Source organism: Candidatus Neptunochlamydia vexilliferae, assembly GCF_015356785.1.
GTDB lineage: Bacteria > Chlamydiota > Chlamydiia > Chlamydiales > Simkaniaceae > Neptunichlamydia > Neptunichlamydia vexilliferae.
Map to the genome: position 1 here is coordinate 1 of NZ_JAAEJV010000001.1, position 57,671 is coordinate 57,671.

The following is a 57,671-nucleotide window of genomic DNA, read 5'->3' on the forward strand; positions in this document are numbered from 1 at the left end:
CCCCCGACCCCCCCGCAATCTTTGCCTGATAGGGTTGGTGCCCCTTTCCTAAAAGGTCACTTTCTGGGTGGAGATAGACCCGGATCCGGTGCTTTACATGGGGCATTTGAAGGGCTGCCGTTACCCCTAATCCCCCAATCACAAGGACAGGAAGAAGCCAGTAAAACCACTTGATCCGGCAAAGAAAAAAAAGGGCCATGAAGGTGACCATCATGATCGCCACCGTCCCATTATCAGGTTCGATGAGGATAAGGAAGAGGGCTGGAGCAATCCGCGCCACAATGAGGTAAAACCGCTTCCAGGTCATCCTCTCTTCTTTCAGAAATAGGTGAATAAAGTAAAGGGGGGCAATTACCTTCATAAACTCGGAGGGTTGAAAAGAGATCGAGCCAAAAAAGATCCACCGGTGGGCCCCATTTAATAGGCGGCCAATCCCCGGTACAAAAACGAGGATGAGAAGGGCTGTCAGTCCATAAAAAAGGTAGGGGGAAAGGGCTAAAATTTTCCGGTATCCGAAGTGAAAGGTGAGAAGAGCAAAAATAGCCCCGAGACAGCCATAGATCAGCTGCTTGATAAGAGCATGGTGGGTGCTTACCTCCAAACTTCGATCGATCACCTCTGCCGATGAGGTGCCAAAAACCATGAGCACCCCAAGGGCAAATAGAGCAATCACAAAAGAGAGGAGAAAGTAAACGCTTCTCATTTTTTATACCCATTCCGATTCAAATTTGGGTTTTCCCTGCGCCAGCATCTCCAGCTTTACCCCCCTCTGCATCGCCCCTATCTCCTGGATAGGGGACTGCTTCGATGGGGCTAAGGAGCTGGGCAAAAATAACTTATACATTTCTGCAACCATAACATCTTCATCTGCTTTGTTGCAACTCCTTGAAAGCTAATAAGCTTCCTGCGGATTTGCGCCGCGCAGCTAAAGCGCTATGGCACCAGAAATGCATGAGTTATTTTTGCCCAGCTCCTAAATCTGGAGCGCTGGCTTTGGCAAACCTCCAAATTTGAATCGGAATGGGTATAACCGTTCCTAAAAAAGCCTGAAACCCCAGTTTCTTTCATATGGTAATTTTCTCAAAGAACTTTTCTTTTTCCAGCTGGCTTCATGTTCGATCTCACAAACTTACAAAAGTTTAGATTTGATCTCCACACTTTGCCAGCCGAAAAAATCTCAACCAATCTATCCTCAATTTTAGGGTTGACAGAGCACTAGGTGGGCTTGGATAAAGGTGAGATTCATCTGTATTTCTTCCTACAGGGTTATCGTTTGCATCCAGATATTCATCACAATCAATATGAGCTTCTAGAAAACTTTAATTGGTTGGCCTATAAATGATTGGAACTACATTAGGGGATTTTTTTTCAGTTCTTCATACAATCGCCTTCCAAATTTCCTAATTTCACCCCAAGCAGGATCTTGACAAATCTCTTTATCACTTTTCATAATGGTCTGTTCTCCAACCTTTTTTGTATCATCGTAGTTGATCAGTAAATCATAAAACCTTTCGAGATCTTGACGTTGCTTAGCTGAGAGGGTGGACCATTTTTTGACAGACTCGCAAGGAGAGATAAACCCTTCAAAAATTTCTATAAATGTATTGAACCCTTCATAATTACCATGAACCCAAGCCTTTTCCTGTTTTTCTGCATTGGAAATGTCATCAAGGCTATCTAGAAAAATATTTTGATAGTAAGCTTGAGTTTTTTTATCTAACATACCTATTCTTTTTGGGTTTTGTCCGAAATTTTCTTAAAATCATATTCAGCATAATCAATGTGAGCTTCCGGGGAACCTTTATCAACAACATTCCCATCTTTATCATAGAATTTATCTTCAATACGGTGTTTTACATAGGGTTTTCTTTGGCATTCATTAGGGCTATTAGGATTAGCGGGCATAACCCTAACTTCTTCTTTATAATATAATTCACCATTCTTTTTAGTAGTTTCTAAGGTATATTTCACCCCTCCTCCTTTTCTAGAGGATTCTACATTCCAATTTTCAGGCACTCCTTCAGGCCTGGGAGGGACATTATAGCCTTTCCCTACTAAATCATTTCTTATTTGGTTTTCTCGTTGGAATTGAGGAGTATTGGGTAAGCCTCTTGTGAGAGCAGAACCAACAGCAGCTCCTCCTACGGCAACCCCTGTAGACCTAGCGACAGCAGCAGTACGGCCAGCCGCACTTATTAAGTTGGTACCAGAAGCAGGAAGTCCTGGAGGAGGCAGTGTTCCCATAACGATTTTAGGTTGACTATCCTCATGCTCCACCGCCGGGTAGTTATCTGCCTGATCTGTTCCAAAAACGCTATCAATCCACTCATGACCTTCCCTAGACCCAGACATAGCTTGGTGAAATCCATGAGCAGCAGCTGAACTCTGCTCCTGAAAGTTTTCCTTAAACGTCTCCCAAAGCGTTGGCTCTTCTTTAGGATCAACATTGAGAACTTCTGAAGGAACCTGCGCATACAACGTCTCTTTAATCACGCTAATCTGTTCTTGAGCAACTTCTTCCATAGCTTCAGAGTTAGAGTTTCCATCTCTATTAGCGACAAAAGGCTCACTGGTTTGAGGTGAGGGGGGTATCGGTCGTGAAGACTCTGGGATTGTTTGGGCTATATCAGCATTGCTTTCGTCTTCAAATTTCACATCTCCAGGCTTATTCACTCGAGGACGCCCTTCTGAAACATCAGAAGCTCCAGCTGCTCCAACCATGCCAGCTGCTACAGGAGTTCCAGCTCCTTTGGTAGCTACAACAATCACAACAGCAACGACAACAACAGTAGCAACAATCACTGCTTTCTTGTGCTTCTTGACAAATTTTTTGGTCTTTTTCCATTTTTTTGAAAGCCAACTCTTACATAAAATAACCTTGGGCTGCTGATATGATTGGTAGGAAACAGCAGGAATGATCGAGCACTTTTCCCCATCGAAACTAGAAAACCACCACCAACTCCCCTCATCATCCAGACCTTCATCCTCGTCCGAAAAGAGCCACTCAATGTCTCTTTCCAGCTCTTCTTTTCCCTGGGTGTCCCAATCAGGAACCCCATTGCGCGCTAAAAAGGCCATAAATCGCATCGCTTCATCTAGGCCCCAGCCACCGTCTTCCTCTAAAATCTCCCCAGATTCCACCATCTCGACAAAAGACATGATACTTGAAAAAGAGAGGTTGTCATAAGACAAAAGATCCCAAACAGAAGAAGGACTACTCTTCAACTCATTTTCAAAATCAAATGGCCCACAAGCATTTAACGATACATTAAGAAAGATTGCAGGGATACATAAGACAAGTAGAAAGCGAAAAAGCTTCACAGCAAACTCCCAGCTTAATAAAAACAAACGGTAACAGGTTTTCTTAAAAATAGCCAAGGAGTTTCTTAAAAAAATCCAAGCACTTGTCAGTAAAATGATTATTGGATTTTTAAGCGGTCACCTGGGCGCAGTTTCTTAGCCTTCTCTTCATCCAAATTGTTGAGACGGAGAAGCTCTTCGACCTTCAGCCCATTTTTCTGCGCGATCGTCCAGGGACTGTCTCCCCCTTTGACCACATAGTATTTTTTCCCATCGACCGCCTCTTTTTTAACGGCTGGCCGCTTTGGGGGAAGCTTGAGCTCTTGGCCGATCTGGAGACGGGAGTTGGTCAGGCGGTTGAGCTTCATAATCGCATCAACACTCACCCCATGGGTGCGGGCGATCTTCTCCAAGACATCCCCCTTTTGGACCGTCACGATTCGTAGAGGGCTTTTCGGCACGACTTTCTTTTCTTCTTTAGGGGCTGGAGCTAAAACAGGAGCAGGAAGGAGAGCTTTTTTCGCCTCTTCCACTTTGGCCTTGGCGGTATATTGACTGATCACCTGATCGATCGGATCTTTTGCCTTGGTAGGGGCGATGACAATCTCTTCTGGAGCTTTTTGCTCCCCCGCAAGCTCTAGCTCACCCCCTTTCTTCAGGGAGCTGACAAAGAGGGTCACTAAAAGCCCCGCATTGATCAGCACCGCAACAATAATAATATCTCTTCTGTTCATCTTCTTACCTCTCCAACGTAGCTTTTAAACCTTTCTCCCCTTTCTTCATAGTTTCGAAACTGATCGAAACTGGCGCAGCCGGGCGATAACAGGACCGTCTCTCCTTGGGTCGCTTTTTCCTTGGCTGCTGCAACCGCCTCTTCGAGGTTCAAGCACCGCTTGACAGGGACCAGACCGCCCACCTCTTTTTCAATTTGGGACGCGGTTTCCCCAATGGCAAATACCTCTTTTACCTTCCCTGGAAATTCCTTTTTCCAGTTTGCAAAGGTTCCTTGTTTGCTCTGCCCTCCCGCAATCAGAAGGACTTTTCCCGGGTTATTTTCAATCGCATAAAGGGTCGCTTCCGGGTTCGTTCCTTTGCTATCGTTCACAAAGCGAACGCCCTCTATCTCACCGACAAACTCCATCCGATGCGGGGGGCTTTTAAAACTTTTTAGCGCCCGACCAAAATCTTCTCGTGCGATCCCGAGACGTTCACAAACGAGCCAGGCCGTTTCCCCCCAGTATCTCTCCCTTCCTGTTAGTTGTAAATAAGAATCGGCTAAATCTTTGATCCGCTTTTTGGTATTGGCATATTCTTCGAAAGAGCTATAGCGATCCAGGTGGTCGGGAGTGATGTTGGTAATGACAGAAAGCTCGAGACACGGCGTGGTCATCGTTTCGAGTTGAAAAGAGCTGAGTTCAACAACTAAAAACTCATCGGGGTCGGGGTTGCATGCATATTCGGCGAGGCTATTTCCCACGTTGCCAAGCGCGCGCGCCTTGATCCCCACGCCGTTTAGAATATGGGTTAAGAGAAGGGTGAGTGTTGTTTTTCCATTGGTCCCAGTAATGCCGATCGCCCGATTTTTTAAGTTACGAAAGGCGAGTTCCGCCTCCCCAATGACATTTCCCTTGGCTAAGGGGTGACTACGGGGAATGCCAGGGGAAAGAACGACTAAATCAACGGGGCCGATCGTGGCTGTTTCGGGAAGGACGGTGATCCTTTCCACCGGCTCGGGCTTCCGGTCGACACCGACCACTTCCCATCCTTGTTTGAGGAGAAGCTTTGCCGCTCCCCTTCCACTTTTACCGAGTCCTATAACGAGCGCTTTCATTACTGAAACTTAATCGAGGCTAAGCCAAAAAGGGCTAAGATGAGTCCAATCATCCAAAAGCGGACAACCACCTTTGGTTCGGGCCACCCCTTAAACTCGAAGTGGTGGTGAAGGGGGGCACACCGGAAGATCCGCTTTTTATTCCGGAAGCGGTAACTGAAAACTTGCAAAATGACCGACAACGCCTCAAGGACAAAGACTCCCCCAACGAGCGCTAGTAAAAACTCCCGCCGCATGAGGACCGCCGCCGTTCCCAAGATACCGCCAAGGGCAAGAGAGCCGGTATCTCCCATAAAGACCTGCGCTGGATACCCATTGTACCAAAGGAAACCGAGACAAGCCCCCGCCATCGCCGAGAGGTAGATGGCAATTTCGGCGCTCCCCTCGATGTAAGGGATATTGAGGTAGTGGGCAATCGTCACATTGTTCGATAAGAAAGCAAAGACCCCAAAGACAAGGGCGACAAGGAGGGTACATCCCGAGGCAAGACCGTCGAGTCCATCGGTCAGATTCACCGCATTGGATGAGCCAGTCACCACCACAATGGTCAGGAGAAAAAAGACCGCCCCACCCGCAATGAAAAAGGGGGTTTTCTTAAAGGGTAAAAAGTAGGCCTCATAACCTCCCATCCAGATCAAGTAGACAGCGAGAAGGGCTGCAAAGAGGAGTTGCAACCCAAACTTTGCTTTCGCCCGGAGCCCTTTTGAGTTTTTGTGCTTCATCTTTAGGTAGTCGTCGATCCCCCCTAAAAAGCCGAGCCAGACCGTTGCAACTCCAAGGATCCAGGTGAAAGAGCTCCGCGGATCCATCCAGAGAAGAAGAGCGATGAGCATCGAGATGAGGATGAGAACTCCCCCCATCGTTGGCGTCTTCTTCTTTTTTTGGTGGAGCTCTGCAAGTGTGGGGCAATCTTCGACCCGGATCGACTGCCCTGTCTTTAACTTGTAAAGCTTATTGATACACCAAGGGCCGAGTAAGATGGTGAGGAGGAGGGTGGTGATCGCAGCAAGAACCATCCGCGTTGAGGAATAGAAAAAAACGGACGGGATCTTCACCGCCGTATGGTATGCTAAGTACTGTAAAAATAGATAAAGCAATTAATGAACCGATCCGTAAGTTATAATATTCTTAATTTTCAGTTGATTTCTAACAGATTTTTGGAAGCTGATTTGAGCACATTGTCCAAAAGACAAGGGTGAAAAATCAGCTTCCAAAAAGATGTAGAAAGCATGGAAAGAAAGGATGTTAGAATTTATGGATCGGTTCATACGCCCTCTAAAAGAGTCCAAAGCTTAAGAGAGTTTGACCCTTTGATTAAAACTACGTCTTCCTTTTGCACAAGCTCTTTTAAGCGGGATGCTACCTCGGCCTTTTCATGAAAGAGCTCGACCGGTTTCCCCCCCTTTTCAAAAACGTCGACCATTGGCAAACACTCTTTTCCTACGCAGAGGAGATGGTCGACCAGAGGGAGGGCATGCTCAGCCACCTCTCGATGGCTGTTTACCTCAAAGGGGCCCAGTTCTTTCATCGCCCCTAAAAGCGCAATCCGCCGCTTTCCTTTTGGTAAATTGGAAAGAGCGGTTTTGACTGCCTCTGGAGATGCATTATAGGAATCATCGATAAAGAGCGCACCCTTTTTTTCAATCTTTTCAAACCGGTGGTCAAAGGGTTTGAGCTTTTGCACTCCCCGCTCAATTTCCTTCTCGGTCATTCCCAAGTAGCGCGCGATGGCAACAGCAGCGCCGACGGCTTCTAATAGATGAGATTCCGTAAAAGGGCCGGGAGCTTTGTCAAACCACTCTTTAGGGATGGTGAGGTTTTGGACCGGCTCAAAACTTGCTGTCTGCTCATTTAAAAAGGCGCGCTCCATCCGCTTTGAGGTAAAAAGCTGACACTTTTCCTCTGCAATTTCCTCAAGAGGGTTTCCATGAACCAAGGTGAGCTTGGTCAAAATTCCAATGTGGGGATGGACGATGTCAACAAGACGCTTGAGCTCCCCTTTTTCACTCATCCCCATCTCCAAGACGATCACCTCAGCGCTCAGGTCCCCATTGAGAATAGTGAGGGGAAGGCCCACCTGGGAGTTTAGACTCGCCTCACTCTTCATCACCCGGAACCTTTCCCCTAAAACGGTCGCTAAAAACTCTTTGGTCGTTGTCTTCCCCACTGTCCCAGTCACTCCAATGACCGTCCCTTTTGTCTCCTTGAACATCTCCTTCGCAAGAAAATGTAAAGCCCGATTTACATCATCCACGCGGATCAGTTCCAGGCCGAAATCTTTTCCTTGGTACGCTTTAGAGACGACGGCGGCCACTCCCCCCTTTTTTGCAACCTCTTCGAGGAACTGGTGACCATCGACCCGCTCTCCCTTGAGGGCAAAGAAAAGGGAGTCTTTCTCGACTTCCCCACTGTCTATGGCAGTTTGAACAACCTCCTCCATAGATGTCGAATTACTTTCCAAGATAGCAGCAATTTCTTTAACCGATTTTCTCATCCTTATCCCTAGGAGCCAACTGGGAAGATATTGGTTGACTTTTATTTAAATTTCAAGCAGGATTTGCATAATCTTTTGGAATAGGAGTTTAATCTTGAACACAAATAGTATTAGTTTTGCCGCTGCTTTGAATCATTTTGGAAACTCAACCAAACAGCTTGTTGTTTCAACATGGAAATCCCCCTTTACAGGAGGGTGGAAACGGACCGTGCTAATAGGTCCCCCTGTTCTTTTCATAACCTCTGCCGTATTCGCTGCAATTTTCACTGTAATGTGGGCGGTTCTTAAGGTGAGTGCAGGGATGTTATTTAAAAACAGAAATGAGGACGGTCAAGATCGGACCATTACTGTTGAAGTTAACCGAAACATTGATGTGCCTATCCTCACTACTTCCCAAACTGACCCAAATAAAAACCAGAAACAAACCTTCTTTCAGAGTAACAACCATGCAAGCTCTTCTAACGCAAACATCGTTAAGCATATTCCTCTCGACCAAGGCAAAGAGCGGAATGAAGCGTTTATCGAGCTTTTAAAGCTTTTCGATGAGTATATTATCGACCCTGCTCTTAATAAAATTGAAACGTTGCGTCAAGAAAAAAACCAAACCGAGGACACGAACCTCCTCATTCACAAGAGCGTTTCCAATATCAATAACAACAAGCCTGCGGCTTTTGATAAAAGTCTAGGGTTTTGGTTTGATCTCATAGAGACCAACCCCTTCTTAAGGGTAATATATGAAGATAAAAAGGCTTTAAAGAAATGTCTTAAGGCGATGACACTCTCTTTGCTCAATAAAACCTGGAGCGCTTCGGAAAAACTCTTTGTTAAATGGCAAACCCCTCACGAAGTAACCCTTGAAGAGGTTTATGCTAGTGTTCAAAGTCTCGATATCGATGACAGCGAAAAGAGCGCACTCTTAAAGATCATTAAGCCCGAGAAAAGCAGCCTTAGTCCATCTAAAAGCGTTGACAATCTTAGCGCTAAAAGTTCAGGCTGTGTTACACAGTTTCAAACCCATATTACCAATAGCAACAAACTCTCAGATGGGAAAAAGCAAGAGCTTTTTCTCCTCTCATTGATGCTGAAAAAAGCCACGACAAGTAAAAAAACGACAAATACCGCTAATGAGGAGGAGTTGCGTAAAAGCTTTGCTCTCTTGATCCATCATGGTGTGGCTAATACCCTTAAGTATGCCCCTCCTGTCCTTGAGGGATGGTTTAAAGTCGCTAAAGGTAACCCTACCATTTCTAAAGCTTTAGATGACCTATCTAGCAACTCTATTACCGATAGTTTTGTTTTTAATCAGCAACTTATAACCAACAAAAATAAATCCTCTTCAGCCTCAAGCAGCAAAAAAAGCAAAGCCAGCAGCAAACATGGGGATAAAATTATCGATACCGTTCAAGCGCGGCTTCAAAAAGAGTATCTAAAACCTCTACTAGAAGCATATCTGAGCAGCAATGGATTTAGTGAAAGCGACAAAAAAATCAAAGATTCTTCGCAAGTGATTCAAAACTTTATCAGCGGAAAGAGCGATGAAAATGCATTTCTTAAGTCTGAGGATGCCAAAAAACTTACACCCGATCAATTTTCAAAGTTTGCTTGGAAGCGTGCAGTCACCTGTATGCTTGAAAAAGACAAAGAGCTCCATGCTTCGCTATTAAAAACCTTTAAAAGCTTATCAGATCGTCTGAAGCCGCTGGTCAATCATAGCTTAGATACTCTCCATGGCTCAGTTGCCGGGATTTCCCTTGAAGAGACGGTTCCTAAAGTGACCGATTATGTGATCAACCTTCTCCGCTGCTGTACGACGATGCAAAGGGTCCGGGCAAATCAGCCTTCCAAGAAATTTCCGCCTATCATAACAGCCTTAACAAGGAAAAACATCGAAAAAGAGGAAGCTAAAAAGATTAGTCAGATTTATGAAACCACCCCTAAACACCTAGAAGGGCTAACGATTCTCCATAATCTTGAGGGAGCACATAAGGATGTTAAGAACCAAAATGAAAAGCTTTGGATTAAAAACACCTTAAACCGATTGAAAGCGCTTCTTTCTAAACAGACTGAAAAATCATGGCTCCATGCTTTATTTCAAGACCACTCGGATGATGATCACTCCGGTTTCCTTACCGTTATTTCTTTTCTCAAAAATCAGGCTAAAAAAATTCCTGGACTGGAGAAACTTGTCAAGCCTTACCTTACCGGAATGCAAGCATCTGTTGAGAATAAGATCATTTCCCAAGTTCAAGCGAAGCTCGACGAGTTTACTTCCACCGCTCACGTCAATAAAATAATGGCAGAAGGGATCCTAAAGTGGTTTGAAAGATTTGCCAGCAATGTCAATGAATGGAACCAAAACTTGGGTATGGTAAAAAAGGCTTATAAGCTTCTTGATAAAAAGCAGCGGGAAATGTTGAAAACACGCTTAGACAACAAACGGTTTTCAGATTTACAAGATACTTCCAGTGTTTACGACCAGAGAGGTTTAGACAGTGGTGTAGCAATAACTAGGGAAATAGCACAAAAAAAACCAACAAAATATCTAAACAACATCTACTTCCGCCTTAAAAGAGAGAGAGACCTTCAAGAATTTAACCGCCTTAAAATGCTCATTTCCATCATTGTAAAAAATGACTTAACTTCTAAATTTAATGAAACGCTTGTCGGTATTTTAGTTTCTACAATGGAAGAATCGCTCACCCTCTTCTCGTTCCAAGAAGTTGTTAAACACTGGTTTTTTTCAATGACGGACCTCCTTCTTGATGCTCTCGAAGGGGGAGTCGGCAAGAAGAAAAAGCGTCATAACCAAGGTGACAGAAGCCAGAAACCATCCTTACTTAAGTTTATTAAAACAAACGATAGCCAGAAATTCCCCGGACAGCGCGAAGAACTTTTAAATGAGCTTCTTCATCTTATGAATAACAGTAGAAATGACCAAGCAAAAACAACATCAGAATGGCTTATAACCAAAGGGATTAATTGGATAGGAAGTGCCTCTCAGACAAACCTAGCAAAAAGTGTTTCGAAGATGCTAACAGGAAACACCGTTTGGGAAAATTTGGAAAAGGGATTTGCAGATAAACTGAAAATTTCTAGTAAAGATATTGCAAATGAGCTTATAGGGCGAATAGTCAAGTTCGGGACCGATGAAGATGGTCTATCAGATATGCTTCTTAAAGCGCTTAACAAATCAAAAACCGATATAAAGATCGAAGACAACAACGCTTCAAGCAGCTCCTCTTACTCCAGCAGCAGCTCAAGTTCTAGTTCCTCATCGAGCTCGAATTAAGACTTCTTGAATCGAATTCAAGCATAAGGTAGAATGAAACTCTTTGGTGGCATGGCCAAGTGGTAAGGCAGGGGCCTGCAAAGCCTCTATCCCCAGTTCGAATCTGGGTGCCACCTTTTTTGGGACGGGAATAGGGGAAGCGAGGGGAAAGCTGCTTGTGGAGGAGAAGCATCTACGGCGTTAATCTCCTCACCAATAGCTAAGGCTATTGGACTCGTCGATTAACTTGTATCTGCTCCCCCTGCACGACGCATCTTCCACCCTCGCTTCCCCCAATCCCGTCCCGGCTTCAGGAGAGAGAGAGAAAATATGTTATATGTTGTTGCGACACCTATTGGTAACCTAAAGGATCTGAGCCACCGGGCCATTAAGGTGTTGAAAGGCGTCGATTTAATCCTGGCTGAGGATACCCGAACCAGCCAAGTCCTTCTTAAGGCTTATGGGATCGAGACCCCCATGAAGAGCTTCCACCTCTTCAACGAGAGGAAGCGGGAGGCGGAGGTGATGGAGATGCTTCGAGGAGGAAAGCGGATGGCGCTGATCTCTGATGCGGGAACCCCAGGGATCTGCGATCCCGGGGCCGGGCTGATCCGGCGCTGCCGAGAGGAGGGGGTCAAGGTGGAGGTGGTTCCTGGCCCTTGCGCTGCTATCGCAGCTCTTAGCTTGTATGGGAGTAAGGAGCGGTTCCAGTTTATCGGCTTTTTGGCTAAGAAGGAGGGTGAGCTCAAGCAGCAGCTGATTGACATCTTACATTATCCTGGTCTTTCGGTCGCTTATGAGAGCCCTCACCACCTGATGAAAACGCTTGGTTTGATGAAGAAGGTGGCTCCTGAGGCAAAGATTTTTGTCGCGCGGGAGCTGACCAAACGGTATGAGGAAACGGTAGAAGGAACGGCCGAGGAACTCATGGCCCATTTTGGGGATAAGATTCTTGGAGAGTTTGTGCTGGTTTTCAAGGGAAAAGAACGTCCTTTTGAAGAAGACCCTCGCAAGCTGGTAGAAGAGCTTGAGAAACGGTTTGGGATTAGCGGCAAGGAGGCGCTGGTGGTCGCCGCTAAACTCTTAGGACGGCCTAAGCGGGAATTATATCGGGACTTTATGGGCTAGTGTCTAGTCTATCAAAGGTCTTTAGGGAAATTGCGCCCAGATTTTTCGAGCCTGCAAGGAACGGAGACCGATGGAAGCTTAGTCAAGTTTTCGAGATCGAGTCCGCCGCAGGGGCGGAAAAGATGGGTCAATTTAACAAAGAACTTTGTAGACTAGACACTGAGTAGAGTGGGTAGTGGTGGGTCCCTTTTTGTGGGTCGATGGAAAAGGGTTTGCCACTAAGGACAACGCGCGTTTCGGGATGGTACTTCTCAGAAAAGACTTTGAGACTTTTTGAACGGGTAGTTGACCCTGACTTTACTTCGATCGGAATGACTTTCCCCCGCGACTCGAGTAAAAACTCGAGCTCTGAGTTCTTTTCACTCCAGCAAAAGAGTTCTCTATTTTGACTTAACATTAACTCTTGTGCCACAAAATTCTCTGCAAAGTATCCTTTATAAGTCCCATAGTCATACCCCAAGATGAGTTCGGGAGATAAGTCACACATGCTCCCTAAAATCCCTACATCAAAAAGGAGAAGTTTGAACTGGTTCTCTTTGGTAAAACCTTTTAGGGGAAGATTTGCAGAGTTTACAATATGGACTTTGAGAACAAGTCCTGCAGCTTCAAGCCAATCAATGGCAGTTGCTAGGCGGTGGTAATGGCTAACTCCAGGAATAACCCCTCGAAACTTGAACTTCGAGATGGAACCATCTTGAACCTGATGGATCTGCGTTGGAGCAGAGCGAAAGATCCGATTGATATGAAGGGCATTGACCTTCCCAGAGTGTTTAGCCATATCAGCATAGTAGGCAATGACGAGCTCTTTCTGCTTGGCTCGCACCTTTTCAAAGGCTGTAAAGAGGTCATCTTGGTATTTACAATAAGTGGCTACAGCTTCGGGCATCCCCCCAACAATCAGATAGTGCTTGAGCCGTTCCCATAAATGGTGGTGAACAATCTCAGAAATCTGGCTCTCTTCGTTGAGGTTTCTAAGAATCTCAACGGATTTTTGGTCATCAGCCGCCTCTAAAAACTCTTCAAAAGACATAGGGCGCATCGTTAGAAAGGTCACCTTCCCTACGGGAAAGGAAAAAGGGGCCAGGTGAATTCCAAGGAGAGATCCAGCAGCACAGAGATGAAGCTCTGGAAGTTTCTCATAGAAGTACTTGAGGCTTGTGAGCGCTTTGGGGCAAGCCTGAACCTCATCGAAAATGAGGAGATCGGTCTTTAGGTTGATCGGCTGGCCGAGATGAAAGCTCAGATCTGTGATAATCCTCTTAGGATTTAGATCCTCTTCAAATAGAGAAAGAAGCTTCCCTTCCTCCTCAAAGTTAAGGTAATGGCATGTTTTATACTCCTCCCCAAACTTCTTGAGAAGGTAAGTTTTTCCTGCTTGCCTAACCCCCCGAATCACAAGGGGTTTCCGATCAGGGTCACCTTTCCATGCTAAAAGTTTATTTAAAAAGTCTCTGTTCATACCCCTATCGTAGCGAAAAGTGACATTTTTGTCACTTTTATGGGGGGTAAAAATGACAAATTTGTCATTTTTATATGGGTAAAAAGTGACAAAAATGTCACTTTTTATAAGAAAAAGGACAAAAAAAAGCCGTTATGCTAGATCAGCATAACGGCTGTGATTGAGGTGTTTTAGTTAACTTATCTCGCTCCATTCGCTGCGTCTATCTCGCCAATCGTTTGGTAAAGAGCATTCAACCAGCTGAGGAGCTGCTGACTCTCTTGTCCCTCTTGACTTGAGAATGCTGCAAACTGCTGCCCAAGACCATTGAATCGCTCTGCTGTTGCTCCATTTAGAGTTGCCTCGTACTGCTCCTCGGCAGCCTTGATCTTGGTTCCTCCTGTGACGACGCTTGCGACAACCGGAACCATCTGGTTCCATACCTGCATATACTGCTGGTTGGCCATGCCAAGCTCTTTCATCTTGTCTCTCGCCTGCTTGTTCACCGCTTCTCTTTCTGCAGGGGTCGCAAGCTGAAGAACTTCTTCATCTGTAAGTGGTGTTGTTCCATGCGAAGTCACGGTAATCCTGGATGGACCGTTCTCAAAGTCAACCCCGTTAACAAGGGCGTCAATCCGCGCTCTTACTTCTGGGCTTCCTGCTAAGGTGTTCGCTGGCATATCGGTCACCCCAGCTTGCGCTACTCCAACACCTCGGGTCGCTTGATCAAAGGCCTGCGCATTCTGCATAGAATCAGTCTTATTTAACAATGACTGAGCGCCAAGTCCTCCTACGAAGGCACCTAAAGAAACTCCTGCTGAGCCAACAAGTCCCCAACCTTCAAGGCTGGTAGCAAACTTTTGGTTTTCCCCTTGCTCTTTCCTGGCTTTAAAACCATGCCTATTTACTTTAATCCCTTCCTGCTGGTTCATCCGCTGAAGCTCGTAGTAAAGATCGGCTCCTTCTAACGCTGTAGTCGCTGTGTCTAAAAGGGTGCTCGAAAGAGCTCCTGCGGGGCTCACCGCCCACTGCACAGCTGAAGGGACTTCTGTTTTCTTCTCTGTAACTTCTATATTTTTATTCATATTATGACTCCTTATATTGCTTCTAGTAAGCTATCTGCTCCCACAGAAGCTACATCGATTAATTGATCAACGCCTTGGAAAAGTTCTCCATTTTGCCGATAGGTGTTTTGCTCGGCTTTTTCTAGCTCATTCATGTCTCCTAGGTCTTCCTTGATAACGTTATCAAGGAACGCAAGCTCTCCTTGACACCCTGCCAAGGCTTCTTGGATTTTTCCAAGGCCAACGGTTACAACTCCTTGACCAGCCTGAGGAATGGCTGCTCCAATTCCAAATGTCGCTTGAATTCCGTAGGCAAGCATATTGAGCTTTACCTCATCCATTCCTAGAAGTTGTCCTGTGGCTGAACGGAGCCTTTTAATGATGTTTGTTGGAGAACTTTCATCTTCTCCTTCTCCAATTGCAGATTTTCCTCCGGCAATCGTGATGATCAAAGCGGTTAAAAGCTCAACCACTTCAGTGACTATCGCTCCCACTTTTTGGTCATCCTTACTTTTATCGATAAGCCCTGCTGCTACGGCGTTTCCAATGACATTGGTCGCCATAGTCAGCTGCACTGCGTTGTACCCTGCCTGCTTGGCAACACCTTTAAGAAGCCTTTTAGCTCCAGTAGCAGCTTCCTCAGTCTCTGAAAGAGCTCCCTGGACAGCTCCAGCAGCCGCTCCAGCCCCTAGAGTTGTAGCAGAACCCGCAACGGCAAAGATCAAACCTGCAAGCATCTTACCTAGGAATTTCGCTTGTTTATCGTCTACTTTCCCCGAACTTTCTAGGTTTTTTGCAATCGCACTCCCTAAGGCTTTTACCCCCTTGGTAAGCACCCCTGTCTCAGAAAGGGTTGTTGTGGTTGCTGTTGAAACAGCAAAGGCAATGACCCCAGCGCTAATCTCAGGGGCGACCCAAGCGGTTACCGCAATCGAAACGATTGCAAAAATTGGTCCAAAAATCTTCGTAAATAAATGCCATTTTGCTTGCTTTTCTAGCTTCTTGATCTCTTTATGTGTGTTTTTAACCGCTTCGTCAGCTTCTTTTTTACCGGTTTCTGCTGTTGTTCCTGCATTGGCTAGCTCTAGATTCTGTATAGAGTATTGGTACTCCCCTTCTAGGAGAGTGATCTTTGAAATAAGGGCCGCAAACTCATTGACTAATTGTTTAAGGCTTGTGGGCGCTGCCTGCGTCTTTTCAGCATGGCCAAGAGCCTCTTTTAAGGCGCTTAAAAGAGCGGCATCAATCGCCTTTCCTCTGGACTCTACCTTGCTTTGCTCCTCTAGAGAGACAAGCTGATAACTGTCTGTTTGCACAACGTGTGACATAATTTTTCACCTTAATTTTATTATTTTTTATTAAGAAACTGACTGTATTAAGCTTGCAAGGAATCCCATAAGCGCTGAGACCGCTCCCATCACCTGGCTATCCTGTTTAAGTCCTTGTGCTCCACTTGTATCGGCCTTATTCGTGTCTTTAAACATCGCCTCAACGCCCTGACTTTGCGTTTGAGTGACCTGCCCATAAAAGGAGTTTTCACTCTGAGCTTCCGACATGAGATTGTTCATCTTACTTGTGGCATTATCTCCATCCAAATCATAGGTCGATCCTGTGTTTGGATCTGTAACGTGGTGCTCCCCTTTGCTATTTGTACTATTTCCATCGTAAGCCTTCATGATGTTATTCATGAAGGTTAACTGCTCTTGCTGCTCTGCTCCCCCTTCCTTAAGGATGTAAGCAAGCCCCGAAACAAGAAGCGCTTCCCAACCAGCAGACTGTATCATCTCGCTGACATTTGAACTATACTGCTCATTGGAGGCTTCCATCACTATAAGTGCTGCATTTTCCATATTTTTCCCCTTATTATATTTATTATCATTAATTTGGCGTCTGCTTTTGGACCATAAAGGTCTTCTGGGTATTATTATCTTTATACATTCCAGCTACCGATGCTAAATACTGCTGGTTCATTTTCTCATCAAACTGAAGGTCACTCACGATCTGACCAGATAGCTGCCCCTGAAGCATCTGCAGCTTACTCATAACGTCTCCGTAAGCCTTAAGCTGCGCTCCTCCATCTCCGGTACCACTCATATTGATCGAGCTTTCATAGGCTTGTTTAACCTGAGCTGCAATCGCCTCAGATAAGGGCGTATGTTGGTTACCTGGATGATATTTTCCTTCCGCAAGATAGGTTCCAAAGCCCACAGGCTGCCCACCTGTTATAGATGCCGGAACCGTAAAGGCATTTAAGTCATCAATTGCTGTATTATAAAAGGAGCTCTGCCCTTTAAAAGGACCATTCGGTCCAAAGTACTTATTTAAGTCTCTGCAGTAGGTGTTTGCTTCGGTTGTAAATGCATTAGCTTGAGCCTCAAACCAACCTGTATCATCTGGGTTGTTTTTTAGAATGCTGATCATATTATTAAACGAAGACTGCATCGCAGCTACATCGTTATTAAGAACACTCATCGCCGATTCCGCACTGGCAAAAATAAGGGTCTCAGAGTCTGCATAGTTAAGACCTGTCTGTACAACAGTGGTCATAAAGTATTGCAGAGCAAGACCTGGATTTTCAGCAGCAAGCGCTAAAAAGTGCGCATATTCAGCCTCCAGCTCCTTTTTAAGAGCGCTACGTTCCGCAAATGCCTGCTGTGGAGTAATTGCCATCGTCATAAACTACCTACTTTTTATTACTTAATTTTATGGATCAATCTTATTAAACTGGATTGCCCCTAAGATTATTATAGCAGATTCTTATTTATTTTTAAACAGAATCTTAGTATTATTTTATAAGTAATTTATTTACAGTCATTTGAGATCCAACTATTTTCGCGAGCGATCGCCTCGATCGAGCCGATCTGGACACCCTGACGCTCTTGGATCGCCTGAACATAGTTAGAGGCCTGGTGGAGGGCCTCAAAGGTCCCTGTATCGAGCCAGGCGAAGCCTGGATCGAAGAGATGGGCCCTTAAGAGGCCACGGGCCAGATAGGCCCTATTGACGTCGGTGATCTCCAATTCCCCTCGAGGAGAGGGTTTCAGGGCTTTAGAAATATTAACCACCTCATTATCATAGAAATAGAGACCGGTCACTGCGTAGGAAGAGGGGGGCTGGGCTGGTTTTTCGATAATATCGACCACCTCCCCTACTTTATTGAGGTCTAAGACCCCATACCGCTGAGGATCTTTGACTTGGTAGCCGAAAATGATTCCTCCTTGCTCAAGCTGGCTACAGCTTTTAAGAAGGGTGGGAAGGGTATTGCCGTAGAAGATATTGTCCCCCAAGATCAGAGCGACATTCTCCTCTCCTATAAAGGACTCCCCTATTATAAAGGCCTCAGCGATGCCGCGGGGCTCTTCCTGCTCAGCGTAAGAGAGTTGAATTCCCAAATGGCTTCCATCGCCAAAAAGGGCCTCAAAGCGGGGTAAATCGTGAGGGGTAGAGATGATTAGGACCTCCCGGATCCCTGCCTGCATGAGGACAGAGAGGGGGTAGTAGATCATCGGCTTATCGTAGATAGGGAGGAGCTGCTTACTGGTGACAAGGGTTAGGGGGTGAAGGCGGGTGCCGAGCCCCCCGGCTAAGATGATTCCTTTCATATCTCTATCGCATAGATGTCGGGTAAACCCCGGTAATATTCCTTATAGTCGAGACCATACCCAATAGCGAAACGATCTTCAATCTCAAAAAGGGTGGTATCGGGACGGTAGTCGATTTTTCGGGGAACATCTTTCGATAAAAGGACAAGAGAGCGGAGCGATGCAGGCCCTTTTTGTTTCAAGGCATCGAAGACTTGGCTTAAGGTGTCGCCTGTATCAAAAATGTCATCAACAATGAGGAGATGTTTTCCTTCGACTTGAAGGGTATCAAGTCCTGAGATTTCGAGCTTTCCCTTTTTCATCCCCCCTTCTCCATAGCTGCTACACTGGATCATCTCAAAACAGACCGGGAGGTGAAGGTGGCGCATCAGGTCAGACACAAGGACGATCGCCCCTTTTAGGATCATGATGATGGTAAGCTCTTTATCGGAGTACTCTTCTTCTAGCTTTCGGGCAACTGTTTCGAGCCGTTTCTCAATCTCTTCAGAGCTAATGAGCAGCTGAAGCTGGAGATTGTTCGTTAGAGGTTTTTTCTTCTGCAGGGCTTTTTGATTCATCGTGTATAAATTTGCATCCTTCTTCGATCATGCCATCGATAAAGGCGAGGTTATACCCCTCTCCACTTAGGAAGGTGGGGTTTTCAAGCATATATTGGTGGAAAGGGATGGTCGAATCTACACCACCAATGTGGAACTCGCGAAGGGCTCTCTTCGCAATACGGATGGCCTCTTCTCGGTCTTTTCCCTTGACGATCAGCTTTGCAATCATCGAGTCGTAGTAAGGGGGAATCCGATAGCCAGAATAGCACGCGCTATCGACCCGAACATGGGGGCCACCTGGCGGGATGTAATACTCTATGAGCCCTGGAGAGGGCATGAAGCTCTTTGCAGGATTTTCTGCATTGATCCGGAACTCAAACACATGTCCTTCAAAGCGGATATTTTTCTGTTTGTAGGGAAGTTTTTCTCCCATCGCCATTTTGATCTGTTCTTTGATCAGGTCGATCCCGGTTAGCTCTTCAGAGACGGTATGCTCGACCTGGATCCGGGTATTGACCTCCATGAAGTAGAAGTTCTTCTTCTCGTCGAGGAGAAACTCAACCGTTCCTACCGTGTGGTACTTGGCCGCTTTAGCAAGGTGGACCGCCGCATCTCCCATCTTCTTCCGCATGTGGGGAGTTAAAACAGGGCTTGGCGTTTCTTCAATGAGCTTTTGACGCCTTCTTTGAATGGTGCAATCGCGCTCCCCTAGGTGGACATAATTTCCATACTTGTCCCCTAAGATTTGGACCTCAACGTGGCGGGGGTTCACGATCATCTTTTCAAGGTAAACGTCAGGGTTTCCAAAGGAGACCTCTGCTTCGGCGCGAGCCGCTGAAAATTGTCTCACAAAATCGTCGGGATCACTCGCAATCCGGATCCCTTTTCCGCCGCCGCCAGCAGTGGCTTTGATAAAGACGGGAAAGCCGATTTTTTTTGCTTCTTTAAGGGCAACATCGACCGTCTCGACAATGCCATTTGAGCCGGGAATAACGGGGCAACGGACACTCTTTGCAATGCTTTTTGCTTGCGCCTTATCGCCGAGCATCGCAATGGTCTTTGCGCTTGGTCCAATAAAGGTGATGCCAGAGCTTTCACAAATGGAGGCAAAGTTGGCATTTTCACTTAAGAAGCCATAGCCAGGATGTACCGCATCGGCTCCTGTAATTTCACAGGCAGAAAGGATGTGGGGGATCTTGAGATAGGATTGGCTTGAGGGTGCTTCCCCGATACAAACCGCTTCGTCAGCATAAAGGACATGGAGCGCTTCTGCGTCTGCTTTGGAGTAGACGGCAACGGTCTGAAGTCCTAGATCGTGGCAGGCTCGAATGATTCGAACCGCAATTTCCCCTCGGTTTGCAATTAATACTTTTTTCATTTGATTCGCAAAATTTTGGTTCCAAATTCTACAGGTTGCGCATTATCGACATAAATTTCAGCAACAACACCGCTCTTCTCTGCTTTTACCTCGTTCATTACCTTCATCGCTTCGATGATACAGACAACGGTTCCCTCGGTCACGGTATCTCCTACCTTGACAAAGGCGTCATCCTCCGGAGAGGGGGAAGCATAGTAAGTTCCCACCATCGGAGAGGTAATATCTTCTCCTTCAGAGGGAGCAGCAGGTTTGGCCGCTTCTTTTTGCTCGGTGATTTGCTCTGGAGCAGGAGTTTGAGCAACTGGCATAGGTGCTGGCATGACTTGTGGGTAAGGGGCCGCTTCGAATTCCGCTCTTCGCTCTAGCTCAATTTTAAAGCCATTTTCTTCCTCAAGGGCGACTTTTGTCATTCCCTTATCTTCCATGGCTTCCATCAGCTCTTTAATCTTATCTATATCCACTTTATATCCTCTGTACATACTCGCCAAGGTGGGTATCGACCTTGATGATGTCTCCCACCTCGATAAATAATGGCACTTCTATTTTTGCCCCCGTTTCCAAAATTCCTATTTTGGTCGCGTTAGAAACAGATACCTTTGATTTCATATCTTCTAGTTTGATGACCATCAGCTCCAAGAATTGGGGAAGCTCGATCGAAAAGATCGTGTCACCATAAAACAATGCTTTAATCTCAATCCCCTCTTTGAGATAATTGACCTTATCTCCCACCACATCGGCAGATACGGTTACATTATCGAGAGAATCGATATCGAGGAAAAGGTAATCCTTTCCTTCTAGGTAGAGGAACTCGAGGCGCCTTTCGCTTAAGGTGACCTCTTCCACCTCTTGGTCCACTTTAAAGTTCTTTTCAATCACCTCATCCGACATAAGGTTCTTGAGCTTCGTCTTAATGAAGGGGACCCCCTTAGCAACGGTAACCCGAACACTTGTTTCGACCCGATAGATCTTCCCATCGATCGAAAGGGTACTTCCCGGAGAAATTTGATTACTTGTCGTCGTCATTGTCACCCATTTTTAAAGTTTTCCAAAAGAGATTTTAACTCCCTCAGATGTAATATAGTATAATCAACATCCTTTTTAAATCCAGTATTACCTAGGCCGCGCCCCCACTTTAATTGGACGGTCTTATACCCAAGCGCCTTAGCTGGAGCAAGATCAAGAGAGATTCGATCCCCACAAACAACCGCACTCTGTGGAGAAATTCCCATCTCTTCGCTCACTTTCTGGTAAATCTTTTTTTTCTCACCCTTCTCACAAAAATAAAGTTTAGTAAAAAAATCTGTTGAAATGCCAGCTCTTTTCATCTTTTCCCTCTGAATTTTTTCCTTCCCCTTTGAGACGAGGACGAGAGGATGGTTCGCGTGGAGCTCTCTTAACACCTCAACCGCATCTTCGACCGGTTGGACCCCCTCGGTAAAGAGAGGTTTTTCATAGACCGCCTTCAGCGCCACATCGAGACACTGCGACGGAGCCCGGTTGATCTCCAAAAACTCTTCGATCGCCTCTCCTGCACTGAGGTGGTAGGTATTTAAGCGTAAAAGTTCCTGGTAGGAGCGGTTAAAACTTGCCATGGAAAGGCCGACCCCTTCCATCTCTTTTAAGGCATGCTTTAAAACGGCGGGGAGGATCGAACCGCTGGTATCGATCAATGTATCGTCTAAATCAAAGATGACTAACAATTTTCATCAACTCTTTTGTCACTTGTTTCGAATTGTGGCGGATCAAGCTCCGTTTAATTAAGGTATCGCCCACCCGACTTTCTGCCACCTCTCCTAAAAGGGGGGCAGAGACAATGCGCGGCTCTGTTAAATCGTTTTGAACAAGATCCCCTTCCTCGGCATATTTTTTGATCAACTCTTCTGTTGGCATCTGGTTGTTGACCAAAATATAATCGAAGATATCATCTCCTAAATACTCGACCACATCGCGGATGTAATCGCTCACCTTGTAGCCCATCGTCTGCCCTTTCCGGTTCATCAAGTTGGAGACGTAGACCTTCTTGGCGTGGCTTTCCTTCAGGGCGCGCGCCACCCCTTCCACCAAAAGAAGAGGGATGATCGAGGTGTGCAACCCTCCCGGTCCCAAAACGATCAGGTCGGCATTTTGAATTTCAGAAATCGCATGGGGGTTTGCCTTTGGGAAAGGCTCGAGGTAAATCTTGCTATATCCCTTTTCAATCTCGTGGGAAAGGTAGATCTCCTTTTCTCCCTCCAGAATCTTCCGGTTGTTGAGGATCATCTTTAGACGGACCTGGTGTGTCGTCACCGGAATGACCTTCCCCTTGATGTAGAGGATCCGTCCCATCTCTTCGACAGCCCGCTCAAAACTCCCCGTCACCTTTTCCAAAGCCGACAAAAGTAAATTGCCCAAGCTATGGCCGCCGAGCCCCCCATTTTCAAAGCGGTAGTTCATCACACTTCGCATCAGCCGCGACGAGTCAGACAGGGCGACCAAACACTGCCGCACATCGCCTGGGGGAAGGACCCCCAGCTCATCGCGCAAAATGCCGGTGCTTCCCCCGTCATCTGCCATTGAGACGATGGCGCTGATGTCAACATCGTGACTCTTCAGCCCCCGCAAAACGGTAAAGTTCCCCGTTCCGCCCCCCATGACAACCACTTTCTTCATCCGCGGAGCCCCGTGATTTTTTCTTGCATGTTATCGCCCTTAAACAGGTAGGTTCCCGCCACCAAATGGTTCGCCCCCGCCTCAATACAAAGAGGAGCCGTCTTATCATCGACACCCCCATCCACCTGAATGTCAAACGGAGGAAGTTTCGGGTCGACCTTGCCCCCCTGCCGGACCCCCAGCTTGTCGCACAACCCGCGGGTAAACTTGATCTTTTCAAGGACATCCGCAATAAACTCCTGCCCCCCAAAGCCGGGATGGACCGTCATCAGGAGGAGCTTGTCACATTTGTCCAAATATTTTGGGATGAGCGACTCACTTGTGTCCGGGCAAAAGGCGAGCCCCGCATGGACCCCACATTTCCGGATATACTCGAGCGTTTCTTCCACATCTTCGGTCGCCTCGATGTGGAAAGTGATGCAGTCGGCCCCATTTTCAATCAGCCGCTCGATATACTCGAAGGGCTGATAGACCATGATGTGAACATCTAAATAGAGCTCCGTGGCCCGATTCATCGCCGCCAGTCCCTTCGGGCTCAGGCTCAGGTTGGGAACAAAGTGGCCATCCATGATGTCGAAGTGGATCGCGTCGGCGCCCGCATCCTCGGCCCGTTTCGCCTCATCCGCGAGGTGGCCAAAGTCTGCGGCAAAGATGGAGGGCTCGATATAAATTTTTTCTTTTTGTGACATAGCTCCCCATTATGAGCGAAAGAGGAAATATTTTCAAATAGCAGCAATAATTCCAAAGTAGTCCTTCTCATCATCCTCGAGATCGAGGGTGATGAGAGGCGATGCAATGGGCTGCAGTTTTTCGATGTAGTCTCGCTCCCCTACGAGGAAGAGGTAGCCTCCCTCCTCTTTGCTGAGGAAGGGTTTAGGCGAGAGAACCTTTTCCACGAGGAGGAGGAAAAAGGGAGTGGAAGAAGTTCTCAAGGAGGAGACCCTCTTTTTTTCCGACGTCGCCGAGCACTTTTTCTAGCCCCTTGAAAACCACATCTTGTCTAGAGATCATTCCCCCATTAAAGTCGCGGACCTCCCCAAAGGTGGCCTGCAGTTTTTTGAGGATGGCCTGCCGCGCCTTGTAGAGGTCGATGGAGCGGTCCTCACGGAGGAAGGGGGCATTGGGAAGCTCCACTTTAAAGACGGCGGCTTCTTTGGGGTATTTCTTTCTGAGGGTGCCAAGCTGTTTGATCCGGTCGATCTTGGGACGTAAGGGGGAAGCCAGGAGCACATCTTCTAGGAGGGGGGCGCATGTGGAAGATCGCGGGCAAAGCGGAGCTCCCGCCCGAGGGTAATGATATGACGGAGGATCTCCTCTTCGTTGCGAGGCATGAAGAGGGTGTGCTGCAGGTGTTCGATCTTTCCCTTCAGGGTACATGGGAGCCACCTTTTTAGGTCGGCAATCTCTTGGAGCTCAAACCCTCCCTCTTTTTCTATCTCGATGGTAAGGAGGTGGAGGGGCTCTTCTTTTTCTTGGTAGTCACTTCCTGAAATGAGTGTCACCTCGGGAAGGATGTTTTGGATCGCTTTGAGGAGATGATTTTTTTTGAAGACTTCGTTTTCTTTCAGAAAGTTCATCGCAACGGTCACCTCAAGCGCCTCTTTTTGCTCAAGAGGATAATTTAAGGTGCGCCGCCTTACCTTCACCTCTGCATGGCGACGGCCCGGTTGCTGCTCAGCGGTGCGGAGAACTTTTTTCCGTAAGGTGTAAAGGGCGCGGAGGGTTTCGGCCACTTCAAAGACGGTCCGACACCGGAAATATTGATCAGAAAAGGCGAGGAAGAACTGTTGCATCTCGGAAAAAAGGTGGGGAAAGCGGCGGATGATCCTCAAGATCTGATCTTGAATCAGCCCCCGTTTTTCATCCATGGAAAGGGCTTTCATCTCTAGGATCCGGGCAGCATGGTAAGGAGAGAGGACGCCGAGTTCGATTTCATAAAGGGTCCGCTCGAGCTGCGCTTTAAACTCGGGCCCTGCTTCGGTAAAGTGGGCGTTGAGCAAAAGCCCCTCCCCCTCTAAGAGCTCCAGGGAAAAGCGGTCAGCCGACCCACTTTTGGTCACCATCTCTAAGAGAAATTTTCCGATGAAGGGGCGGTTAGACGCTAAGAAGTGAAGGGTAAAACCGTCGCCTTCTTCAATGCACTTTGTTTCCAATCGATGTTCCAGGATAGTGCCTCCACTGATCCTTCCTAAAACTCATGACGTGTAAAGGTAAACCCTTTTTTGATGCAAGTAAAATAGACGCGGGGTGGATGACAAACTCAGAAAATTGAAGTGCTTCTTCATAAGAAATCGCTTCGAGGAGGGTCGCTCCCCCATTTTTTTTTGGATCGTCAGAGTAAACCCCTAAAACATCTTTAAAAAACTCCACCTTTTCAGCGGCAAGGGCCGCACCTAACGCAACAGCTGAGGTATCGCTCCCTCCCCGCCCCAGTGTCGTGATCTCCTTGTCTTCGCTCACCCCCTGAAAGCCGGCAACGATAACGACCTTCCCCTCATCCAGATGTTTTTCAATCCGCGTGGGGCGAACCGCCACAATCTCTGCCGCATTATGGTCCCCTGAGGTGATAATCCCCGACTGGCTCCCCGTCAAACTCACAGCGCTAATGCCTCTTTCCTCAAGGGCCATCGCGAGGAGGGACATGCTGATCCGCTCGCCAACCGAGATGAGCATATCCATCTCCCGCCGCGCAGGCTCTTTTGCCACCTGCCGGGCAAGCCCCTCTAGCTCATCGGTCATTCCCTGCATCGCGCTGACCACGACAACGACCCGCTCATACTCGCCCCGCCGCGCATCAATCACGGCGCACACCTCCCCGAAATGGGCCGGTGTTTCAAGGGCCGCTCCCCCAAACTTCATCACAATCGTTTTCATGGCCCCATCCTACAACGTCCCACTTCACCTGTAAACGACAAAAATTTTGGCATGGTTCAAAATAGGGTAACAATTTTTGGTCTTATGAAAGATGCGTCGGGGGCAAGCCCCCTGCTGCCCCCTTGAGCTTCAATCTGGCAAGCCAAATCGACCCTCCTCGGGGGGCCGTGCAAAGCACTGTTCCACCCCTCGTGCGGGGCGATTTTGCAGAGCCATTTTGAAGCCGCGGACAGCTCACCGCATGGCTTTTCTTCGCCTTCGGCTCCGAAGCCATGTCAGTTCGCTGGAAAGGTTCTTTCCTAGAAAACCTTGATCAGCCATTTGGTTGACAAACTCATTTCTTTGCATTTCTTTTGTAATACCAGGAGTTGGAGGAATCCCTGTAAAGAAGAATTTTTGAGGAAAACTTCCCGAAAACTCTTCTATTAACCGGCTCTTCCCAATCCTTCGTCTTCCTTTTATAGCAATAAAGGTCGCCACTCTTCGACTTAAGCTCTTCTTCTCTACCAACAAACATATAATGCCCTTGTGTCGCTAAAAATGTATTTCCTGATTTAATGATACTTTTTCAGATGTTTTTTGCATCATTAATTTTGTAATTACAGTTTTAGTGATGCAAAATATCGCAAACCATTTATAATAAGAAATATAAAAAATGACTTTTGGGTAAAAATCCACTAATAAACTTCACCTAGTGCTCTGTCAACCCTAAAAATAGGGATATCTTGATTTATCTTTTCCCGGCTGGCTTCATGTTCGATCTCACAAACTTATAAAAGTTTAGATTCGATCTCCACACTTTGCCAACCGAAAAAATTTCAACCAATCTATCCTCAATTTTAGGATTGACAGAGCACTAGGGCTATCGCAGTGTCCCATTCACCCCGTCTGTAAACGACAAAAATCGGCATGGTTCAAAATACAGCATGCTGAGGTAACACTTCACGACGTAGCTTTTCTTCGCCTTCGGCTCCGAAGCCGTGTCGGTTCAGTGGATTTTTTTTGTTAAGCTGAAAGTCGAGCAAAGCGAATATGGTAAGTGGCTAAAAACCTGGAAAAAAAGAGGCTTGTTCCTTGGTGAAAGATGTGCAAGGTTTTCTAGGAAAGAACCTTTCCAGCGAACTGACATGGCTTCGGAGCCGAAGGCGAAGAAAAGCCATGCGGTGAGCTGTCCGCGGCTTCAAAATGGCTCTGCAAAATCGCCCCGCACGAGGGGTGGAACAGTGCTTTGCACGGCCCCCCGAGGAGGGTCGATTTGGCTTGCCAGATTGAAGCTCAAGGGGGCAGCAGGGGGCTTGCCCCCGACGCATCTTTCATAAGACCAAAAATTGTTACCCTATTTTGAACCATGCCCAAAAATCTCCTAGATTAAAAATCAATCGAACTATTAGTCTTTTGACATGTCAATAAACAGCATTAGTTCCTCCTCGTGTTCAACAACAGAAGAAATCGTATCTGAAACGGAAAAACCACCCCAGTCAACAACTCCAAGTAAACCGGACGACCATTCCCCTCCTGCAGCTTTAACGCCTCAGAACACGAGCGATCAAGACGATATTACCAACAAAGTGAAATAAAAACTTTCCAGCGAGCTGACGTGAGTTCAAGCCCGGAGAGCGCCAGAACGAACGCGCGAGCTGTCCACGGCAAGGGGGCAAGCGGGGGGCTCCGCCCACGACGGATCTATATATTCTACTCAGGAGTTTTCTACTGTTTCACCTCTTATTTCCCCCGCCAACCGAACTATAAAAAAACTATTTTACATCTCTTCTCGCATGTAAGGGTTGCTTTTTTTAGCAATTATTTGTTACTCTAGTTCGTTATAAGGTCCCTCCTGCCATGAAATATTTTGACACGGAGAAAAGTAAGTCCAAAAGATTGGGCAGGACCCTAGGATGAATCTAAGGAGAACCCCTGTAACCATGTCTAAAGATCTAGAATACGATTGGAATGAAAGTAAAATCATCGACGATGTCGAATTTCAATCGGAAGATGCAAAATTATTTAAACAACTACTCGATAATAAAGAAGAAAAAGCCGAAGAAGGCTCCCTCTCACTCATGGAAGTCGGGCAAATCCTTAAAGGAACCATTGTCGAACTCACCCCAGATTTCGTCGTCGTCGATGTTGGCCTCAAATCTGAAGGGCTCATCCCCGTTAACGAATTTCTCGATCCCGACGAACTCCAAATGAACAATGTCATCGAGGTTTTCCTCGACCGCGCAGAAGGCGAAGATGGTCAGATCGTCCTCTCAAGAGAAAAAGCACGCAGACAACGGCAGTGGGAATATATCGTTGAACACTGCGAAGAAGGCTCGGTTGTCGAAGGGAAAGTCATCCGAAAAGTCAAGGGTGGCCTCATGGTCGATATCGGCATGGAAGCCTTCCTCCCCGGCTCTCAAATCGATAACAGACGGATCAAAAACCTCGACGAGTACGTTGACAACATTTACGACTTTAAGATCCTTAAAATTAACATCGAAAGAAAAAATATTGTGGTCTCTAGACGAGAACTTCTCGAAGAAGAAAGAAGTTCTAAAAAGGCTGAACTCCTCGAAAACATCGCAGAAGGAGAAACCCGCACCGGAGTGGTTAAAAATATCACCGACTTTGGTGTCTTCCTCGACCTGGATGGGATCGATGGCCTCCTCCACATCACCGATATGACCTGGAAACGGATCAAACACCCCTCTGAAATGGTCGCCCTAAACGACGAACTCGAGGTGATGATCCTCCACATCGACAAGGAAAAGGGACGTGTCGCCCTCGGCCTTAAACAAAAAGAGAGCAACCCTTGGGAAGAGATCGAAGAGCGTTACCCCATCGGAACCCGCATCAAAGGGAAGATCGTTAACCTCGTCCCCTATGGTGCGTTCATCGAAATCGAGCCAGGGATCGAAGGACTCATCCACGTCTCTGAAATGTCATGGACCAAAAATGTGACCGACCCAAGCGAAATCGTCAATAAAGGGGACGAACTCGAAGCGATCGTCCTTTCGGTTCAAAAAGAGGAAGGAAAAATCTCCCTCGGCATCAAGCAAACCGAACAAAACCCCTGGGAAGGTGTGGAAGAAAAATTCCCTGTGGGAAGTACGGTTAAAGCAGAGATCCGAAACCTCACCAACTACGGAGCATTTGTCGAGCTCGAGCCAGGAATCGATGGCCTTATCCACATTTCTGACCTCAGCTGGATCAAAAAGGTTTCCCACCCTTCCGAATTCCTGAAGAAGGGAGACACGGTCGAAGCTCTTATCCTTTCTGTAGATAAAGAGAGTAAAAAAATTACCCTCGGAGTGAAGCAACTCGCAGACAATCCTTGGGAAGACATTGAGAAAACCCTTGCTGCAGGAGCTGTTGTTAAGGGAAAGGTCTCTAAAATTACCGCTTTCGGCGCTTTCGTTGAGCTTGAAAATGGAATCGAAGGACTCGTCCACGTCACAGAGCTTTCTGATAAAGCTTTTGGAAAAGTTGAAGAGGTTGTCTCTGTTGGCGATGAGGTCACTGCAACAGTGATCAAGGTAGATCCGGAACATAAAAAGGTCTCCCTTTCCATTAAAGAGTACCTCGTCGAAACCAACCAAGAGAACCGCGATGATATCGTCGTCACAAAACAAGAAGAAGAGGACGAGGAAGAGTAAATGAACAAAGATCTAGTCGCAATATTTGAATATCTAGAACGGGAAAAGGGGATCAAGCGAGAAACGATCATTGATGCGATCGAAGAATCGCTTCAGGTCGCAGCCCGTAAAGGTCTCAAGGGAGTCGGCCTCGTGTCGGTTAAAGTCGATCCAAAACAAGGAACGATTGATGTCACCGCCGAAAAAGAGATCGTTGAAACGATCGAATACCCCGAAGAAGAGATCCTTCTAGAAGAAGCTCGCGAACTCGACCCCAACTGCGAGATGGGAGACTTTGTCCAAGTCCCCATTCCTCCGATCGATTTGGGCCGGATCGCAGCACAAACGGCTAGGCAAGTGATCTCTCAAAAGCTCCGCGTCGCAGAAAAGGATGTCATCTACGAAGAGTACCGTCACCGGATCCATGAGCTCGTCTCTGGAACGGTCAAGCGGGTCGTCAGAGGAGCTACCCTCATCGTCGACCTCGGAAAAGTAGAAGCGATCCTCCCTGAACGTTTTTACCCAAAAACAGAGCGGTACCATGTGGGTGACCGGATCCAAGCCCTTCTTTGGGAAGTTAGAGATACCGAAAATGGGGGAGCTGAAGTGGTCCTTACCCGCAGCCACCCTGAAATGGTTGAACAACTCTTTATCCAAGAAGTTCCCGAGCTTAGCGATGAAACGGTCGGCATTAAAAAGATCGTTCGCGAGGCCGGCTACCGGACTAAGCTTGCTGTTTATTCCAACGACAACAGGGTCGACCCTTTAGGGGCCTGTGTGGGTGTGCGAGGAACACGGGTGAAAAACATCATCCGAGAGCTTAACAATGAAAAAATCGACATCGTGATCTACACCGAAGATACTGTAGACCTCCTCTACAGTCTCCTCCATCCAATCGAGCCGAAAAAGCTTCAGTACGATGAAGAAAATAGGATCGTTCATCTCGTTGTCGAAGATGATGACTACCCCATTGTCATTGGAAAGCGGGGGATGAATGCCCGCCTTAACGCCGCTCTTATTGGAGCAGAACTCGACGTGAAAAAGATGTCTGCTTACCAGACTGAACTTTCATTTGAAAGGCAACAGATCCAAGAAGAAGAGTGCCCCGAGCTCGATGTGGAAATTTCTACAGTCGAAGGAATCAACTCTTTTGTGATCGACACCTTAAAAGATGCGGGATTCGATACTCCCCGAAAAATCCTCAACCTCTCTTCCAAAGAGCTCTCTAAAGAGACGGGAATTAGTGTTGAGATGGCAGATGATCTCATGGAGAAACTGCGCAAAATAAGGACATAATAATTTGGCCAAAAGCTTAAAACTAAAAGTTAAAAATGCCCAGCTCGCCGAAGCACTAAAAATCAATAAGGCGAAGAAAGAAGAAGAGGAAAAGAAAAAGGCTGAAGCTAACAAGCCTAAGAAAGCTGCTGCGCCTAAAAAGGCCGCTCCCCCTAAAAAAGAGGTGACGGTTCCTAAGAAAGAAGCTCCTCCTCCGCTTGAGAAAAAGCCTGCTCAAAAAAAGGCCAAAAAAGAGGAGCCAAGGGGGCTTCCTCGCGTTAAAATAAAGTCAGGACCTCCTAAAAAAGAGAAGGCATCTCCTGCTGCTGAAACCAAACCTAAAACAGTTCAAGACCTCAAAAAGCAGGAAAAAGCGCGCCCCCCCTCTTTCAAAGAGGAAAAAGGGTTTAAAGCTCAGCTTGACCGCCGCCCTGCAGGACGGCTCAAGCCCGAAACCGGCGGCCGTTTTGATGCACGTGATAGGCAAGGACTGCGCGTGGGAGAAGAGCGGGCCTACCGCCGTCGCCCCCGCCGCTTTAGGCCAAAACGGAACGAGGCAGAAATCATCCGCCCTAAAGAGATTTCTGTTCGGATCCCTATCTCGGTGAAAGATCTCGCTCAAGGGATGAAACGAAAAGCCTCTGATTTAATCTCAAAGCTCTTCATGCAAGGGATTGCGATCACCATTAACGACTATCTTGATGACGAAACAACAATCCAACTTCTTGGTCACGAATTTGGGTGCGAAATCAAGATCGACACCTCTGAAGAAGAGCGGCTCAAAATCACCGATAAAACGATCCAAGAAGAGATTCAAGAATCTGACCCCTCTAAGCTGGAAGCTCGTGCTCCCGTCATCGCCTTTATGGGTCATGTCGACCATGGAAAAACAAGTCTTATCGATGCGATCCGTAAAAGTGATATCGCAGGGGGGGAAGCAGGAGCGATCACCCAACATATCGGTGCCTTTAAATGTCATCGCGAACAGGGAGATATCACCATTTTAGATACCCCGGGTCACGAGGCCTTTACCCTCATGCGTCAGCGGGGAACAGCGGTCACCGATGTGATTGTTCTCGTCGTCGCCGGAGACGAAGGGATCATGCCTCAGACCGAAGAGGCGATTAAGCTTGCCAAAGGGGCAGGAACCTCTCTTGTTGTTGCGATCAATAAGTGTGACAAAGAGGGTTTTAATGCGGATAACGTCTTCCGCCAACTTGCCGACCATGAACTCCTCCCCGAAGCTTGGGGTGGCGATGTGATCACCGTCAACTGCTCTGCTCAGTCCGGAGAAGGGATCCCAGCTCTTGTAGAGATGCTCGTCCTCCAATCCGATGTCCTAGAACTCAAGGCAAATCCTGAAATGCGGGCGCGTGGAACAGTGATCGAATCCCAAATGCATAAAGGCTTTGGATCAGTCGCAACCGTCCTTGTCCAAAATGGAACCCTCCGCCTAGGCGATGCCCTTGTCTTTGAAGATCTCTATGCGCGGGTCAAGACAATGCATGACGAACATGGCAAACCGGTTAAAGTCGCTGGTCCCTCTACCCCTGTAAAGATCACCGGCCTATCGGGTGTTCCCGAAGCGGGGTGTGAATTTATCGTCGTTGGAAGTGAAAAAGAGGCCCGTAAACTCTCCGAAGAAAGAGCCTCTGGAGCGAAGCGAGAAAAACTGAAACGGGGACGAGGAGAGCTGGAAAGCTTTATGACCCGCCACCAAGAACTCGAAGAGAAAAAGGTGGTTACTCTTATCCTCCGCGCCGATGTTCAAGGCTCTGTCGAAGCGATTAAAAACTCCCTCCTTGCGATTAAAACCGACAAGGTGGAGCTCAACTTTATCAATGAAGGTGTTGGGGAAATCTCTGAGTCGGATGTCGAACTTGCTGCCGCCTCAAATGCTGTGATTATCGGCTTCCATACCCAAGTGGAAAGTCACGCCGAAGATCTGATCAAGCGGAATAAAGTGGTCATCAAAAGACGGGACATCATCTACCAAATCATCGACGATGTCAAAGAGATCATGCTCGAGTCGCTCGATAAGGTACGTCATGAAACCGAAAAAGGAACCGCTGAAGTCAAACAGGTCTTTAAGTCGTCTCACCTAGGCCTTATCGCTGGATGTATCGTTACCGATGGAGCGATCAAACGGGACTACTATGCAAAACTTGTCCGCGATGGAGAGGTCATCCACGAGGGAAATATTGGCTCTCTGAAGCGGGTTAAAGAAGATGTCAAAGAGGTCACTAAAGGAATGGAGTGTGGAATCCTCCTCCACAAGTTTTCCGACTACCAAGAGGGTGACCTGATCAAAACCTTCGAAATCACCTATATCCAACAGGAGCTATGAGCCGGTCCAATGACAAGACGTACAGAACGACTAAACTCCCTTTTAAAAGAGGTGATTACCGAGGTGATTCGGAAGGATGTCCGCAACCCAAAAGTCTCTGAGTTTACCACCGTGACCGAAGTGGACATCTCGAAAGATCTCCACCATGCCAAGGTTTACATCAGCATCATTGGCAATGATGAACAGCGGAAGGGGACGGTTGAAGCGCTAGAAAGTGCTGCCGGCTTTATCGGCGTCCACGCCTCCAAAAAGGTGGTGATGCACCACTTCCCGACTCTTACCTTTCGCCTCGACACTTCTGTCGATAAGCAGATGAAAATCGACTCCCTTTTAAAGAAGATTCATGAGGAAGAAGCCTCTCGAAAAAACCATGAGTGATCCGAAGCGCGAAGGAATTCTCCTCGTTGATAAAGAAAAGGGGCGGACCGCTTTCTACCTCGTTAAAGTCCTCAGAAAAAAATCGGGAATCCAAAAAATTGGTCATGCGGGAATTCTTGACCCCTTCGCGACGGGGGTGATGGTGATGCTTGTCGGCCGCCCCTACACCAAAATCTCTGACCGCTTCTTAAAAGATGATAAGGAATATATCGCTACGATCCGCCTGGGGCAAGCGACCGACACCTACGATTGCGATGGGCAGATCACCGAAATGAGCGACCATATCCCTTCCTTTTCCGATGTGGAGGAGGCGGTTTCAGAATTTCAAGGAATCATTGACCAGGTTCCTCCAATGTTTTCAGCTAAAAAAGTGGGAGGGCAAAAGCTCTACCTCCTCGCTCGCAAGGGGATAGAGATTGAGCGGAAGGCTGTTAAGGTGGAGGTGGAAACAACCACTCTCGATTATTCTTATCCCGAGCTAAAAATTCAGGTCTCTTGCTCTAAAGGGACCTATATCCGCTCGATTGCAAACGACTTAGGGAATAAGCTGGGGTGCTACGGCCACCTAACAGCACTGAAGCGGATCCGGAGCGGTCTTTTTAAAATAGAAGATTGCATTGACGCAAAATCCCTTTCCGAGCCATCCTTTTGCTATATCCCTTACCTAAGGAAGTCGGTATGAACGTAGTACATTCTTTAGATCAAATCCCAGAGCTTCAAGGGCCTATCGCCCTTTCGATTGGGACCTATGATGGTGTCCACCTCGGCCACCAGATGATTATCAAGCGGTTAAGAAAAGAGACCCGAAAAAAAGGGAGTACGGTTCTCCTCACCTTTTTAAACCATCCGAGCACCTACTTGAGCCCCAATGCCCCTGTCCCCCTTATAACAACCACCGACCACCGGATTGCCCTCTTAAAAGAGGCGGGTGTCGATCTGGTGATTGCTCTCCCCTTCAACCAGACCTTTGCACGCCAGTCCTATCAAGAATTTTTTACCGCTTTAAAGGAAAAACTCCCCTTTGATCACCTGATCGTTGGCGAAGATGCCCGTTTCGGAAAAGAGAGGGCTGGAGGTCCCGATGAGCTTCAAGCGCTTGGGATCCCCATCACCTACCTTAAAAAAGATGGGATTTCCAGTGGAGCGATCCGCCAGCTGATTGAAAAAGGGGAGCTCAAAAAGGTGAAAAAAATGCTCGGGCGTCCCTACATCATCCGCCTCCCCTTTGATCAAGGAAATGTCATTCGAGAAAACGATGGGCAGTACCGCTGGGAAACAGGAGTGAGTCAGCTCTCCCTTCTCCCCTCTGCTGTCTATGGGGTTGACCTTATGGCCGACGAAAAAAAAGTTCCCGGGATCGCTTTTTATCGGGGGACCCAAAACATCCAAAAAGAGACCGAGCTCTCTTTGACCCTTTACTTTGAAAAAGAGCTTCCCGCTGCCCCTTTTATTGACATTACCTTTCTTGCCTACCTTCATGACGAGCTCGACCCTAACCTCTCCCTTGGAAACTTTAAAACGGAGCCTTCTCTCGTATGAGCAATCTTTCTTGCGGCATCGTTGGTCTTCCCAACGTCGGAAAATCGACCCTTTTCAACGCCCTTTTAAAAAAGGTGCAGGCAGGGGCAGAAAATTTTCCCTTTTGCACCATCGAGCCCAACGTCGGGATCGTCAACGTTCCCGATGACCGCCTTGACGTTCTCTCCAAACTTTCGAAGAGCAAAAAAGTTCTCCCTGCCACCATGACCTTTGTCGATATTGCCGGCCTGGTTAAAGGGGCCTCCAAAGGAGAAGGTTTGGGCAACCAGTTCCTCGCCAATATCCGAGAAACCGACGCCATTGTCCATGTGGTCCGCTGCTTTGAAGATGACGAGGTGGTCCATGTCGAAGGGAAGATTGACCCCATTGGCGATATCGAAGTGATCAACTTAGAGCTCATCCTTGCTGACCTTCAAATGGCCCAAAATAGCCTCCAAAAAATTGAGCGTCAAGCGAAGGGAAATAAAGCCCTTATGCCAACCCAAAACCTCCTACAAAAAATCATCGATCATCTCAATGAAAATCAGCCGGTCCGCTCTATCGAGCTCACCAAAGAAGAAAAAGAGCTCCTGAAAACCTACCACTTCATTACCGCAAAAAAGGTGATCTACGCTGCCAACCTTTCTGAAGAGGAGATCACCACCCTCGACTCCCCTCACTACCGCGCTGTCCAAGAGTATGCCGCCAAAGAAAAAAGTCAGCTCCTCCCCTTCTGCGCCAAGCTTGAGGAGGAGCTCGCCCAACTTTCTGAAGAAGAGGCTGCCGAGTATCTCGACTCCCTAGGGCTCAAAGAGCCTGGACTCAACCGCCTCATCAAGACCAGCTTCGAAACGCTAGGCCTGATCACCTTCCTCACAACGGGTGAGCAAGAGACCCGCGCCTGGACCGTCCCGGCGGGTTCCCCCGCCCCCGAAGCTGCCGGTAAGATCCACACCGACATCCAAAAGGGGTTTATCCGCGCCGAGGTGGTCACCTTCGACGATATGGTCGCCTGCTCAGGCCGCGTTGGGGCCAAAGAAGCGGGCAAAGCCCGCTCCGAAGGGAAGGACTACACCGTCCAAGATGGGGATGTAATCCTCTTTTTCCATAATTAACCAAAAAAAACAATCCTTATACAACTGTTTACAAGTGCTTTATTGCAAATTTTTGTAATAAAAACACCCATTTGACTTGATTGGGTGTTTTTGTTACATTAAAAGAATGAAAAAGTCCAAATATTTAAAAGCTTTTGCAGCGTTAGCAAAGAAACCAGTATTCAGCGCTAAAGATGGTCGTAAGGTAGGCATCCCTGCTAGAATGTTAAGTTATTTTTGTTCAAAAGGATGGATTGAAAGAGTTGGCAGAGGGGTTTACAAAGTAAAAGATGTCGAAATCACCCAAACTATAGAGTGGGAAGATTTAGCAGTTACCGCAATGAGTATTCCAGATGGGGTGATTTGTTTGATTTCTGCTCTTTGTTATTATGATCTTACTGATGAAATAATGCGTGAGTTTTGGATTGCTATTCCCCATCCTACAACGTCTCCGAAAAGAGAAAATACGCGCATTGTACGAATGAGAAATATCACGATAGGTCAGACAACTGTTAAAATAGGTAAGCAAAAAGTAAGAATTTTTGATCGAGAAAGAACGATTATAGATTCTTTTCGTTATCTAGATAAGGAAATCTCCCTAAAAGCTCTACAAGTTTACTTAAGAGCCGATAAAAGTTTTAAGCCAAATATAAAAAAATTGATCGAATATGCTAGACTGTTTCGAGTAAACATTACCCCTTATATTATGGCCATGACAGTATGAAGTCTATAGAACAATCGATCAAAGAAAAAATCAAAGTACTTGCAAAAGAGCGGAATACCCCTTTCAGCCAGTTATGGAGAAATCTCATTCTTGAAAGATTTCTAACACGGCTATGCAAGTCGCCCTTCAGAAGTAAATTTATTCTCAAGGGGGGAACTTTATTAGCCAAATATTTGCCAATAGGAAGAGAAACAAAAGATCTCGACTTCTTTGTTGATAACCTTTCTCTACAGAGCTTGGCTGTTACCAACGCTATTAAAGAAATTTGCCAGATCGACCTTCAGGACCACTTTATGTTTGAATTGGTTAAAGCGGAACCCTTAACACACCCTGACAAGCCTTATCCAGGAACATACCTTCAGCTTTTAGCAAAGTTTGGTGCAACTAAAACCTATGGGGTGTGATTAAAATCCGTACTCTATGAAGACCCCCCTTCTTTCGGGAAGTTTTCTACCAGATTTGGCCAGCTTATTAGAAAATTTGACAACCACCTATTAGCCCTTTCTCAGGAAAATGCCCCAGCCGCTTCCAAGGAGTTTCATAGAGTACAGATTTTAATCACACCCAAAACCTATGTCCGCATTGACCTAGGATTCGGTGATATTGTAAAAGCTATAGACTACCCAGTTAACCTCTCCTCCACAAAAAAAGGACCTTTATTTGAGAGCACGATTACCCTTCGGTGCTACCCCAAGGAGTTTATCTTTGCAGAAAAGCTGGAAACAGTCCTTTTTCGGGGGGAGAGTAACAGTCGCATGAAAGATTTCCATGATCTCTATTCACTGATTAAATTCGGTAAGCTTTCCCATAAAAATACAGAAGAAGCTATTAAGCTTGTGTTTAACCACAGAAACACTTCTTTTAAGGAGCTACCAATCCGCTTTAAACAAACCGGTTTAGAGCAACTTGAAAAAGGTTGGAGCTTATATTTTCGAAGGCTCTCCCCCAAAAGCTCGACAGTCTTGCCTCCCTTTTTGGAACAAGTCATTGCAGATCTTAATGAATGGCTTGCTCAAAGTACATCTCTAATCAAATAGGTTTTTCCCACTCTTCGACGTCCATAAACAGCCATAAATTCAGCATTATTAGATGTAAAAAATTTATTGAGAATTTCCTTTTCTTCTTTTCTTCCAATGACTTCTGTTTTTTTAACCATCTTGATTCCTTATTTATTGTGCTGATTATAGCCACCCCTATAACCAGCACAATAAATCAATTTCTGCGGTTATTGTGCTGGTTTGAGCCCCCTCTTCCTTAATTAATAGGGATGGGGTATGCTGGTTTTTTTGTAATCACTACGGATTGAATGGCTGAGAAAACCGAAAAGGCGACCCCAAAGAAGCTGCGCGATGCGCGCAAAAAAGGGCAAGTCGCCAAATCTAAAGACTTCCCCTCTGCTTTTACTTTTATTACCTCCTTTGCGCTGATTGTGGCTACTTCGGGCTATTTTTTTAAAAATCTAGCAGGCTTCATGGTCACGGTCTTTACCGGAATTGGCCGCGGAGGAGAGGGAGACTCCCTTTTTTCACAAATTCCGATGTATCTCATGGCTGCTATCCAGGTAATCTTTAATACCTCAATGCCTTTTATGATCTTGATCTCACTGGTAGGAGTAATCGTTAACTTTTTAATTGTCGGCCCCCTTTTCTCGATGCAAGCGATGAAGCCCGACATCAAAAAGCTTAACCCGGTGACTAACCTCAAGGGGATGTTTAAGCTCAAGACCTTTATCGAGCTTTTGAAGTCGATCATGAAGATCGCTGGTGCGGTTATTTTAATCTACTCGGTAGTAAAAAATAGCCTCCCTGAGATTATCGCAACGGCAGCGATGCCGATCATGGGAAGCGCCATTGTCTTTAGTAAGTTTTTGGTTAAAGTGGCGGTGCGGGTCGGCATTTTCTTCCTCGCTGTGGCCATTTTTGACCTCGTTTTCCAAAGGAAAAACTTTGCAAAAGAAATGAAGATGGAAAAGTTCGAAGTCAAACAAGAATACAAAGATACCGAAGGAAACCCCGAAATCAAGGGAAAAAGACGGCAAGCACAGCAAGAAATTGCCTACCAAGATGGTCCCCCAGTAGCAAGGCGGGCACGGGCGGTCATCACCAATCCCATCCATCTTGCCATTGCTTTAACCTATGATGCTGAAGAAGATCCCGCTCCAAAAATCCTCATTATGGGAAAAGGAGTAACAGCGGAAAATATTGTAAAAGTCGCTCAAGAACACCATGTTCCGATTATGAGAAATGTTCCTTTAGCTCAAGAACTATACAATAAAGGGACAATCGGTCATTATATACCTGAAGAGACCTATGAAGCGATTGCTGAGGTCTTGAAGTGGCTTGACACTATTGAAGCAACAGCAGAACCTGAATACAACATTGACATCTTTAAATAATGAACCTATCCGCAAATTCAAACATTTTTTCTTTCCGTCCTTTCTGCCCCTTTTTGAAAATTGATTTTTCGGCCTTGTCTTTTGGACAATGTCCTCAAATCAATTTTCAAAAATGGACTAGAAATCAAACGAAAATCAAAAATATTATAATCCATGGATAGATTCATATGGCACTTGCAGACTTCCTAGGCGGTAGGAAAATTTCAGATCTTCTCAATCGATCCAGCGATGTGGTCCTTGCGGCCTTCGTCATCACGATCATCTTGATGATCATCGTCCCCCTTCCCCATGCCATTCTCGATATGCTCATCGGGATCAACTTAAGCGTCTCCGTCTGTCTCCTCATGGTCTCTCTCTATATCCAAAAAGCGGTCCACCTTTCGATTTTCCCTTCCATTTTGCTCATTACGACCCTCTTCCGTCTCGGAATTGAGATCGCTGCCACGCGGCAAATCCTCCTCTATGCCGATGCTGGAAAGATCATCAGCGCTTTTGGAAACCTCGTTGTTGGAGGAAACTTTGTCGTCGGGGGTGTAATCTTCCTGATCATCACCATCGTCCAGTTCATCGTTGTGACAAAGGGTGCTGAGCGGGTCGCTGAAGTTGCCGCCCGTTTTACCTTGGATGCGATGCCTGGTAAGCAGATGAGTATCGACGCCGACCTCAGAAGCGGAACCCTAGACGCCAACCAAGCCCGTGAAATGCGTCTTGCTCTTCAAAAAGAAAGCCAACTCTATGGTGCCATGGATGGTGCCTTGAAGTTCGTTAAAGGAGATGTCATCGCCGGTATTGTCATCGCGGTGATCAATATCGTTGGGGGGCTTGTGATCGGAATGGTCATGCATGGGCTGACCGCTATGGAGTCTGCAAAGACCTATACCCTCCTTTCTATTGGAGAAGGACTTGTTACCCAGATCCCCTCCCTCATGATCTCATTAACCGCCGGTATTGTCACCACGCGGGTTTCAAGCGAAAAAAAGGGGACCAACCTGGGGCGGGATATCTCTTCCCAAATCTTCTCCCACTCGAAAGGTCTTATTTTAGCGGGATTTGTGACCTTTGGAATGGCATGGCTTAAAGGTTTCCCTACAACCGTCTTCTTAATTCTAACAGCTGTCTTCTCCTCCGTAGGAATCCGCAACCACCTCAAAGAAAAAAAACGGGCTACCAAAACAGCCGCAGGAACAATTGGTCCCACCAGCGTCGAAACCGACGTTGAAGGACACACCGTGGTCGGTGGAGGACTCGATGACTACGCCCTCACCCTCCCCGTCATTATGGAAATGGGAAAAAGTCTTTCAGGGCTGATACGGAAAGAAAAAGGGGGAACGACCTTTATCGATGAAATGATCCCCAAGATGCGTCATGCCCTTTATCAAGACCTCGGGGTCCGCTTCCCCGGTGTCCATGTCCGGACCGACTCGACAACTCTCGATGGAAATGAGTATGCGATCTTCCTCAATGAAGTCCCAACGGTGCGCGGGCGGATCATGGACCACGCCGTCCTGACCAACGAAACTGAAGAGACCTTAAAGCGGTACAACCTCCCCTTCACCACCTCGAAAAATGCCGTGGGGCAAGCAGCCCTTTGGGTCGAAAGCCGCTACATTGAGGTGCTAAAAAAAGCAGGGATCAAATATTGGAAGCCCCTTGATGTGATGGTCCTCCACCTCTCCCAGTTCTATAAAAACTATGCTGCTGAATTCATCGGGATCCAAGAGGTGCGAGCGATTCTAGAGTTTGTCGAAAAAGCCTTCCCTGATCTGGTCAAAGAGGTGACCCGACTCGTTCCCCTCCAAAAGTTGACCGAGATCTTCCGACGCCTTGTTCAAGAACAGGTGTCGATCAAAGACCTCCGCACCATCTTAGAAGCGTTAAGCGAATGGGCCCAAACCGAAAAAGATACGGTCCTCCTAACCGAATATGTCCGCTCCTCGCTGAAGCGCTACATCAGCTACAAATACTCCCTTGGGCAAACGACCCTTGCGGTCTATCTTCTCGATCCTGAGATCGAAGATATGATCCGAGGAGCGATTAAGCAAACCTCGGGCGGCTCTTACCTTGCCCTCGATCCCGACTCGGTCCAACTCATCCTCCATGCGATGCGGGGTGTCATTGTACCGACCCCTCCAGGAGGACAACCCCCCGTCCTTCTCACCGCGATCGATGTCCGCCGCTTTGCCCGCAAGCTGATCGAAGGAGACTTCCCCGACCTCCCCGTCGTCTCCTATCAGGAGATCGTCCCCGAGGTCCGGATCCAGCCTCTCGGCCGCATCCAACTCACCTGATTTTGACCCTAAAAACATGTTTTTCGTTGGAAAAACGTGCGAGGTCACCACGTTTTTCCAACGAAAAACGTGAAAATCTCCACGTTTTCCTAACGAATCCTTGCTTTTTAGCCGAAATTGACCTATTTTAAGGGTATGAAAAGAGATATTTACCCCCATTTAGAGACCTGGAAGACCTCCTCTAGACGCAAACCACTTATAATCAATGGCGCAAGGCAGGTTGGAAAGACCCATGCTCTCAAATATTTTGGGAACACTTCTTATGAAAAAGTAGCCTACTTTAACTTCGAAAAAGAGGAAAAACTCTCTCAGTATTTCGAAAGCACTTTAGATCCCAAAAAGCTCCTTCAAACATTAGCGATCCATGCAGAAGTGGACATTGACCCTCAAAAGACCCTTTTGATCTTCGATGAGGTTCAAGAATGTCCCAAAGCGCTTAATAGCCTGAAGTATTTTTGCGAGGAAGCAAATGAGTACCATGTTGCAGCAGCAGGGTCACTTCTTGGGGTCAAGATGGCTCAAGAAAAGGGCTTCCCTGTAGGCAAAGTCAATTTTCTCCATATGTATCCCCTAACGTTCTTTGAGTTTCTCTCGGCTCTAGGACATGAAAAAACGCGTACATTTTTAGAAGAGTATTCGGCGTATGAGCCCCTTCCCAATCCGATGCATGATAAACTGATTGCACTTCTCAAGCTCTACTTTTTTATTGGGGGGATGCCTGAAGCAGTTTCTGAATATACCAAATCTGAAAACTTGAATACTGTAAGGGAAGTACAATTGGAAATCTTAGATGCTTATGAGAAAGACTTTGCAAAACATGCCCCTCCTAATGAAATCATGAAAATCACCACTGTTTGGAAAGAGATCCACCGACAGCTTGCCAAAGAAAATAAGAAGTTTATTTTTGCAGCGATTCGAAAAAGTGCCCGGGGAAGGGACTATGAAGAGGCAATTCAGTGGCTCTTAGATGCAGGGCTGATTCATAAAAGCGATCTTGTTAAGTCTCCTAAATTTCCTTTAAGCGCCTATGCCAGTAGCAACATCTTCAAGATCTTCTTATCAGATGTTGGACTTTTGGGTGCACAAAGTAGCCTTTCTCCCCAGGTAGTTATCGATGGGGACATTTTATTTACCGAGTTTAAGGGAGCTTTGACAGAAAACTATATTGCGCAAGAGCTCACCGCAACGTGTCAGAAAAAACTCTATTACTGGGTAAGTGAAGGAATTGCAGAGGTCGACTTTCTCATCGAAGAGGGCCACGGTATTTTTCCTCTAGAAGTGAAGGCAGGGACAAGTCAGAAAAAGAAAAGTCTTGTGACCTATGCTAAAAAATATGCCCCATCAAAACTCTTGCGAACAAGCCCCATGAACCTGAAGCATGATGGAGACATTTACAACATTCCACTCTACTTTATTTCCCGCCTTGAAAAGTTGGAGCAAGAGAAGTAAGGTAAAATTATGAACCTATCCATAAATTCTAATGCCCTTTCTTTCCATGCTTTCTGCATCTTTTTGGAAGCTGATTTTTCGCCCTTGTCTTTTGGACAATGTGCTCAAATCAGTTTCCAAAAATCTGCTAGAAATCAATTGAAAATAAAGAATATTATAACTTACGGATAGGTTCATGGCAGAAGATAATAAGGTCAACGAGGTTCGGGGGGCACGCACCCACGCAGCGCAAGAAGCTAAGAAAGCAGGCAATATTGCCCGCCGAGAAGCGCGGCAAGTCGGTAGCCAAGCAAATATGCAGGAAGCGCAAGAGCTCATGATCTTTAACCCTCTTAAGATGAGGAAGAATTTTGAGCCTCTGAATAAGCGCACGGAACGTCCGCCAGAGGGGCAAAAGGGACAAAAAACCGAAAAAGAGGCAAAAGAGCCCTCTAATGTAGAAAGGGTCGCCGCTAACTACTACGCGAAAAACCCCGAGCTTCAGAAAAAGACCCTCATGTCCCTCCATCAGGAGATCAAGCCTGATGACTCCCACGAAAAGATCCTTGAAAAGCTGCAGAAGATTTACGCCGATAAGTCGCTTGCCGATGAGGCGATCGACTTTTTGATCGAGGTCTCTGAAAATAAAGAGGCCCTTAAGAAAAAATATATCGGGATCAAAGAGGATTTTAATGCCCAGTATGGACGGCAGATCCAGGCAGGCCACAACATTCGGACGCAGGCGCAACAGTTTTCGAAAAAGGGACTCGGAAGCCCCACGGCTCTCCGTGATCTTTATCGAGAAATCACGGGGAACCCTCGCACTCCTAAACAGCTCTTTGATGAGCTCACCGCTAAGTTTCAATTCTCCGATATGAAAAATATCATCGATTTTATCCTCCACTCTCTTGGCGATGATATGAAAGCCAAGGGACCTTCGATTGCGCGCGAAGAGCTCAAACGCCTCTTTTCAGAAACCCGCTCGATGCAAGCGATCCTCGGCCTTTTCCGCTTTTTCTTTGCCCGAATGGGGATGATTAAGAAGCAGTTTGACCAATACGATCTTTCGATGCCGAGCCGGGTTAACTATGAAGTCTTAGCCCGCCTTCTGATGAAACTTTTAGAAGAGCGCTACCCCACTCCCGATAAAATCCTTAAGCAGTCATTTGTCCTCGGCATTGCTGAAGAACTCGCTGCGCAGATCATTGTCTACACCCAGTACCGCGATGCAATGCGCCACATCTCCCCGATGCTTTTTAAGTCGGAGCGGCATAGGCAAGAGGTGTTAATGGCATTGATGGAAACTTTGAGCGATCTCGAGGATGAGATCGATGAGGAAGAAGAGTAATGGACCGCTTTCAGGAACTTCTTTGGGATCTAGGGGAAATCACCGGCATTCCTCTCCATGTGGATAAAAATCATGCGTGTAACATCCTCCTTGATGACACCCTTGAAGTGCAAATTCAGATGGATGAACATGGGGAAAACCTATTGATGTGCTCATTTGTTTCAGAGATTCCTCCCGGACGCTTTCGGGAAGAGGTCTTAAAAGAAGCGATGAAGGTCAATAGCACCTATCACCCGTTTGGATTCCTGGCTTTTTATGAGCAGAAAAGCCTTTTGATCCTCCACCAGTTTCTTCCCGCTGAAAAACTTTCTGGAGAAAAGTTAGTGACCCATCTAGAAGGTTTTATTGAGGAGGCGGATGAATGGCGGACAGCTCTTGCAAGTGGCGCTTCTGCCCCTAGAAAATATCAAAGCGTCTCCGATAAACCCCCTCCCTTTGCACAATGAGCCTCGAGCAGACAGCAGTTGGGCGCGGGTGGAAAAGGGTAGGTGTTCGCCACCACCACGGCATACAGGTTCCCCTCCTTTCGATCTGGACAGAGCAAAGCCAAGGATGTGGAGAGTTCCTCGACCTGATCCCTTTGATCGACTGGCTCTCTGATCTCGGAATGGATGTGTTGCAGCTTCTTCCCTTAAACGACTCGGGAGAGGATGCGAGCCCTTATAAAGCCCTCTCCGGAACAGCCCTTCATCCCATTTACCTGAGCCTCCATGCACTCACCGATGAAAAGCTAACCTTTTCGGAAAGTAAACGGGTTCCCTACTGGGAAGTCTTAGAGAAAAAGCTCGCGTTTTTAAAAAAGTATGTGGCCGACATGGAAAAAGTGATCCTTGAGGACCCAAGCTACCAAGCCTTTGTAGAAAGGAGTCCCCACCTCCGCTATTATGCCCGCTATAAAGTCAAAACCGAGGGAGAGACAGAAAACTTTCACTTGATTGTTCAATACCTCTGCCACACGCAGCTTCTCAAAGTAAAAAAACATGCGGAGAAAAAGGGGGTGTTTCTTAAGGGGGATATTCCGATTCTTTTGAGTCCCAAGAGCGCCGATGTGTGGGCCCATCCCGAGTTTTTTGACCTCTCGCTCCAGGCGGGCAGCCCCCCTACGAAGTTCGATCCAAAAGGGCAAGTGTGGAAATTCCCCCTCTATAACTGGAAAGCGATGGAGGAAAACCATTTTGAATGGTGGCGGAGACGGATTCAAACAGCCGCACAATACTTTCACCTTTACCGGATCGATCATATCATCGGCTTCTTCCGGATTTGGGCCATCCCTCATGGAGAAATAGCCGATAAAGGTTTTTTCGTTCCGAAAAAAGAGGGGCTGATGGAAGTGCAAGGGAGAAAACTTTTGGAAACCCTCCTCTCTTTTTCCGATATGCTCCCCATAGGAGAAGATTTGGGCGACCCCCCTCATTTTATTCGAGAGACGATGTTAGAACTCGGAATTCCCGGAACCAAGATTCTCCGCTGGAGCCCTAACATTGAAGCGTATCCTCCAGCAAGTCTCTCGACCGTGTCAACTCACGATCTCGAGCCTTCACTCTCCCAAGAGATGGTCCACAAAAGTCACCACACCCCAAGCCTTTTTCATATCAACCTGCTCCAGGAATACCTTCCTCCAGAACTGACTTGGGGAAACCCTGAAGATGAGGTCATCAACATCCCTGGTACCGAAAACCATTTTAACTGGACTTACCGGTATAAATGTCCGTTGGAGGTGTTGACGAATGACGCTTCTCTTAATGAGAGAATTAAGGCTCTTGTGCGTTTAAAATAAGCTCTCCAAACATCCCATTTTTAGCATCAAAAGAGACCCTGCCATTTAGAATCAACCCGTTGCTAAAAATTGTGACAACCCCTCCATTCCCCTCTTGCCCTAAAGCCTGAGCTGAAATGACTCCTAAAAAGTCTGTGCACCTGTTTCCCCGGATAGAAACAGTCCCCCCATCTTTCTCCCAGCCATCTGCAGAAATTCTACCCTTGACCCTCAAAATATCGGCCCCTATCCGAATGCTCCCTCCACGGACCCCAGAAGTATCGATGCAGGCATTATCCTTAACGTGAACCTCTTTTCCATCAACCTCAATGTTTCCACTTTCCGATATAAGGGTTCCATTAGCGATCACCTGATCGGCCACAAGATAAATCTTCCCAGCCTCTTCCTTAACCGCAAAAGTTTCTACTTTTCCCTCATGACGGATCGCGTACTCATAAGGATTCCCACCATCAAGTTCTCCAAGCTCCGTCCGAATAAAGACCCGCTGGTTTGTGTAAGGACGGATCAGCACCTCCTCAGCAGCCACCTTCCCAACAAAGTGACCTGCCGTTTTCCCAGCCCCTTCAATTTCCTTCGCAATCAGATAAACCTCTCCCGAATGACACGAAATCGTCCCATCTTGGACGATTTTTCCGTTTCCAGGTGCCGAAAAGGTCCACTCACTTCCCTTGAGGAACTCTTCACTTGAAAGGTCCGCTGTTGAGGCGACAAATCCCGCTGCATGGATGGTTCCCCCCACATAAACTCCATTGGGGTTTACGAGAAGGACATGTCCATTAGCCTTAAGCGAGCCAAGGATCTGGCTAACCTTGCCCCCAGTGACCCGGTTGAGGATCGCCGCATCCCGCCCCGGCTGGATAAAGCGGAGGGTCTCCCCCTTGCCCACCGAAAAGTCTTTCCAGTGAACGATCGCCTTGTTGGAGCTTTGGTGGATCGCTCCCTCCTTAAAGGAAGCTTTACCCGATTTAAGCTCAAACCCTTGCGGTTTTCCATAAAGTGTATAAGAAAAAAGAACCCCTATGAGGAGCAAATACAGTTGTCTCATCATTTGGTATATAACATAAATCTTGATTTAATCAATTTTTCTCGATTAACCTTAGGACATGAAAAAGTTTATCTTTTTAGCTTCACTATTTTGGGGAATGGCCTTTGCCAACTCTCCCCAATTAACAACCCTTTACCGGAGTTTAGACCCCCAGTCGATTTCACAGCTCTTTGCGTTCTACCACCTCTACCCTCAGTCAGAGGAGGGAGAGCAGGCCCTTGCCGATGCGTGGGCGCTGATGCACAAACACCGGATTGAAAAGCGGCTCCTTGAGGGGAACCTTGTCCTCCCGGCAATGGAGATCGATGCGGTCATCGGCCTGGTCAATAAAGAGCCCCTAGAAAGCGATATCCTTTTAGATGAAGAGCAGCTTGAGATGATCGAGCAGGTTTCCGACCACCTGGCCCACCGCAAGCTAAAAGGACACCAGGTGTGGAAGAAAAAGGCCCTATTTAAACTCCCTTCAAAGGAAATTGACCTGGCACGCGCCCTTTTTCTCTATCAGTTTGAGGAAGACCCTCTCACAGTCCGGCAGTATGAAGCGTCGCTCGATCTGATCGCTCTCCAAATCTTGGCCCGCCTCCCGGTGGGAGCTAGTGATGAGGAAAAGATCCGCGCCATTAGCCACTTTATCTTCCATGAAAAGCGGTTCCGCTTTCCCCCTCACTCCCTCTATGCAAAGGATATCGACACCTACACCTTCCTCGCTTCGGTCCTCGACAGCCGCCTTGGGGTCTGCTTGGGCGTTTCAACCCTTTACCTTGCGATCGCCCAGCGGCTCGATTTGCCTTTAGAGATCATCACCCCTCCCGGCCACATCTACATCCGCCATAGCAGTGAGCTCAATATTGAAACGACAGCGCGAGGGATCCACCTTCCCGATCGAGCTTATCTGGGGATCAACACCCGAAAGCTCCAAGAGCGGAATATGAAAGAGGTTGTCGGCCTTGCCTTTATCAACCAAGCCTCGGTGTCTTGGCAAAAAGGGGACCATCAAACAGCGGTGAAGCTCTATGAAGAGGCCCTCCCTTTCTTGCCTAACGATCCCCTTCTCAAGATGCTATTGGGCTATAACTACCTCTTTGTAGGGAAGGTAAGACAAGGAAAAAAACTGCTGCGGGAAATCAAGAATTTGACTTTTGACCATGCCGTTTCAAAAGAGACGGGGCCCGAAGATTTTCTTCAAAGACGGGCTACAATTGAAGGACTTAAAACCCTCTTTGCTCATGTCGATGAAACACGCACTTCGATCCTCAACAAGCAAAAACAGCTTCTCAAGGTTTTGAAAAAGTCCCCTAAATTTCGGGATGGCATCTTCCAGCTAGCGGTCACCTATCTGCAGCTAGGACGGGGGCACGAAGCCCTTGAAACGCTTTTGCGCTACCATGACCTCGACCCAACAAACCCCACCGTTGAATACTACCTAGCAATTGTGCTGATGAACCGGTTCCACTACAAAGAGGCCTGGCACCACCTTGCCCTTGCCGAAAAGCTCACCCAAGAGCGGGGGCATGCTCCCCACTGCCTCAAGGGCTTGCGTCATGCACTCCGCACCCTCCATGCCGACCCCGCAGATATTTTCAAACAACACAACACAAGTAATTTACAAAAACATGGACCATAAAATCCTGAGGGTGTGTAGTAAATCAGTTGGAAGGTAGGACAGAAGGGAAAAGTAGAAAAAAAATACCCCAGTAAGTACGATTTTGGAAAAAATAACAACTGCCAAAAACCAACCACTGGAGTATCTATGGAACAAGTTATAGCACAAGCCAAAAAACAATTCGAGGATATTTTAAAGTATGTTCAAGAAGAGGCTCAGAATCAACAAATTAACGAAGTTGAAAAAGGGATTTTTCGAAGCCTTTTAGAGTTGGGTTTGACCTTTCTCAGGATATTTCTTCAGCAAAAAGGAGTTGGATACAAGGGTAGAGTTCATTTGGATAAGGAGGGAAATGAGCGTAGCTACCATTCGAAGAAAAATAAGAAGTATCTATCAATATTTGGAAAAATAAGTATTTTAAGAGCCTGCTATTGGACAAAAGAAAAGGGTGAAATTTACCCTTTAGATACAGAGCTTAATATGCCCAAAATAGAGCATTCTTATGTATTACAAGAGTGGGGGGCAATTCTTGGATCTGAGGAGCCTTATAAAAAATCGGCTAAATTTTTAGAAACCATTCTAGGAATTCCCCTATGGGGAAGCACGATTGAAACTATTATCCAACGAGCTGGTATCGATGCCCCGAACTTTTACAAAGAGCGCCAAGAACCTTTCAAAAAAAGTGAAAAAGAAATTTTTGTAGCAACAGCTGATGGGAAGGGTATTGTGATGAAAAAGGGAGAGCTTGAAAAACCACCTCCTAAAAAAAAGCCAAGGAAAATGAAGAAGAAAGGGGAAAGGTCAAAAAAATCACAGGCCGAAAGTGAGCTGAAACCAGGAAAAAAGAAAATGTCCACTGTTATTGGAGCTTACACAATATCCCGACATAAAAGGACTGCAGAAAGCATTTTGAGCAAGAAAAAGAAGAACGACCCTCCTCGCCCAGTCAATAAAGTGGTTCAAGCAACTTTAGAGGGAAAGGAAGAGGCAATCCAGCGTCTAAAGGCAGAGGTTGAAAAAAGGGATCCCCAGAGAGAAAAACAAAGTGTGGCTCTTGTTGATGGAGAACATAAGTTGCGCAACCTGCTTAAAACCTATTTACCTTGGTTCACAATCATCATTGATATCTTCCATGTGATGGAGTACCTATGGATGGGAGCCCATATTTTTTTTAAAAAAGGGAGCGCAAAAGCACAAAGTTGGGTGACTGATAAGCTGACTAAACTTTTAAATGGAAAGATAGAAGAGATTATTTCTGAGTTAAAAAGAGATTTAGAAGCGATATCACAAAGCAAAAAAAAACAGCTGCTTAAAATCATTACCTATTTAGAAAATGGTAAAGAACATATGCGTTATGATAAATATCTCGTGAAGGGATACCCCATTGGATCCGGGGTAGTGGAAGGAGCCTGCAAAAACTTAGTCAAGGATCGAATGGAACAGAGCGGAATGCAATGGACGATAAATGGAGCAGAGGCAGTGCTCAGTATGAGATCTATTCAGATTAATGGGATGGCCAATGATTATTGGCGATACCATATATCTAAGGAAAGAGAGAGGCTGTATGGATCTTTTATGGAAAGTGAAATGTCAGAATTGGCTGCCTAATGTTTCCCAACTGATTTACTACACACCCTTTGGCAGAAGAGTTAAATACAAGTCGTAAATTTGTTTATTCTCAAAAGGATAAAGCGAGTAAAGCTTTGGACTCAGCATTTTTGGAAGATGGTTCTGATGACAAAGAAGTTCTGTTTTATATTCCCGTCACAAAAGCTTGGCTGCATCAGTTGGTCATAGCTTTGGTTATGATTTGTCATAGCTCTTATCAGGGGGTGATTGAGATTTTTAGAGACCTACTAAACTTTGGTATTTCTAAAGGCAATATCCACAATATTCTCAGTGGAGTCTTAGCAAAAGCCAAACAGATCAACTCTCAACAAGACCTTTCTCAAATAAGGGTGGGAGCTCATGATGAGATTTTTCAGGGAAGAACCCCCGTTCTCGTTGGTTGTGATGTAGAATCCACCTACACCTATCTCCTTAAGCAAGTAGAAAATCGAGATACTGTGTCTTGGGGAGTTCATCTTTTAGAGCTTTCTGATCAGAGCATGAAGCTGGACCATACTATTGCTGATGCAGGCAAGGCACTGAGAAGTGGTCAACAGGAAGCATGGCCTGATGTGCCTTGTCGTGGGGATGTATTTCATCCCATATACGATATAGGGAAAGTGGTAACGTTTTTAGGAAATCGAGCAATGGCGACCGCTGAAACTGTTGAAAAACTGGAAATAAAAATAACAAAAGCAAAGAAAAGCTGCCAGGGAGCCAAGCACTCTAGGCGCCTTGGCCACGCCCGAAAGGAAGCTTCAGCTGCGCTAAAGTTGAAAAACGATATCTCAACTTTATCCAGCTGGCTAAAAAATGATATTTTGTCTGTTACTGGGACCAGCTTAGAATCACGTCAAGAGTTGTTAGACTTTGTTGTTGCTGAACTTCAATCTCGAGAGCAACAATGCCCTCATCGAATCAAGCCTGTGCGCCGCTTGCTTGAAAAGCAGGGCAAAGATCTTCTTCGATTTGTTAATGACCTTGATGAGCGCTTACAAGAACTAGCCGTTATATACGGAGTAGATGACTACTTGGTTCGCCAAGTTTTTGAGCTTCAAGCTATTTCTACTCAAGATAATCTTTATTGGGAACGGGCTGGAGACCTCCACCATAAAATAGGAAAAAGGTTTTATGAACTTGAAGAAGAGATTAAAAGCCTCATTAAAGAAACAGTTAGAGCGAGCTCTATAGTTGAAAACCTTAACAGTCGCTTAAGGAACTACTTTTTTCTTCGTAAAAACCTTAACAAGGACTACTTAGAGCTTCTCCAGTTCTTCCTAAACCACCGACGGTTTATACGCAGCTCTCGTCCAGAAAGAGTTGGTAAAAGTCCAAAGGAACTTCTCACAGATAAAGATCATGACCATTGGTTAGAGCTTTTGGGCTACACTCTATTTAAGAGAGAAGAAGCATATAAGCCCACGATTAAAAAGGCTGCTTAACATACCTCCACCAATTAAGTCTTAAGCCCTTTCCCGCTGGTAAGAGGTAGGGTTCCGTGACCCCTTTTGTTACCCAAAAACCCCAATTTTTGAACCATGCCAAAAACTCTTTGACAAAAATAGGATAGTTAGCACATGGTTAATATTAATTTTTAACTGATTAAGGAGAGTAACCACAATGTCGAGTACCAACCCTTTAAACAAAGATCCTGTTCTATTTTTTACCAATATGGCTAGTCCCGATACTAGCAATAGTTCTTCTAGTTCTTCTAGCTCCTCAAGTTCTTCTAGCTCTACAACTCATTTAACAGGTCCGCTGTCTAAGAATTCGGTTTATCAACAATTTGTAAACATGGTTTCTGAAGAGAATAAAAATTCTCAAAAAACATTAGAGGCAGAGCTAGAAAAAGGTAATGCTATAGCCTGTAACAAAAATGGCTTCACGCTTTTTGACTTAACCAAACCAATAGATCGTCCTGGGTTACTTAAACGTATAAAAGAAAAAATTAAACAAGAACCTAACAATGGTTTTGAGCTAAAAATAATAAAAGCCATCGGTCGAGCTTGGATGTACCATATCAGGCGCGACTCAGCGTATGAACCAATAATTGCTCAGCTTGAAGAAGTATTACAGGAACCAAACCAAAATTTTAGCCCAGAGTTGAAGGGAAAAGTGCTTAATCACTTAGCCGAGGCTTACAGTGAACAAGCCAAATCTAATGAAGAATTGATGGATAAGTGTTTAGAAAATCACCTGAAAGCATTGGATATTCGAAAAAAATTGTACAGCCCAGACAATGAATCAGCATGGGAAGGGCTAGCAGAAACCTATAACCATATAGGTGAGGCCTATTCGAGCAAAAAAGAATTTTTAAGAGCAGTTGATCAATATGAAAAGGCTTACGACCTCTTTGCTAAACATGCTAAACATAGTGACTCCTTTGCTCGAAAAGATCTTCTGATTTTGCTAAGCAATATGGGGTATGCCTACCTTAAAACTATGGATAAAGAGAAGGCCTGCAAATATTTTAAAGCTGTAGCCGTTTTGGACCAAATTTTTGATCCAGACGGTAAGAAAAAACTGGTTTCTATTGGCGTTGCTTTAAGTAATTATGGCATGTTGCTTAATAGTTTGAAGAGGTATTCTAAAGCGGTCGAAGTGTTTAATCGTGCACTAGAGATGGGAGGGGGATCTATTGCAAGGGGAGGTTTAGCATATGCTTACTCCAATCAGGGGAATTTCAAAAAGGCTGAAGAAGAGTATAAAGAAGCTAAAAAAGGCTTTGAAAGTCTCTCAGCACAGAAAAAGGCTCAATTTTACATCAATTTTGGTTCTTTATATAAAAAAAAAGGACAATATGAGAAAGCTATTGAATGCTTTAATGAAAGCATCAAAACCTTTAGAGAAGAAAAGAAGGAAAATAAGCTCGCCTTTGCTTTTAAAGAATTGGCTTTTTGCTATTTAAAGATTGGAAAAGATGATCAAGCAAAAGATACCCTCACTGTAGCAATAGATATTTTAAGAAATTCCGGGGCGTCTGAGCAAAATATTATCCTTGTTGATGCTCTGAACTTGCTTAGGTCCTTAGAGATCAAAGGAAACAGGAAAAAAGAAGCAAAAGAATTGAATAATCAAATCAATTCTTTGTTGGTAAGAGATCGGCATCAGTTGCTTAAAAACAAAAGAGAATTAAAGCTCAAAGAGGCAGCCTTAAAGGAAGAACTAGAGAGACAAAATCAGGAATTAGAAGCTTTAAATAAGACACATTTAGGAGAGTATTAATATGACCTCAGTATCACCTTATCATTACCTATCACAAACTATAGCTCACTCCCTAGGGGACGGTCCATCCCCCGTAGATCAAGACGGTTTAGCTCAGTCTAAATTGATTCAACAGAATACAGAGCTTAAGTGCTATTATGACAAATTCGGAAAAGAGATGCTTAAGGTTAGGTCGCTTCTAACCCTTTTTCAAGAAAATTCAGCAGTTGCACAAGGTACTTATAAAAAATCAAGAAAGGCGATTGGTTTTTTTCAATTTTGCTTGGGTACTATTGTTAGCGCTGCTCCACTTCCTGGGGCTGGAGCTATTGGAGCAATCGTTAATTCTTTAATAGATTATGCAAAGAGTAATCATGAAAAAGGTATTAATAAAAGGCTCATGGGTGTTATCGAAACAATTGGAAAAGCCGATTGCGAATACATTGCGAGAGCAATGACTATTAGATATGCTCAGCAGATCTTGCAAGTACAAGAAGAAAAGCGTGAGTGCTTGGCTGTAGAGGGGGTGCTAAGGTTTTTACTTTCCATACTGAAAACGAATGTCATTGTTCTGAGCCATGAGTATCTTTTAGAAAATATCATATGTAATATTAGAGAAGTTTCTTATAAGAGCGAATGGTTTTTAAAGGAGAAGCTTAATACGGAGGGTTTTACTATAAATGGGGTATATACAAAGCCAGGTTTGTTTTTCGTTACAGAAAAACAAAAACCGTACTTTAATATAAGAAAAAAACCTAGATCTAAAGATGAAGCAAGTAAAACCGGAAAGTATGGGTATTTTTTTGCCTTCCAAAAAGATTATATATCTCTAAGCAATAGAGGTCTTTTATATAAAAACGTTGCCAATGTGGACGAAAAATTTAAACTTCCTCTAGCCTCTTTAAATGAAGTGCCAGTTAGACCTTCAAAGCCCCGGACGATTAAGAGTATTAATGAGGCGTTTAAAGGAATTGCTGATTCTATAAAAAAAGAGTTGTTACAAGGTCATCAGGATATTCATTCCTTGGTAAATTCTGTGGTTAATGAGCTGAATAATGAAATGAAAGAAGATGTTAAAAACTTGCAGTCTGAAGTCAGTTTTTTGGAAGAAAAGGTTAAAAGAAATAAGAAAAGGATTCTTCGAGCTCGCTTAGCTTGGAACAGACAACTAGAAACGCAAGTAATCAACCTTACGGAGAAAGTTAATTGCTTAGAAAAAAAAGTTAAAGAACTAGGGGCTAAGGCGGTAGAGAATTCATCAAGCTCATCCTCTTCATCAAGCAGCAAATAGAGGTTTTCTAGCGAGCTCTAGCCAGAAAAACTCTCTTAGTTCAGGATAGGGTCCATGGACCCTACCAATCCACATCACTATTTGGGGCTGCATGAAGAGGGGACGGTGATCCGTCTTCTGCAGCCGGGAGCGCTTGAGGTTCTTGGCGAAGCGGTCACCGCGGAAACAAACGTGTACCGCGCTCCGCAGTCGCTGACCTGCAAAGACTATCGGATCATCCATCCGAGCGGCCTTGTCGCTCATGACCCCTACGCTTTTCTGCCCACCTTTAGCGAGGAAGATGAGCAAGCTTTCCAAAGGGGAGACCATACGGCTCTTGATGAGGTGATGGGCGGACGGCTCTGCACCCACCAAGAGATCGCTGGTGTCAAGTTTTCTGTATGGGCACCCTGCGCAAAACGGGTCTCTCTTGTTGGCGACTTCAATAACTGGGAAGTAGAGAAAAATCCGATGCGGCGGATGGGAGCCTCGGGGGTGTGGGAACTTTTTGTTCCCGGTTTAGAAGAGGGGGCCCTTTATAAGTTTGCGGTTTTCAAGACTGATGGCGAGGTGCTTTTTAAGGCCGATCCTTATGGCTATCAAGGGGAGATGCGTCCCCATACCGCATCGGTTGTCACCCGGATCGATCGGCATGAGTGGGGGGATCAAGAATGGATGGAAAACCGAAAGCGGTGCCCCCATCAGCCCCTCAATATCTATGAACTTCACTTGGGAGCATGGAAAAAGGGATACCGAGAGGTCGCTCCTGAGCTTAGCGCCTATGTGAAGAAGATGGGCTACACCCATGTGGAGCTGATGCCGGTGATGGGACATCCCTTGGATGAATCATGGGGGTATCAGGTCTCGGGCTTTTATGCGATCTCTCGTCGTTATGGAACAGTTGAAGATTTTCAGTACCTGGTCGACCATCTTCATCAAGAGGGAATCGGGGTGATTCTCGACTGGGTTCCCGGTCACTTTCCGATTGATGACCACTCGATCGCCCGCTTTGATGGGACCTTCCTTTATGAGCACCAAGATCCTTGCCAGAGATACCATCCCCAATGGAACACCCACATCTTTAATTTTGGGCGACATGAGGTGGCAAACTTTTTAATCGGAAGTGCCCTTTTTTATTTGGGGAAAATGCATGTTGATGGGCTCCGGGTCGATGCGGTTTCATCGATTGTCTACCTCGACTTTGAACGGAAAGAGGGGGAGTGGCTTCCCAACGTGCATGGGGGAAGGGAAAACCTTGAGGGGATTGCTTTTTTAAAACAGCTGAACCAAAAAGTGCACGATAGGTTCCCAACAGCGCTCATGATTGCTGAAGAATCCCATGCCTTTCCTGGGGTAACCGACCCGGAAGGGCTCGGGTTTGACCTGCGATGGAATTTGGGGTGGATGAACGATACGTTGCGTTATTTTGGGACGCGGTATGCATCTCGCGCCGAGATGCAAGAGAGCTTGATCCATGAGATGAGCTATTTTTATGCTGAAAAACATCTTTTGCCCTTGTCTCACGACGAAGTAGTTCATGGAAAGAAGAGCCTTCTTTCCAAATCTGTGGGGAACGAGTGGGAAAAGTTTGCCCACCTCCGCCTCCTTTTGAGCTATATGATCTGCCATCCAGGAAAGAAATTGCTCTTTATGGGAGGGGAGATGGGGCAGTGGCTTGAGTGGGACTGCAAAGAGGGGCTTCACTGGGAACTCTTGGGCCAATCCTACCACCATAAACTTCACCGGTGCGTCGCAGATCTTAACCATTTTTACCGCGGGCATCCAGCCCTTTATGCCGACGATTTTTCAGAAGAGGGGTTTGAGTGGATCGACCATAGTGACCATGCCAATGGAGTGTTGGCTTACTTAAGGCGAGGCGGGGAGGAAACCCTCCTCTGTGTCCACCACTTTTCCCCCGAAGAGCTTGAAAACTACTTGATCCCTTTTGAAGGGAAACCAAGAGAAATTTTTTCTACCGATTTAAAAGAATATGGGGGGTATGGCATCATGAACCCTGATATCACATATGAAAAAGAGGGGATCAGGTTCACCCTTCCCCCTCTAGCAACCCTTATCCTTCAGGTATGAATAAAGACGACTACTTAAAGCTTTTAGAAGAGATCCAAAAACATAACGAGCTCTACTTTCAACAGTCGACTCCTGAGATTTCTGACTATGAGTATGACCTCCTTGTTAAACAAGTGGAAAAGATCGAGGAAAAGCATTCCGAGTGGGTCCCTGCTGATAGCCCCACCAAGCGGGTTGGGGAGATGCCCACCAAAGGATTCGTCCAGGTCAAGCATACCCACCCGATGCTCTCTTTAAGCAATACCTACTCGAAAGAAGAAGTGGCCGACTTTTTCAAGCGGGTCGATAAGAATTTAGAGGGGCGGGCGGTTGAGTACTGTGTGGAGCTTAAGATGGATGGAGTCGCAATCTCTCTTCATTACGAAAAAGGAAAGCTTGTCCGTGGAGTGACCCGAGGAAATGGAAAGCGGGGCGATGACATCACTGCGAATGTCAAAACGATCCGCTCGATCCCCCATGAACTGAAAGAGGCGGTGACCCTAGAAGTGCGGGGAGAGGTCTTTATTCCTCAGCGCGACTTCATCGAAATGAACCGAGAGCGAGAAGAAGAGGGAGAGACCCCTTGGTCCAACCCCCGCAATGCTGCTGCTGGTTCTTTAAAACTTCTCGACTCAAAAGAAGTGGCCAAACGGAAACTCGATATCGTCACCTATAACGCCATTGCAGATGGCCTTGAAAAGCAATCCGATGTCCACACGTATCTCAAAAAACTAGGCCTTCCCGTCGGTGAAGAAAAACACTTTAAGGTATGCCAAGATGTGGATGAGATCTTAGCCTTTGCAGATACGATTGAAAAAGAGCGGACTAAACTTCCCTTTGAGATCGATGGGATTGTCATTAAGGTCAACAGCCTCCGCTACCACGATATTTTAGGGGCAACCGCGAAAAGTCCTCGGTGGGCAACCGCCTATAAATTTGCTCCCGAACAAGCCGAAACGATGATCGAAGCGATCTCTGTGCAGGTCGGGCGGACCGGGGTTTTAACCCCCGTTGCCGATCTTAAGCCGGTTCCCTTAGCGGGGAGCACTATTTCCCGCGCGACTCTCCATAACGAAGAAGAGGTGCTCCGGAAAGATATCCGAGAAGGGGACACCGTCAT

Annotated in this window: 52 protein-coding genes and 1 tRNA gene (1 of these 53 running past the window's edge); 26 read left to right on the top strand and 27 right to left on the bottom strand. The window is 46.2% G+C overall.

Annotation, left to right across the window (positions count from 1 at the left end; genetic code table 11):
* The 7 genes from NEPTK9_RS00005 to NEPTK9_RS00035 all read right to left on the bottom strand — a co-directional run.
* The coding region (locus NEPTK9_RS00005) for an FtsW/RodA/SpoVE family cell cycle protein (RefSeq protein ID WP_194846773.1) at positions 1–703 on the bottom strand (703 nt) is incomplete at its 3' end.
* Between the two features lie 645 nt (positions 704–1,348).
* On the bottom strand, positions 1,349–1,723 hold the full coding sequence (locus tag NEPTK9_RS00010; protein WP_194846774.1) for a hypothetical protein: 375 nt from the start codon (positions 1,721–1,723) through the stop codon (positions 1,349–1,351).
* Between the two features lie 2 nt (positions 1,724–1,725).
* Positions 1,726–3,378: a hypothetical protein gene (locus NEPTK9_RS00015; RefSeq protein ID WP_194846775.1), complete on the bottom strand. Its 1,653-nt coding sequence runs from the start codon at positions 3,376–3,378 to the stop codon at positions 1,726–1,728.
* Between the two features lie 41 nt (positions 3,379–3,419).
* Entirely contained in the window at positions 3,420–4,034 is a 615-nt protein-coding gene (locus NEPTK9_RS00020) for a LysM peptidoglycan-binding domain-containing protein (RefSeq protein ID WP_194846776.1), read from the bottom strand.
* Complete coding sequence (locus tag NEPTK9_RS00025) at positions 4,031–5,131, bottom strand: Mur ligase family protein (RefSeq protein ID WP_194846777.1); 1,101 nt, start codon at positions 5,129–5,131, stop codon at positions 4,031–4,033. The genes NEPTK9_RS00020 and NEPTK9_RS00025 overlap by 4 nt, the downstream gene beginning before the upstream one ends.
* Positions 5,131–6,228 (bottom strand): phospho-N-acetylmuramoyl-pentapeptide-transferase, encoded by a 1,098-nt coding sequence (gene mraY / locus NEPTK9_RS00030; RefSeq protein ID WP_194846778.1) that lies wholly within the window; start codon positions 6,226–6,228, stop codon positions 5,131–5,133. Before mraY ends, NEPTK9_RS00025 begins: the two co-directional genes overlap by 1 nt.
* 167 nt (positions 6,229–6,395) lie before the next feature.
* Positions 6,396–7,625: a UDP-N-acetylmuramoyl-tripeptide--D-alanyl-D-alanine ligase gene (locus NEPTK9_RS00035; RefSeq protein ID WP_194846779.1), complete on the bottom strand. Its 1,230-nt coding sequence runs from the start codon at positions 7,623–7,625 to the stop codon at positions 6,396–6,398.
* Between the two features lie 94 nt (positions 7,626–7,719).
* Between NEPTK9_RS00035 and NEPTK9_RS00040 the strand changes: the two genes are divergently transcribed.
* The 3 genes from NEPTK9_RS00040 (at position 7,720) to rsmI (ending at position 12,021) form a co-directional block, all read left to right on the top strand.
* Positions 7,720–10,914 (top strand): hypothetical protein, encoded by a 3,195-nt coding sequence (locus tag NEPTK9_RS00040; RefSeq protein WP_194846780.1) that lies wholly within the window; start codon positions 7,720–7,722, stop codon positions 10,912–10,914.
* A gap of 45 nt (positions 10,915–10,959) precedes the next feature.
* Positions 10,960–11,030: transfer RNA gene (locus NEPTK9_RS00045), tRNA-Cys, on the top strand.
* 193 nt (positions 11,031–11,223) lie between these two features.
* On the top strand, positions 11,224–12,021 hold the full coding sequence (gene rsmI / locus NEPTK9_RS00050; RefSeq protein ID WP_194846781.1) for a 16S rRNA (cytidine(1402)-2'-O)-methyltransferase: 798 nt from the start codon (positions 11,224–11,226) through the stop codon (positions 12,019–12,021).
* Positions 12,022–12,148: 127 nt separating this feature from the next.
* Here rsmI and NEPTK9_RS00055 read toward each other — a convergent pair whose 3' ends face one another.
* The 18 genes from NEPTK9_RS00055 to NEPTK9_RS00140 form a co-directional block, all read right to left on the bottom strand.
* Complete coding sequence (locus NEPTK9_RS00055; RefSeq protein WP_194846782.1) at positions 12,149–13,480, bottom strand: ATP-binding protein; 1,332 nt, start codon at positions 13,478–13,480, stop codon at positions 12,149–12,151.
* Positions 13,481–13,659: 179 nt separating this feature from the next.
* Positions 13,660–14,544 (bottom strand): hypothetical protein, encoded by an 885-nt coding sequence (locus NEPTK9_RS00060; RefSeq protein WP_194846783.1) that lies wholly within the window; start codon positions 14,542–14,544, stop codon positions 13,660–13,662.
* Positions 14,545–14,555: 11 nt separating this feature from the next.
* Positions 14,556–15,851, bottom strand: coding sequence for a hypothetical protein (locus tag NEPTK9_RS00065; protein ID WP_194846784.1), 1,296 nt, complete (start codon positions 15,849–15,851; stop codon positions 14,556–14,558).
* 30 nt (positions 15,852–15,881) lie between these two features.
* A complete protein-coding gene (locus tag NEPTK9_RS00070) occupies positions 15,882–16,373 on the bottom strand; it encodes a hypothetical protein (RefSeq protein WP_194846785.1) in 492 nt (163 codons plus the stop codon).
* Between the two features lie 28 nt (positions 16,374–16,401).
* A complete protein-coding gene (locus NEPTK9_RS00075; protein ID WP_194846786.1) occupies positions 16,402–17,193 on the bottom strand; it encodes a hypothetical protein in 792 nt (263 codons plus the stop codon).
* Positions 17,194–17,324: 131 nt separating this feature from the next.
* Positions 17,325–18,125: a glucose-1-phosphate thymidylyltransferase RfbA gene (rfbA, locus tag NEPTK9_RS00080; protein WP_194846787.1), complete on the bottom strand. Its 801-nt coding sequence runs from the start codon at positions 18,123–18,125 to the stop codon at positions 17,325–17,327.
* Positions 18,122–18,682, bottom strand: a complete 561-nt coding sequence (gene hpt / locus NEPTK9_RS00085; RefSeq protein ID WP_194846788.1) for a hypoxanthine phosphoribosyltransferase — start codon at positions 18,680–18,682, stop codon at positions 18,122–18,124. The genes rfbA and hpt overlap by 4 nt, the downstream gene beginning before the upstream one ends.
* Entirely contained in the window at positions 18,615–20,042 is a 1,428-nt protein-coding gene (accC, locus tag NEPTK9_RS00090) for an acetyl-CoA carboxylase biotin carboxylase subunit (protein ID WP_194846789.1), read from the bottom strand. The genes hpt and accC overlap by 68 nt, the downstream gene beginning before the upstream one ends.
* A complete protein-coding gene (gene accB, locus NEPTK9_RS00095; RefSeq protein ID WP_194846790.1) occupies positions 20,039–20,503 on the bottom strand; it encodes an acetyl-CoA carboxylase biotin carboxyl carrier protein in 465 nt (154 codons plus the stop codon). Before accB ends, accC begins: the two co-directional genes overlap by 4 nt.
* A 1-nt stretch (position 20,504) precedes the next feature.
* Positions 20,505–21,065: an elongation factor P gene (locus NEPTK9_RS00100; protein WP_194846791.1), complete on the bottom strand. Its 561-nt coding sequence runs from the start codon at positions 21,063–21,065 to the stop codon at positions 20,505–20,507.
* 2 nt (positions 21,066–21,067) lie between these two features.
* Complete coding sequence (locus NEPTK9_RS00105; protein WP_194846792.1) at positions 21,068–21,742, bottom strand: HAD family hydrolase; 675 nt, start codon at positions 21,740–21,742, stop codon at positions 21,068–21,070.
* On the bottom strand, positions 21,726–22,691 hold the full coding sequence (locus NEPTK9_RS00110) for a gluconeogenesis factor YvcK family protein (RefSeq protein ID WP_194846793.1): 966 nt from the start codon (positions 22,689–22,691) through the stop codon (positions 21,726–21,728). The genes NEPTK9_RS00105 and NEPTK9_RS00110 overlap by 17 nt, the downstream gene beginning before the upstream one ends.
* Positions 22,688–23,380: a ribulose-phosphate 3-epimerase gene (gene rpe, locus NEPTK9_RS00115; protein ID WP_194846794.1), complete on the bottom strand. Its 693-nt coding sequence runs from the start codon at positions 23,378–23,380 to the stop codon at positions 22,688–22,690. Before rpe ends, NEPTK9_RS00110 begins: the two co-directional genes overlap by 4 nt.
* Before the next feature lie 33 nt (positions 23,381–23,413).
* Entirely contained in the window at positions 23,414–23,587 is a 174-nt protein-coding gene (locus NEPTK9_RS00120; RefSeq protein ID WP_194846795.1) for a hypothetical protein, read from the bottom strand.
* Entirely contained in the window at positions 23,565–23,921 is a 357-nt protein-coding gene (locus NEPTK9_RS00125; RefSeq protein WP_194846796.1) for a hypothetical protein, read from the bottom strand. Before NEPTK9_RS00125 ends, NEPTK9_RS00120 begins: the two co-directional genes overlap by 23 nt.
* Before the next feature lie 5 nt (positions 23,922–23,926).
* Positions 23,927–24,844 (bottom strand): hypothetical protein, encoded by a 918-nt coding sequence (locus tag NEPTK9_RS00130; RefSeq protein ID WP_194846797.1) that lies wholly within the window; start codon positions 24,842–24,844, stop codon positions 23,927–23,929.
* Complete coding sequence (locus tag NEPTK9_RS00135) at positions 24,825–25,565, bottom strand: amino acid kinase family protein (protein ID WP_228546926.1); 741 nt, start codon at positions 25,563–25,565, stop codon at positions 24,825–24,827. The genes NEPTK9_RS00130 and NEPTK9_RS00135 overlap by 20 nt, the downstream gene beginning before the upstream one ends.
* 234 nt (positions 25,566–25,799) lie before the next feature.
* On the bottom strand, positions 25,800–26,075 hold the full coding sequence (locus tag NEPTK9_RS00140; RefSeq protein WP_194846798.1) for a hypothetical protein: 276 nt from the start codon (positions 26,073–26,075) through the stop codon (positions 25,800–25,802).
* Positions 26,076–27,487: 1,412 nt separating this feature from the next.
* Here NEPTK9_RS00140 and rpsA point away from each other — a divergent pair.
* From rpsA to NEPTK9_RS00190, 10 genes are all read left to right on the top strand, one after another.
* Positions 27,488–29,203 (top strand): 30S ribosomal protein S1, encoded by a 1,716-nt coding sequence (gene rpsA / locus NEPTK9_RS00145; RefSeq protein WP_194846799.1) that lies wholly within the window; start codon positions 27,488–27,490, stop codon positions 29,201–29,203.
* Positions 29,204–30,478 (top strand): transcription termination factor NusA, encoded by a 1,275-nt coding sequence (gene nusA / locus NEPTK9_RS00150; RefSeq protein ID WP_194846800.1) that lies wholly within the window; start codon positions 29,204–29,206, stop codon positions 30,476–30,478.
* Positions 30,479–30,482: 4 nt separating this feature from the next.
* The gene (gene infB, locus NEPTK9_RS00155; protein WP_194846801.1) at positions 30,483–32,804 is read left to right on the top strand and encodes a translation initiation factor IF-2; all 2,322 of its coding nucleotides are present in this window, start codon (positions 30,483–30,485) and stop codon (positions 32,802–32,804) included.
* A gap of 9 nt (positions 32,805–32,813) precedes the next feature.
* Positions 32,814–33,182, top strand: coding sequence for a 30S ribosome-binding factor RbfA (gene rbfA / locus NEPTK9_RS00160; RefSeq protein WP_194846802.1), 369 nt, complete (start codon positions 32,814–32,816; stop codon positions 33,180–33,182).
* A complete protein-coding gene (gene truB, locus NEPTK9_RS00165) occupies positions 33,175–33,864 on the top strand; it encodes a tRNA pseudouridine(55) synthase TruB (RefSeq protein WP_194846882.1) in 690 nt (229 codons plus the stop codon). The genes rbfA and truB overlap by 8 nt, the downstream gene beginning before the upstream one ends.
* The gene (locus tag NEPTK9_RS00170; protein WP_194846803.1) at positions 33,861–34,721 is read left to right on the top strand and encodes a hypothetical protein; all 861 of its coding nucleotides are present in this window, start codon (positions 33,861–33,863) and stop codon (positions 34,719–34,721) included. Before truB ends, NEPTK9_RS00170 begins: the two co-directional genes overlap by 4 nt.
* Positions 34,718–35,815 (top strand): redox-regulated ATPase YchF, encoded by a 1,098-nt coding sequence (gene ychF / locus NEPTK9_RS00175; protein WP_194846804.1) that lies wholly within the window; start codon positions 34,718–34,720, stop codon positions 35,813–35,815. The genes NEPTK9_RS00170 and ychF overlap by 4 nt, the downstream gene beginning before the upstream one ends.
* Before the next feature lie 106 nt (positions 35,816–35,921).
* A complete protein-coding gene (locus tag NEPTK9_RS00180) occupies positions 35,922–36,518 on the top strand; it encodes a type IV toxin-antitoxin system AbiEi family antitoxin domain-containing protein (RefSeq protein WP_194846805.1) in 597 nt (198 codons plus the stop codon).
* A complete protein-coding gene (locus NEPTK9_RS00185) occupies positions 36,515–36,922 on the top strand; it encodes a nucleotidyl transferase AbiEii/AbiGii toxin family protein (RefSeq protein WP_194846806.1) in 408 nt (135 codons plus the stop codon). Before NEPTK9_RS00180 ends, NEPTK9_RS00185 begins: the two co-directional genes overlap by 4 nt.
* A 66-nt stretch (positions 36,923–36,988) precedes the next feature.
* A complete protein-coding gene (locus NEPTK9_RS00190; protein ID WP_194846883.1) occupies positions 36,989–37,555 on the top strand; it encodes a nucleotidyl transferase AbiEii/AbiGii toxin family protein in 567 nt (188 codons plus the stop codon).
* Here NEPTK9_RS00190 and NEPTK9_RS00195 read toward each other — a convergent pair.
* Entirely contained in the window at positions 37,531–37,674 is a 144-nt protein-coding gene (locus NEPTK9_RS00195; RefSeq protein ID WP_194846807.1) for a hypothetical protein, read from the bottom strand. The genes NEPTK9_RS00190 and NEPTK9_RS00195 overlap by 25 nt on opposite strands.
* A gap of 150 nt (positions 37,675–37,824) precedes the next feature.
* On the opposite strand from NEPTK9_RS00195, the gene sctU reads away from it, so the two are divergent.
* From sctU to NEPTK9_RS00225, 6 genes are all read left to right on the top strand, one after another.
* Positions 37,825–38,913 (top strand): type III secretion system export apparatus subunit SctU, encoded by a 1,089-nt coding sequence (sctU, locus tag NEPTK9_RS00200; protein WP_194846808.1) that lies wholly within the window; start codon positions 37,825–37,827, stop codon positions 38,911–38,913.
* A 167-nt stretch (positions 38,914–39,080) separates the two neighbouring features.
* The gene (gene sctV, locus NEPTK9_RS00205) at positions 39,081–41,201 is read left to right on the top strand and encodes a type III secretion system export apparatus subunit SctV (protein ID WP_194846809.1); all 2,121 of its coding nucleotides are present in this window, start codon (positions 39,081–39,083) and stop codon (positions 41,199–41,201) included.
* A 135-nt stretch (positions 41,202–41,336) separates the two neighbouring features.
* Positions 41,337–42,650 (top strand): ATP-binding protein, encoded by a 1,314-nt coding sequence (locus NEPTK9_RS00210; protein ID WP_194846810.1) that lies wholly within the window; start codon positions 41,337–41,339, stop codon positions 42,648–42,650.
* 175 nt (positions 42,651–42,825) lie between these two features.
* Entirely contained in the window at positions 42,826–43,977 is a 1,152-nt protein-coding gene (locus tag NEPTK9_RS00215; protein ID WP_194846811.1) for an HrpJ domain-containing protein, read from the top strand.
* Positions 43,977–44,423: a CesT family type III secretion system chaperone gene (locus NEPTK9_RS00220; protein WP_194846812.1), complete on the top strand. Its 447-nt coding sequence runs from the start codon at positions 43,977–43,979 to the stop codon at positions 44,421–44,423. Before NEPTK9_RS00215 ends, NEPTK9_RS00220 begins: the two co-directional genes overlap by 1 nt.
* A complete protein-coding gene (locus NEPTK9_RS00225) occupies positions 44,420–45,754 on the top strand; it encodes a 4-alpha-glucanotransferase (RefSeq protein WP_194846813.1) in 1,335 nt (444 codons plus the stop codon). The genes NEPTK9_RS00220 and NEPTK9_RS00225 overlap by 4 nt, the downstream gene beginning before the upstream one ends.
* Here the strand turns inward: NEPTK9_RS00225 and NEPTK9_RS00230 are convergent.
* Positions 45,729–46,802 carry a filamentous hemagglutinin N-terminal domain-containing protein gene (locus tag NEPTK9_RS00230; RefSeq protein WP_194846814.1) on the bottom strand — a complete coding sequence of 358 codons (1,074 nt, stop codon included), beginning with the start codon at positions 46,800–46,802 and terminating at the stop codon, positions 45,729–45,731. The genes NEPTK9_RS00225 and NEPTK9_RS00230 overlap by 26 nt on opposite strands.
* A gap of 55 nt (positions 46,803–46,857) precedes the next feature.
* Between NEPTK9_RS00230 and NEPTK9_RS00235 the strand changes: the two genes are divergently transcribed.
* The 7 genes from NEPTK9_RS00235 to ligA all read left to right on the top strand — a co-directional run.
* Positions 46,858–48,423: a transglutaminase family protein gene (locus NEPTK9_RS00235; RefSeq protein WP_194846815.1), complete on the top strand. Its 1,566-nt coding sequence runs from the start codon at positions 46,858–46,860 to the stop codon at positions 48,421–48,423.
* A gap of 126 nt (positions 48,424–48,549) precedes the next feature.
* Positions 48,550–50,010, top strand: coding sequence for an ISKra4 family transposase (locus tag NEPTK9_RS00240; RefSeq protein WP_194846816.1), 1,461 nt, complete (start codon positions 48,550–48,552; stop codon positions 50,008–50,010).
* A gap of 29 nt (positions 50,011–50,039) precedes the next feature.
* A complete protein-coding gene (locus NEPTK9_RS00245; protein ID WP_194846817.1) occupies positions 50,040–51,452 on the top strand; it encodes a hypothetical protein in 1,413 nt (470 codons plus the stop codon).
* A gap of 178 nt (positions 51,453–51,630) precedes the next feature.
* The gene (locus NEPTK9_RS00250; RefSeq protein WP_194846818.1) at positions 51,631–53,235 is read left to right on the top strand and encodes a tetratricopeptide repeat protein; all 1,605 of its coding nucleotides are present in this window, start codon (positions 51,631–51,633) and stop codon (positions 53,233–53,235) included.
* Between the two features lies 1 nt (position 53,236).
* Complete coding sequence (locus NEPTK9_RS00255) at positions 53,237–54,505, top strand: hypothetical protein (RefSeq protein ID WP_194846819.1); 1,269 nt, start codon at positions 53,237–53,239, stop codon at positions 54,503–54,505.
* A 54-nt stretch (positions 54,506–54,559) separates the two neighbouring features.
* Positions 54,560–56,572: a 1,4-alpha-glucan branching protein GlgB gene (glgB, locus tag NEPTK9_RS00260; protein ID WP_194846820.1), complete on the top strand. Its 2,013-nt coding sequence runs from the start codon at positions 54,560–54,562 to the stop codon at positions 56,570–56,572.
* Positions 56,569–57,671: the 5' portion of an NAD-dependent DNA ligase LigA gene (gene ligA, locus NEPTK9_RS00265; RefSeq protein WP_194846821.1), read on the top strand. The gene runs 874 nt beyond the window's last position; only the first 1,103 of its 1,977 coding nucleotides appear in the window; its start codon is at positions 56,569–56,571; its stop codon lies off the right edge, out of view. Before glgB ends, ligA begins: the two co-directional genes overlap by 4 nt.

What these genes read in the sequence shown, in the direction of transcription:
- NEPTK9_RS00210 (WP_194846810.1), top strand. Translation starts at nt 41,337, where the DNA reads ATGAAAAGAGATATTTACCCCCATTTAGAGACCTGGAAGACCTCCTCT.
- NEPTK9_RS00180 (WP_194846805.1), top strand. Translation starts at nt 35,922, where the DNA reads ATGAAAAAGTCCAAATATTTAAAAGCTTTTGCAGCGTTAGCAAAGAAA.
- NEPTK9_RS00110 (WP_194846793.1), bottom strand. Translation starts at nt 22,691, where the DNA reads ATGAAGAAAGTGGTTGTCATGGGGGGCGGAACGGGGAACTTTACCGTT.
- NEPTK9_RS00100 (WP_194846791.1), bottom strand. Translation starts at nt 21,065, where the DNA reads ATGACGACGACAAGTAATCAAATTTCTCCGGGAAGTACCCTTTCGATC.
- NEPTK9_RS00055 (WP_194846782.1), bottom strand. Translation starts at nt 13,480, where the DNA reads ATGAACAGAGACTTTTTAAATAAACTTTTAGCATGGAAAGGTGACCCT.
- sctV (WP_194846809.1), top strand. Translation starts at nt 39,081, where the DNA reads ATGGCACTTGCAGACTTCCTAGGCGGTAGGAAAATTTCAGATCTTCTC.
- NEPTK9_RS00255 (WP_194846819.1), top strand. Translation starts at nt 53,237, where the DNA reads ATGACCTCAGTATCACCTTATCATTACCTATCACAAACTATAGCTCAC.
- NEPTK9_RS00215 (WP_194846811.1), top strand. Translation starts at nt 42,826, where the DNA reads ATGGCAGAAGATAATAAGGTCAACGAGGTTCGGGGGGCACGCACCCAC.
- NEPTK9_RS00065 (WP_194846784.1), bottom strand. Translation starts at nt 15,851, where the DNA reads ATGTCACACGTTGTGCAAACAGACAGTTATCAGCTTGTCTCTCTAGAG.
- ychF (WP_194846804.1), top strand. Translation starts at nt 34,718, where the DNA reads ATGAGCAATCTTTCTTGCGGCATCGTTGGTCTTCCCAACGTCGGAAAA.
- NEPTK9_RS00075 (WP_194846786.1), bottom strand. Translation starts at nt 17,193, where the DNA reads ATGGCAATTACTCCACAGCAGGCATTTGCGGAACGTAGCGCTCTTAAA.
- NEPTK9_RS00135 (WP_228546926.1), bottom strand. Translation starts at nt 25,565, where the DNA reads ATGAAAACGATTGTGATGAAGTTTGGGGGAGCGGCCCTTGAAACACCG.
- hpt (WP_194846788.1), bottom strand. Translation starts at nt 18,682, where the DNA reads ATGAATCAAAAAGCCCTGCAGAAGAAAAAACCTCTAACGAACAATCTC.
- NEPTK9_RS00170 (WP_194846803.1), top strand. Translation starts at nt 33,861, where the DNA reads ATGAACGTAGTACATTCTTTAGATCAAATCCCAGAGCTTCAAGGGCCT.
- NEPTK9_RS00185 (WP_194846806.1), top strand. Translation starts at nt 36,515, where the DNA reads ATGAAGTCTATAGAACAATCGATCAAAGAAAAAATCAAAGTACTTGCA.
- NEPTK9_RS00025 (WP_194846777.1), bottom strand. Translation starts at nt 5,131, where the DNA reads ATGAAAGCGCTCGTTATAGGACTCGGTAAAAGTGGAAGGGGAGCGGCA.
- NEPTK9_RS00020 (WP_194846776.1), bottom strand. Translation starts at nt 4,034, where the DNA reads ATGAACAGAAGAGATATTATTATTGTTGCGGTGCTGATCAATGCGGGG.
- NEPTK9_RS00220 (WP_194846812.1), top strand. Translation starts at nt 43,977, where the DNA reads ATGGACCGCTTTCAGGAACTTCTTTGGGATCTAGGGGAAATCACCGGC.
- NEPTK9_RS00225 (WP_194846813.1), top strand. Translation starts at nt 44,420, where the DNA reads ATGAGCCTCGAGCAGACAGCAGTTGGGCGCGGGTGGAAAAGGGTAGGT.
- NEPTK9_RS00250 (WP_194846818.1), top strand. Translation starts at nt 51,631, where the DNA reads ATGTCGAGTACCAACCCTTTAAACAAAGATCCTGTTCTATTTTTTACC.
- glgB (WP_194846820.1), top strand. Translation starts at nt 54,560, where the DNA reads ATGGACCCTACCAATCCACATCACTATTTGGGGCTGCATGAAGAGGGG.
- rpsA (WP_194846799.1), top strand. Translation starts at nt 27,488, where the DNA reads ATGTCTAAAGATCTAGAATACGATTGGAATGAAAGTAAAATCATCGAC.
- nusA (WP_194846800.1), top strand. Translation starts at nt 29,204, where the DNA reads ATGAACAAAGATCTAGTCGCAATATTTGAATATCTAGAACGGGAAAAG.
- NEPTK9_RS00230 (WP_194846814.1), bottom strand. Translation starts at nt 46,802, where the DNA reads ATGATGAGACAACTGTATTTGCTCCTCATAGGGGTTCTTTTTTCTTAT.
- rbfA (WP_194846802.1), top strand. Translation starts at nt 32,814, where the DNA reads ATGACAAGACGTACAGAACGACTAAACTCCCTTTTAAAAGAGGTGATT.
- NEPTK9_RS00060 (WP_194846783.1), bottom strand. Translation starts at nt 14,544, where the DNA reads ATGAATAAAAATATAGAAGTTACAGAGAAGAAAACAGAAGTCCCTTCA.
- truB (WP_194846882.1), top strand. Translation starts at nt 33,175, where the DNA reads ATGAGTGATCCGAAGCGCGAAGGAATTCTCCTCGTTGATAAAGAAAAG.
- rfbA (WP_194846787.1), bottom strand. Translation starts at nt 18,125, where the DNA reads ATGAAAGGAATCATCTTAGCCGGGGGGCTCGGCACCCGCCTTCACCCC.
- NEPTK9_RS00010 (WP_194846774.1), bottom strand. Translation starts at nt 1,723, where the DNA reads ATGTTAGATAAAAAAACTCAAGCTTACTATCAAAATATTTTTCTAGAT.
- sctU (WP_194846808.1), top strand. Translation starts at nt 37,825, where the DNA reads ATGGCTGAGAAAACCGAAAAGGCGACCCCAAAGAAGCTGCGCGATGCG.
- NEPTK9_RS00070 (WP_194846785.1), bottom strand. Translation starts at nt 16,373, where the DNA reads ATGGAAAATGCAGCACTTATAGTGATGGAAGCCTCCAATGAGCAGTAT.
- NEPTK9_RS00035 (WP_194846779.1), bottom strand. Translation starts at nt 7,625, where the DNA reads ATGAGAAAATCGGTTAAAGAAATTGCTGCTATCTTGGAAAGTAATTCG.
- NEPTK9_RS00195 (WP_194846807.1), bottom strand. Translation starts at nt 37,674, where the DNA reads ATGGTTAAAAAAACAGAAGTCATTGGAAGAAAAGAAGAAAAGGAAATT.
- NEPTK9_RS00235 (WP_194846815.1), top strand. Translation starts at nt 46,858, where the DNA reads ATGAAAAAGTTTATCTTTTTAGCTTCACTATTTTGGGGAATGGCCTTT.
- accC (WP_194846789.1), bottom strand. Translation starts at nt 20,042, where the DNA reads ATGAAAAAAGTATTAATTGCAAACCGAGGGGAAATTGCGGTTCGAATC.
- NEPTK9_RS00240 (WP_194846816.1), top strand. Translation starts at nt 48,550, where the DNA reads ATGGAACAAGTTATAGCACAAGCCAAAAAACAATTCGAGGATATTTTA.
- rsmI (WP_194846781.1), top strand. Translation starts at nt 11,224, where the DNA reads ATGTTATATGTTGTTGCGACACCTATTGGTAACCTAAAGGATCTGAGC.
- rpe (WP_194846794.1), bottom strand. Translation starts at nt 23,380, where the DNA reads ATGTCACAAAAAGAAAAAATTTATATCGAGCCCTCCATCTTTGCCGCA.